Consider the following 57,671-nt stretch of genomic DNA (forward strand, 5'->3'; position numbering starts at 1 on the left):
CTCGCCCCGGTGACCGGCGACGTCCCCGCCGCGACTGCCCGGGACCGGCATGTACCCGCCTTGTATCCGCGCGCCCGGCCCGGTCGGGCCCGGCGGCCCGGTCGTCCCACCGATCTCCGCGCCACCCGTGCCCTGCGCGGGCCCGCCGTTCAGCCGATCGGCTCACGCGCCCGCACGGCGACCGCCTGGCGCAGCGGAGCGCGGGAGGCCGGCACCCGCCACCCGCGGAGCGGTCGGCTCCCGCAGGCTCAGAGTCGGCCGAAGTGGGCGGCGTACTGCGGATCCCGGTAGCCGGACAGCGGACCGAGCAGGTCCCGCGCCTCGGTCTCCAGGATGGACGCGGTGCTGCGGTCCCCGGCCGCGCGGGCGATCCGGCCCTGTGCCTGCCGCGCGACGGCCCGCAGGTAGCGGTCGCCGATCCGGACGGCCACCGTCCCCGCCTCGTCGGCGTCGCGGGCGGCGGCGGCGTGGTCGGCGAGCCCGAGGTGGGCCGCCGCGCGGGACAGCAACGCCTCGCAGCGCGACGGCAGGTCCTCGGACCACTCGGCGATGGCCATCGCCTCGTCGAGGCACTCGCGGGCCTCCGACCACTGCCCGGTACGGCACAGCAGTTGGCCCCGTGCGCCGAGGGCGGCGCCCCGCAGGCCGACGGCGTCGACGTCGCGGGCGATGCGCAGCGCCTCCTCGACGTCCGCGAGCGCCTCCTTCTCGGCTCCCGCCGACAGGCGAACCGGGGCGGAGCTGCTCAGGGCCGCGCCGATCATGAGCAGTTGGCCCGACTCCCGGCGCAGCGCGAGCGCCTCGTCGTGGTGGCGGAGCGCGCGCGGCACGTCGCCCATCCGGTGGCGCAGGTTGCCGAGCGCCTCCAGGCAGATGGAGATCTGCTCCCGGTCACCGAGCGGCCGGAGCAGCTCGAGGCAGCGCAGCAGATCCGCTTCGACCACCGACGGTTCGGCGCTGCCCGTGTGCAACGTCGCCCGGTAGAACAGCGCGGCGCAGTGTTCGAGCGTGAGGCCGAGCCGCCCGGTGGTGGCGACCGCGCCGTCGACCAGGGTGAGCGCCTCCTGGCGGTAGCCGTACCGCCGCAACGCGGCGACGCTCGCCCAGGCCAGCGCGGCGGCGAGCGTCGCGGTGCCGGTGGTGGAGGTGGACGCCTGCCGGAAGGCGGCCAGGACGTTGAGGTGTTCCTCGGCCAGCCACCGCGCCGCCTGCGCGGGGCTCTCCGGCAGGTCCTGCCAGGCGGGTCGGTCCTGGTCGCCGACGCCGGTCGGGGCCCACCCGCACGCCGGTGTCCCCGCCGGTCCGAAACAGTGTCCGGCGTTGGTCATCCGCTCGAGTTCCCGGGCGCCCTGCACGTACGTCTCCAGCAGCCGCCGCAGCCCGGCCTCCCGGTCGTCCGCCGGCTCGTCCTCGGCCCGTTCGACGGCGTACAGCCGGACCAGGTCGTGGATGCCGTAGACGCCCGGTTCCCGGGGCTCCACCAGGCGCTCGTCGGCGAGCCGTTCCAGGAGACTCTCGGCGAGCGCGGGCGGCTCGCCGAGGAGGGCGGCGACGGCGCGGGCGGTGACGGTCGGCAGGCGGGTGCTGCCGACCAGCCGGAAGGCCCGGGCGCAGAGCTGCCCCCGGGCGCCGCCGTCGGACAGGGCGGCGTAGGTGAGCGCGATGGACGGCCGGACACTGAGGTCGTCGAACTCCAGCTCGCTGAGGCGCAGCCCGGGATCGGCGAGGCGCTCCACCAGACGGGCGATCGGCCACTCCGGCCGGCTGGCCAGGCGGGCGCCGACGATCCGGATCGCCAGCGGCAGCATGCCGCAGAGTTCCACCAGGCGGGCGGCCGCGTCCGGCTCGGCCGCCACCCGGTCGGCGCCGCACTCGCCCGCGAGCAGCCCGACCGCCTCCGTGCGGGACAGCAGCCCCACGGCCAGGTGTCGGCCGTTGGGCAGCGTCGCGAGCATCCGCCGGCTCGTCACCACGACACCGCAGGAACCGTCCGCCGGCAGGAGTGCCCTGACCTGGGCGGCGTCCCGGGCGTTGTCGAGGACGACGAGCACGCCGCGGCCCGCGATCTCGGACCGGTAGGCGACGGTGGCCTCGCCGACGTCGGACGGCACCGCACCGCCCGGCATGCCGAGCGCGCGGAGGAACCGGCCGAGGACGTCGACCGGCCTCAGGGGCGGCAGGTCGGCGTCCGCACCCTGCAGGTCCACGTAGAGCGTGCCGCCCGGGTACCGGTCGGCGAGCTGGTGCGCGATCCGGACGGCCAGCGCCGACTTGCCGGCCCCTCCCGGGCCGTGCAGGGCGACGACCGCGCTCGTCGCGGATCCGTCGAGCCAGCCGCACACGGCGTCGATCTCGGCCCGCCGGCCGACGAAGGTGTCGACGGCGGGAGGCAGTCCGCGGACCACGATCCGCGCGGGCGGCGGGCGCTGCGGCTCGCCGACCAGGTGCGGGCGGTGGTCGAGGATGTCGCGGTAGAGCGCCTCCAGCGAGGGGCTGGGATCGATGCCGAGCTGGTCGGCCAGCATCCGCCGGGCCCGCAGGTACGCGTCGACGGCACCGGCCACGTCGCCCGTACGGTAGAGCGCGGTCATCAGCTGACCCCAGCCGCGTTGCCGCAGCGGGTGGGTCTCGACGTGCTCGCGCAGCCGACCGACCAGTTCGGCGGAGGCGCCCAGGTCGAGTTTGGCCTGGACGTGTTCCTCCTCGACCATGAGGCGCTGCTCGTGCAGGCGCGTCAGGCGTGCCGCCATCGCGCGGGGCAGCGGCAGCCCGGCGAGCGGCGAGTCGCGCCAGAGGGTGAGCGCGTGGGCCAGACTCGCCTCGGCCTGCCGCAGGTCGCCCCGGGCACGGGCGTCGCGGCCCTGTTGCGCCGACTCCTCGAACTCGTCGAGGTCGCGCTCACCCGGGCGCACCGCGAGCAGGTAGCCGCCGGTGCCGGTGTGCAGCCGGCTCGCGCCGTCCGGCTGGTCGCGCAGCGCCTGGCGCAGCCCGTGGGCGTACGTCCTCAGGTTGGCCGCCGCGGAGGCGGGCCGCGGCTCGTCCCACAGCGTCTCGGCGAGGTGTTCGGTGTGCAGCACCTCGTTCGGGTCCAGCAGCAGGGTGGCGCAGAGTAGCCGTTGCTTCACCGTGCCGAGCGGCACGGGCCGGTCGTCGACCTGCACCTCGAGCGGTCCCAGAAGCTGGAATCGCATGCCGGACATCCGGCATTTCTACCACAGGGACACGCCGGCTTCCGATCGTCGCCCGCCGTCGTGGGTCACGCGTCAGCGGCGCGCCGGCGCCTCCCGACCGTCGGCGTCCACCGTGACCTGGTCGAAGGCCGGAGCACCGTCGACGGCGTCGGCGGCCACGGCCGTCGACCTGGCGGGATCGGGCAGGTCCAGGCTGCTGCGCAGGCCGACCGGCTTCAACAGGACCGCGGCGATGATGCCGACGACGGCGATCGCGGCGGAGATGAGGAAGATGTGGCCGGTGGCGTCCCCGTACGCCGCGCGGACGATCTGCTGGACCGCGCCGGGCATGGCGTCGAGGTTCAGGCTGCCGGCTCCCGCGCTGCCGGAGGCGGGGATGCCGGCGGCGGAGAGGTCGGCGGTGATCTGGTCGGTCACCCGTCGGGCGAGGACCGCGCCGAGCACCGACACGCCGATCGTGCCGCCGAGCGAGCGGAAGAACGCGACGGTCGAGCTGGCCGCGCCGATGTCCCGGAGCGAGACGGTGTTCTGCACGGCGAGGACGAGGTTCTGCATCGTCATGCCGACCCCGACGCCGACGATGAACATGGCCGCGCCGACCAGCACCAGCGAGGTCTCGTGGTCGATGGTGCCGAGCAGGGCGAACCCGATGACGAGCACGATCGCGCCGAACACGATGTACGGCTTGATCTTCCCGGTCTTCGTGATCAGCCGGCCCGCGATGATCGACGATCCGAGGACGCCGGCCATCATCGGGATGGTGAGCAGCCCGGCCTCGGTCGGGCTGTAGCCGCGGCCGATCTGGAAGTACTGGCCGAGGAAGACGGCGCCGCCGAACATCGCCATGCCGACCGCCAGGCTGCCCAGGATGGCCAGGGCGGTGGTCCGCTGGCGGACGAGATCGAGCGGGACGACCGGCTCGTCGGCCCGCGACTCCACCCAGACGGCCAGGGCGAGCAGCGCGACCGCACCGCCCACCATGGCGGCGGTCTGCCAGGAGGCCCAGGCGAACGAGTCGTCGACGAAGGAGATCCAGATGAGCAGCACGCTGACGCCGGCGGCGATCAGGGCCGCGCCCAGGTAGTCGATCTTGACGTTCTCGCGGCGGACCGTCGGCAGGCGCAGGGTGAACTGGAGGAGGACCAGCGCGATGGCGGCGACGGGGACCCCGACGAAGAAGCACCAGCGCCAGCCGAGCCAGGACGTGTCGACGATGAGCCCGCCCAGCAGCGGGCCACCGACCGTCGCCACCGCCATGACGCCACCGAGGTAGCCGTTGTACCGGCCGCGCTCCCGGGGCGGGATCATCGCGGCGATGGCGACCTGGACGAGTGCCTGGAGGCCGCCGACGCCGATGCCCTGGAACGCGCGGGCGGCGATGAGCTGGCCGGCCGTCTGGGCGAAGCCGGCGATCACCGAGCCGACCAGGAAGACGACGATGGCGATCTGGACCAGGAGCTTCTTGTTGAACAGGTCGGCGAGCTTGCCCCAGATCGGGGTGGTCGCGGTCGCGGTGAGCAGGGTGGCGGTGACCACCCAGGTGTACTGGGTCTGCGACCCGTTCAACGCGCCGATGATGTTCGGCAGCGCCGTCGAGACGACGGTGCCGCTGAGCATGGCGACGAACAGCACCAGCAGCAGGCCGCTGAGGGCCTCCAGCGTCTGCCGGTGTGTCATCGGCGCGTCGCCGGCCGTGGTGGTGGGTGCGCTCATCGCGCGGCCTCCAGGTTGTCGTGGTGTCCGAGGACGGTCTCGATGTCGCGGGTGAACCGGCCGAGCGCGGTGGCGAACGCCGCCACCTCCGCGGGGGTCCAGTCGGCGAGCGCGGTGTCGAGGATCCGGCCGTACCAGTCGTAGGTGTCGGTCAGGGCGGCCCGCCCGGCCGGGGTGACGGTCAGCAGGCTGGCCCGCTTGTCGGCGGGGTCGGCGCGCCGCTCGACCAGGCCGTGGCTGACGAGCGAGGCGACGGCGCGGCTGACGGTCGACGGGTCGAGCCCGCTGCGGGCCGCCAGCTCCCGGGCGTGGCAGTCGGCAGGCAGCTTCTCGATCTGCATGAGGAGGCCGGCGAGGCCGACCGGCACGGCCGGCCGGACGTCGGCCCGGTGCCGTTTGATCAGCCGTACGCTCCGGATCAGCTCGGACAGCCTCGCACCGAGCTCGCGGCCGGCAGTTTCCACGCCGCCTCCCTTGTCGCAGATGGTTGCCGCACACAAGCATCTGCCGATCTTGCTCACAGTGCAAGTTTGCGCGATGAGAACTGAGTCACCGCCCCGTAGGCTGTCGCCCATGGAGGAGACCACCGGGCTGCGGGAGCGCAAGAAGGCGGCCACCCGCCTCGCCCTGCACGAGGCCGCCCTGCGCCTCGCCACGGAACACGGGCTCGACCGGGTCACCGTGGAGGCCATCGCCGACGCCGCGAACGTCTCCCGCCGGACGTTCTCCAACTACTTCTCCAGCAAGGAGGAGGCGGTCTTCCACGGCGACGCCGTACGGCTGCGCCGGCTGCTGGAACTGGTCCGCCGACAGCCGGCCGACGCGCCGCCGTGGGCCGTGCTGAGCGCGGCCGCCGAGCGCCTCGCCGTCGAGGCGTACGGCAACGCCCCGCCCTCCTGGCTGCTGCACCGCCGTCAGCTACGCGGGCACCCGGGCCTCGTCGCGCACCAGATCGCGGCCTACACCGCCATCGAGCGCGATCTTGCCGACGACGTCGCCCAACGGTTGACCGGCCCCGACCGGGCGCTGCGGTCCCGGGTCGTGGCGGCGACCTTCCTGGCCTCGCTGCGCGTCGCCATCCAGCACTGGATCGACCACCCCGACGGGCCGCTGCACGACGTCCTGCGCACCGCGCTCGCCGAGACCGCGACCACCCCGGCCGTCACGTAGGCCCCGCCGGTCACCTCCACCCCCGCCCGTCACGTCCGCCCCGCCGCCGGCCGGCTGACGCCCGGCAGTAGGAGGCGCGCCTCGGGCCGGCCCCGTCCGAACCTGCGGCAGCGTGAAGGAGGTCGTCCGCCTGGCCGGTCGCGACGTTGGCTCCGCTTGACCTTCACACGGTGACAAGGTCTTCACTGTGGTCGGGGAGGTGGTCGCGATGACCGTGCCGAAGGACGACACGCACACGATGCGAGCGCTCCGGCGGCTGGAGGACAGCAACCCGTCGGTGCGGTTGCAGGCAGCGCTGGCGCTCGGCACGACCCCGGACCCGCGGTTCGTCGACAGGCTCGTCGAGCGGTGCGCGATCGAGTCCGACTTCCACGTACGCGAGATGCTGACCTGGGCGCTCATCCGCCACCCGGCACCGACTACGCTCCCGAAGCTGGTCGACGAACTCCGCTCGGAGCGCGCGCAGGCCCGAAGCCAGGCGTTGCACACGCTGTCCAAGATCGGGGACCGGCAGGCGTGGCCCGCGATCACCCGGGCGCTGCTGACCGACGCCGACGACGAGGTGGCGCGGAGCGCCTGGCGGGCAGCGGTCGTACTCGTGCCCGAAGGTGAGAAACCCGCGTTGGCCGCGGTGTTGGCGACGCAGTTCGGGCGCGGCGGGCGCGCGACGCGGTTGAGCCTGAGCCGGGCGCTGATCGCGCTCGGCCAGGTGGTCACGCCGATCCTGCGCGCCGCGATGACGGACCCCGACCCTTGCGTACGCCAGCACGCCAGCGCCACGGAACGGCTGTCGCGCGACCCGGACGCCGGGCTCGAGTTCGCGGTCGACGAGGCGACCCGCATCGTGGCCCTCGGCATGACCGGCCAGGAGGGTTGACAGGCGTTGTTGATCGGTGAGGTGGCACGGCGCTCCGGCGTCAGCGCCCGCATGCTCAGGCACTACGACTCGCTCGGCCTGGTGCGGCCGACGGGTCGTACCCGGGCCGGCTATCGGGAGTACTCGGGCGAGGACATCCGGCGGATCCTCCACATCGAGAGCCTGCGGTCGTTGGGGCTGTCGCTGCGCGAGGTCGGGCGCGCGCTGGACGATCCCGGCTTCACGCCCTCGGGGCTCGTCGACGACCTCATCCGCCGGACGCGGGAACGCATCGCGGCGGAGACGGAGCTGCTCACCCGACTCCGTCAGATCGACGCCACGGAACCCGCCGGCTGGGACGGCGTCCTCCGGATCGTCGCGCTCCTGCAGGCACTGGGATCGGAGAGCGCCGGCAAGCGCCAACGCGCGGCCCTGTCCTCGACCGAAGAGGTTCCGGTGCCGGTGGGAGCGCTGGTCGAGGCAGCGTTGAGCGAGACGGACCCGAACGTCGCCGGTGCCCTCCGGTGGGCGCTGGCACGGTCGGGCGACGGGGGCCTGGCACTGCTCGCGGAGGGCCTCGGCTCACCGGTGGCCGAGGTGCGCGAACGTGCCGTCCGGTCCGTCGCCGAGATCCCGAGCAATGCGGCGACGGCGCTGCTGCGGGACGCCCTCACGCACTCGGACCTCACGGTCCGCAGGTGTGCCGCTCTGGCGCTCGGAGCGCGTGGGGCAGCCGACGCGGTCCCGACGCTCATCGACATGATCGTCGAGGAGACCAACGACGCCGATGCCGCCGACGCGCTGGGCGCGCTGGCGACCGATCCCGCGTCGGCCGACCAGATCGCCACCGGGCTCGTCGACCGCCTCGCCCAGGCAGTGGTCGGATCGTCCGCACGTCGGCGGCTGACCCAGGCGCTCGCGGACGTCCCGGGGACCACGACGTCACGTGCCCTCGCGGAGCTGGCACAGGACGAGGACCGCGCCGTCGCGCTCACTGCGGCGTACGTCCTCGGGCTGCGCGACGCGCGGTGACGGTTACCCCCTGACCGGAAGGCCCGCCGCGTTTCGCGCGCTCGGGTGCGGCCGCGTCGCGAGCCGCGGACGGCGCCCTGGCTGGGGACGGCTCCGCCATGTCCGGATGTGCGGCCCGGCCGTCCTTGTGGCCCTCCGCAGAGGATGACCAGACTGCTCGTGTGGAGATCGCCCGGATCCGCGAGGTGGTCGTGGTGGTGCACGACGGCGTCGTGCTGCTCGACGTGGCGGGGCCCGTCCAGGTGTTGCACGGCAGCGGCGGCTACCGGGTCCGGCTGGCCTCGGTGGACGGCCGCCCGGTACGCACGGACGTCGGCGTACCCCTCGACGTCGAGTTGGCCCTGCACCAGGTGCGGCACCGGTTCGACACGCTGCTGGTGCCCGGCCTCTCCCTCGCCACGGCGCAGCCTCCGCCGGCGCTCGTCGCCGAACTCCCCCGCGTCAGCGGGCTCGCCCGCCGTACGGCGGGCATCTGCACCGGCGCGTTCCTGCTCGCGGCGGCGCGCCTGCTCGACGGCCGCCGGGCCACCACCCACTGGGCGGCCTGCGCCGACCTCGCGTCGCGGTTTCCCGCGGTCCGCGTCCGGCCCGACGCCCTCTACGTGCGGGACGGGCCGCTGTTCACCTCGGCCGGCGTGACCGCGGGCATCGACCTGACGTTGACGCTGGTCGAGGACGACCACGGGCCGGAGCGCGCCCGCACCACCGCCAAGTACCTCGTGGTCTTCCTGCACCGCCCCGGCGGTCAGTCCCAGTTCACCGTCCGCGGCAACACCACGGCCGCCCCCGGCAGCGCGCTGCGCCGGGTCCTGGACGCCGTCGCCACCGACCCGGCCGCCCCGCACACGCTCGCCACGATGGCGGCGCACGCGTCGGTCAGCGAACGGCACCTCACCCGCCTGTTCCGCCGGACGGTCGGGACGACCCCCATCCGGTACGTCGAGCAGGTCCGGGTCGAGGCCGCGAAGACCCTGCTCGAAGCCACCCACGACGGGGTGGCTCGCATCGCCCGTGCCTGCGGCTTCGGCTCGGACGACAGCATGCGCCGCGCGTTCCTGCGCGGCATCGGCACCACCCCGGCCGAGTACCGCCAACGCTTCCGGTCCACGCACCCGACACCCGAAAGATGAGGTACCCGTGACGCCTTCCTTCTCGCGGCGCACCGCCCTCGGCACCGGCCTGGCCGCCGGCGCCGGCATGCTCACCGGGCTGGTGCCCGCCGCCCCGGCCGCCTCCCACGCCGCGCCGGACGCCGACCTGTCCTTCCCGTCGACCCGGCTGGCCCGTGAGGCGGCCCGACTGATCGACGAGGCGCAGGAGGCCTACCTGCGCAACCACAGCCTGCGTAGTTTCCTGTTCGCCCGCGAGGCCGCCGCGCGGGCCGGTCGGCGGCCCGGCCACGACTACGACGAGGAGGTCGTGTTCCTGATCTGCGCCCTGCACGACATGGGCCTGACCGCACGCGCCAACTCCGACCAGCGGTTCGAGATGGACGGCGCCGACTTCGCCGCCCGGTTCCTCGAGGAGCGGGGTGTCACCGACCGCCGGGTCGACACCGTGTGGGACGCGATCGCCATGCACACCATGCGCAGCTTCCGCGACTCACCCGTCTTCCAGCGTCGCCGACCGCCCGAGATCGGCATCGCCCAGACGGGAATCAGCATCGACCTCATGGGCGTCAACAGCCCGGTGCCACCCGAGTACGCCGACCGCGTCCACCGACGTCATCCCCGCCTCGGCGGCGCCCGGGCCGTCACCGACGCGATCGTGGCGCAGGCACTCGCCAATCCCCGCAAGGCCCCGGCCGCGACCCTTCCCGGCGAGATCCTGCACCAGCGCCACCCCGAACTGCCCTACCTGACCTGGGACATGCTCCTGGACTCCAACGCCTGGGGCGACTGAACCGGCCCGGCACCAGGCCCTTCCTCCGCGACATGACCTCCGCCGTGCCGATCCCGGCAGCAGAGGCGGCGGGCCGGTTACCCTCCCCCTCGTGACCCACGAGAACGAGATCACCGAGCCGGTCGACCTGTGCCTCGCGGGTGGGCGGCTCAATCCCGCCGCCGTGGGCTGGAGCCGCCGCCCGCTGCACCGGGCGAACCTGCGCGGCTGGGGCCGCAACAAGCGCTGGGAGTACTGGGGGGTCGTCACGCCGACCCACATCGTCGGCCTGGTCGCCTCGTCGCTGGACTACGCGGGGGTGCACAGCCTCTACGTGCTCGACCGCGCGACGAAGGCCGAGATCGACAGGAACGCGGTGGTCCCCTTCGCCCGGGGCGCCCTCTTCCCGCCGGTCAGCGGGGCGGGCGCCGTACGGGCGCGCGGCGGCGGACTCTCGATCGACATCGACCAGGCGCCGTCGGCCACCGCCATCCGCGCCGCCGCCCCCGGTCTGGAGATCGACCTCGTGGTGTCGCTGCCAGCGGGTCACGAGTCGCTCGGCGTGGTGGTGCCCTGGAGCACCCGCCGGTTCCAGTACACCGTCAAGGACCTCGGCCGCCCGGTGCGCGGCACCCTGCGGGTCGACGGGGTGGCCCATCCGGTCGCCAAGGCGGACTCCTTCGCCGTGCTCGACCACGGTCGCGGCAGGTGGCCGTACGCGATCCGCTGGAACTGGGCCGCCGGCAGCGGCCCGGGTCGGGCGATCCAGCTCGGCGGTCGGTGGACCGACGGCACCGGCTCGACCGAGAACGGCCTCTTCCTCGACGGTCGGCTGCACAAGATCGGCGACGAGCTGCGCTGGGAGTACGACCGCGCCGACTGGTCGCGCCCGTGGCGGATCAGCGGTGCGCGGGTGGCCGTGGAGTTCCACCCCTTCCACGAGAAGATCGCCAGGACGAACTTCGGTGTGCTCGCCAACGAGACGCACCAGTGCTTCGGGCACTTCACCGGTTGGGCGGCGGCCGACGACGGCGAGCGCGTCGACCTGGCCGGGCTGGTCGGCTGGGCCGAGGAGGCACGCAACCGCTGGTAGCGGTGCCGGCGCCGGACGAGGGCGCCGGGCAGGACGGGGGCGGCACCTGGCCCTAGGGTGGGCGGTATGGCAAGCCCTGGCCCCTCCGCCGACGGCTCGGCGGCCCGGAATCCGCTCACCCTGCTCACGCTTGACGAACTCCGGCAGCGCACCAGCGTGAAGTGGCGCATGTTCGCGCCCGACGTGCTCCCGCTCTGGGTCGCGGAGATGGACGTGCCCCTCGCTCCCCCCGTGGCCGACGCGCTCCGCCGCGCGGTCGACCTCGGCGACACCGGCTACTCCTACGGGACGGCGTACGCGGAGGCGATCGGCGACTTCGCCGCTGGGCGTTGGGGCTGGCGGGACTTCCGCGTCGCGCACACCTCGGTCGTGCCCGACGTGATGATGGGCGCCGTCGAGGTGCTCCGGCTCGTCACCGACCCCGGTGACGCGGTCGTGGTCTGCTCCCCCGTCTACCCGCCCTTCTACGCCTTCGTCACCCACGCCGACCGGCGGGTCGTCGAGGCCCCGCTCGGGCCCGACCGGCGCATGGACCCCGCCGCCCTCGACGAGGCCTTCCGACGCGCGCGGGCCCACGGCAGCCGGCCCGCGTTCCTGCTGTGCAATCCGCACAACCCGACCGGCGTCGTCCACCGGCGCGACGAGCTCGAGACCGTCGCGGCGCTGGCCGACCGGCACGGCGTACGGGTGGTCTCCGACGAGATCCACGCTCCCCTGGTGCTGCCGGGGGCGCACTTCACCCCGTACCTCACGGTGGCCGGCGCCGAGAACGCGTTCGCCCTGGTCTCCGCCTCGAAGGCGTGGAACCTGGCCGGTCTCAAGGCGGCGCTCGCGGTCGCCGGACCGCAGGCCGTGGCCGACCTCCGCCGTATGCCGGAAGAGGTCAGCCACGGGCCCAGCCACCTCGGTGTCATCGCGCACACCGTCGCCTTCCGCGAGGGCGGGCCGTGGCTCGACCTCCTCCTCGACGGTCTCGACGCCAACCGCGCGCTGCTCGCGACGCTGCTGGCGAAGCACCTCCCGGCCGTCCCGTACCACCGTCCCGAGGGCACCTACCTCGCCTGGCTGGACTGCACGGGGCTGGGCGTCGACACGGAGCAGCCGGCCGACGACGCCGGCGTGGTCAGCGACGTCGCCGGGCCGGCGAAGATGTTCCTCGACCACGCGCGGGTCGCCCTCAGCTCCGGGCACGTCTTCGGCACCGGCGGGGCGGGCTTCGTACGGCTCAACTTCGCCACCTCGCCGGCGATCCTCACCGAGGCCGTCACCCGCATGGGCGACGCCGTCCGCTGAGGACGCCCGCCGTCGGCATCAGCCTGGGCGACATCACGTCCGGCGCGGCGCTCGCGCACGGGTCGTGGGCTGGCCCGACAGACCTTCGCGTTCAGTCACCGTCAGCGCCGCCGGTGCGCTCGGCGTCGGCCGGCTGGTCGAACAGCCGCTGGTAGCGCTGCACCGCGAGCAGGACCGCCAACTGACCGAGCGCGCTGACGGCGGCGGCGAACTGGTCGAGGTAGAACACCAGCAGGTTCACCACGCTCAGTGAGGTGACCAGGCCGGCCCGGGCGAGCTCCACGGCGCGGCGAGCCATCCCGCGCAGCAGCAGCCCGGCGGCCACGATGAGCGCGGTGCCCACGCCGGCGTCCAGCAGCGCCCGGACGAGCAGGAGCAGCACCCCGCGGCGGTCCTGGATGTCGACGCGGGCGAATTCGTTGGCGGTGGTGAGCACCCCCTCGGTGGTTCCGTCACGCAGGTCGAGAGCGACGGCGACGATCGTGATGAGGTCGCTGAGCGTGGCGAAGCCGAGTAGCCCCAGCGCCAGGACCAGCCCGACGCGCAGCCGACCCCGGGTCAACGACCGCGCCACCCACGCCCGCACGGCGACCGCGATCCGGGCGATCCGTCCTGACCGGTGCTCGTACGGCGGCAGCACACCGGGCTCCGCCAACTCCAGCAGCGCCGTGGCCAGCGGCTGCAACCGGTCGTCGTCCGGACTCGCGGCGGCGGCGCCGAGTCGCCGCCGCAGCTGGGCCCGGTCCCGTTCGCTGAGCCTCCCGTCGACGGCCTCGCCGAGCAGTTCCAGCGCGGCGTGCAGTTGCGCCCGGGTGCCCTCGACCCGTGTGCTGCGGGCGCGCACGTAGAGCCACACGCCGATGAGGAAGGCCGCGTAGGCGATGGGCGCGGCGGCCGGGAAGAAGTAGTCGTTGTCGGCGGTGATGAACTTGCCGACCTCGTCGATGAAGAGCCCGGTGCCGATTCCGGCCAGCAGCGCCGCCCCGAGCAGCGCGGCCCGGTTGACGACGAGCAGCGGGACGAGCGCGGCGAGGAACAACGACAGGCCACCCCACAGGGCGTGCGAGATGTGCAACGTACCGCCGCCGACCTGCGGATAGCCGGTCAGCGCCAGGAATGCGCGGGTGCCGAGGACCGCGCCGCCGAACCCGATCAGCATCAGCAGCATGTAGTGCTCCGCGTCCAGTCGCGCCACCAGGCGTCGGGAGGAGCGACGGTGGCGCTGCCGGTGGGACGGGAAGCTCATGTGGACAGCAAACACCGGACGGCAGGGTGCCGGTGGCGCCTCCGCCAAACGCGGGCACGGCCTCGATCCGTCGACCGGCGGGCGGTGCCGAGCGTCAACCGCCGGTGCCGGCGGTCAGGTCGAAGTCGGCGACGACCGGCGCCCGCCCCACCCACACGAGGTTGCCGTCGGTGAACCTGTCGCCGGCCGGGTACCACCGTCCGGGCCCGAAGGAGCAGTCGCAGCGCAGCTTGACCAGTTGCCCGGGGAGCATCGGGAGTCCGTACGACGTGCCGACGTCCACCGCGCCGACGATGTCCCCGGTGAGGGCGTCGAAGGCGACGATCGTGCTGTAGGCCGCCAACTCGTCGGTGCGGATCCGGCCACTCGTGGGCCGGGGTGTCGGGTCGGTGACCGCCACGCTGTCAACCCGCGGGATGACACTGACTATGATCGATCGGCCGACGGCTCCGAGTCGCGCGGTCCACGAGGATTTGCCCGGCTCGACCGGGACCTGCCGATCGTCCGGTGCGGGGAGCGACCCGGCCGGCCAGCACCGTCACCCCGCGCCGTCGGCCGCCGCGGCCGTGGAGGCGGGCACCCCTGATCACAGAAGGAGTTCCATGAACCAGCATGACGGATCCGGTTGCTGCGGGGGCGGCGACGAGGGCGTACCCGGCATCAGCCGCCGTGGCGTGTTGCGCGCCGCGGCGTTGGGCGCGGGCGCCATGACCGTGGGCGGGGTGCTGATTCCCGGAACCGCGCACGCCGCACCGACGATCTACAACCCGTTCGGCGCGTACCCGGTCACCGACACCTGGGAGGGCCACCTCCGCCGCGGTTCGCTCGGCGGTATCGACTACGGCATGGGCGTGGGCACGGCACTTCCCGCCTGCGGCGCCGGCACCATCCAGAACATCCCCTACAACGGTACGGGTGGACACACCGTCACGATCCACCACGGCGACGGCTACCGCAGCCAGTACATGCACCTGTCGCAGTTCTCGCTCGCCGACGGTGCCAGCGTCGGCGCGGGCACGGTGGTGGGCCGGTCCGGCGGTGCCGCCGGCGCGCCCGGGTCGGGCAGTTCGACCGGCCCGCACCTGCACTGGCACATGATCGACCCGTCGGGCACCAGGATCAGCCCGCTGGTCTACATCGCGCAGAATCCCGGCCAACAGTCGCGTCAGGTGTTCGAGGCCCCCAGCTTCAACGGCTGGCAGGCCCTACCGATCTCCGGCAGCGCGGGCGCGGTCACCGGCTCGGCGGTGGCCACGATCGGGGTGAGCACCACGAAGATCGTCTACACCCTCAATGGCGGCCGGATCTTCGAGGCGGCCAGCAACGCGGGCTGGCGCAACCTGTGGACCGGCGTCTCCGGCGCACAGGGCACCGCGCTGGCCGCGTTGAACTGGAAGGGGGTGAAGCTGGTCTACAGCGTGGTCGGTGGTGCGGTGCACGAGGCGAGCAGCGGCAACGGCTGGCGCAACATCAGCACGGGCATCAGTGGGGTGAGCTCCGCCTCGATCGCGGCGATCGAGATCGACGGGATCAAGTACGTCTACAGCATCGTCGGCGGTTTGGTGCACGAGGCGAGCAGCGCGAACGGCTGGCGCAACATCAGCACCGGCATTCCGGGCTCGGCGGTGGCGGCGATCGCGGCGGGCACCACGAAGATCGTCTACACCCTCAACGGCGGCCGGATCTTCGAGGCGGCCAGCAACGCGGGCTGGCGCAACCTGTGGACCGGCGTCTCCGGCGCACAGGGCACGGCCCTGGCCGCGCTGCACTTCAACGGGGCGAAGCTGGTCTACAGCGTCACCGGCGGCTACGTGCACGAGACGGCCAGCAACACCGGCTGGCGCAATCTGAACAGCGGGGTCCGCGGCTCCACGGCGGCCGTGCTGGCGGTGGGGAACAACAAGTACATCTACGCCGCCTGAGCCACCGGCGGGGGCCTCCCGGGCGGGAGGTCCCCGCGCCGGCCGCTGTGATCCAATCAACCATGGTTAGACAGCGGGTCCTTGCCGTCCTTCTGTTCTTGATCGCGCTTGTGGCGCTGGCCGCCTCGCGCACGTTCCCGTTCCTTGACGACCTCCCCGAGCTGGCCGAGTCGGCGATCGCGTGCCTGGGTGCGGCGTGCCTCCTGACCGGGGTGTGGCTGTGGTTGCGGAAGCCAGCAGCCACCCCGGAAGGCCCGGTCTCGGTTCGGAAGTCCTCACGGCGCACCGGCGAGCGCGGGTAGCGTCGCCGGTGTGAGGGTGTTGCTGCGGCACGGCCCTGGCGACGGGCAGGTGGTCGACGGCCGAGGCGAGACAGTGGTGTGGGGTGCCTGCCTGTACGAGCGGACCGGCGACCGCGAGGAGCGCCACGGTCACACCGTGATCGTGTTCCGGCACCGGCCGGACTGCTGCGAGCCGTACGGGCGTGGCGGCGAGGACCGCTGCGAATGACGCCCTCGACGATCCGGTGTTCGCGCCGGTGTTCCCCGTGCTGCCACGTAGCGGCCCGGACACGATGGCGTCCTGGAATCGGGTACGGGCGACGGCCGCGAGGCGCGCGGGACGGATGACGGCGGCTCCGCCGGCCTCAGCGGCGGGCGCCGCCCGGTCGACCCCGGCCGGTTCCGGAGGCCCGGTGACCGATCCGCGGAGCCCGCACCACCGCGGCGTTGCCCGCCCCCGGGCGGAAGTCCCGCGCCGCGGCGGCCACCATCTCGTCGGGATCGCCGCCGAGCGCCTGCCGGATGTGCGGCGGCACCGCCTCCGACGTCGCCAACGCCATCCGCACCTGCACCGAGCGGTCGTCGACCAGGCTTCGCAGATCCGCGTCGTCCAGCTCGACCGCGAGCACCAGCGCGACGCGGACGTCCACCACGGGATCCTGGGCGAGCGCGCTGCGCTGGGCGGCGGTGGTCCGCGGGTTGCGGGCTAGCCCCTTGCGTACGCGCGCGGTGCGGTCGGCCATCAGGGCGGTGATCACGTCGGGGTCGTGGGTGTGGGTGGCGAGCCGTTCCCGCACCTCGGGCGAGACGTCGTCGACCAGCCGCGCGGCCAGTTCGGGCTCCAGTTCGCGCGTCTCCGCCAGGAGGCCGCGAAGCTCCTTGTCGGGAGCCTCCGCCATCACCCGGCGAACCGACTCGTTGCAGGCCGGGTTACCGGCGACCGCCCAGCGGACCCACCGGTCGGCGTCCTTGACGAGCACCAGGAGGTTGCCGATCGAGGTCGAGGGGTTTCTCGCCACGGCCTCCCGGACGTCGCGATCACGGTCCCGGGTCAGCGGGCGCAGTGCCTGCGCGGGCGCGTCGGTACGGGTCGCGACGGCCTTACGGACCACGGCCGACGGGTCGGACGCCAGGTCGATGAGGGTCATCTGTGGCGTGGTGGGGTCCTGCGCGACGGCGAGCCGCGCGTCGACGCTGCCACCCGTCGCGCCGTCCGCGGCGGCACCTGACCCACTGTGACGGTCGGGTCCGCCGACGTCCTGCTGTTTCCCCATGGGCGCCATCATGTCACGGGTCGCGCCATGCACCGGCCGGGCCGGGCCGGCCGCCCAGGGGTGATCGACACCACCACCTGGGCGGCCGAGGATCTCGATGGCGCCGCCGCGGCAGCCGGTACCACGGCGGACGCCTCAGCTCCCGGCGCGGCTGGCCCGGCCCACGCCGGTCAGTTCTTGGCCTTCGCGTGGTCGAAGAGGTCGGCGACGTCCTCGTCGAAGTACGGGCCGTACATGTTCCCGGAGAACTTGTACGAGGCCACCGAGTTCACGTACCCGAAGCCCTGCGAGTTGTTCCAGGCCCGCAGGAACGGCCCGCCGCTGGTGCCCTCGTTCAGCGGGCAGTCCATGAGCTTGACCCGCTGCGTTCCCGCGGCCTGCGTCGTGCTCTGGCAGTAGTGCTGCCACCTGCCGTCGAAGGGCGCGGCGCCGGGATAGCCGAGCAGGGTGGCGGCGACGCTGCGCGGGTAGTTGAAGCTGATGCCCTCCCCGCCGGTGACGTCCACCAGTCGCTTGCCGTTGCGCGGCCACACGGTGACGAAACCGTAGTCCCACCACAGGATGTCGTGGTCGACCCAGCCCTTGGTGGAGGTCATGCTCCGGGCGCTCCACAGTCCCCAGGAGGACGGGCCGTCGGCGTAGTTCGGGGCGAAGACCCAGTTGGTGTGCCAGTTGTCGGAGCCGTCGCCGGGGTGCAGGCAGTGTCCGGCGGTGGAGACCAGGTTCGCCTTGGCCGTGTTGATCGCGCTGGCCGAGCAGTAGTGGTCCTTGTTGTTGGCGGTGAAGAAGACCCGGCCGACACCGGGTGAGGGATTGACGGACTGGGTTCCCACCCCGGCGGAGACGTCGCGGGCCGAGACCGAGGCACCAGGGACCGCCGTGCCGGTGCCGCGCGGACCGATCGGCTCCGCCCCCGAGCGCGGTTCGCCGACCCGACCCGGCCGGTCCGCGGCCTCCCCGGCCAGCTCCTCCCCGCCCACCAACGGTTCCAGCGGCGTCGCGGCGCGCATCCGCTCCGGCGTCCAGTACGCGTCGGCCAGGGCCTGCGCGCTCGCCGCGTCCCGGATCGGCCGGCCGTGGAACGTCGCCTCCGCCCCGGCGGGGATCCCGTTCGGCGTGGTCGCGCTCGCCTGTGCCGGCGTGCCGGCCAGAGCGAGCCCGCAGAGCATGGCGGTGGCCGCCGAGATGATGCCGTAACGCCTTCGCACCCGTGCCTCCTCAGGAGCCGGCCCGGTGGACATCCGCCACGGGTCCGGCAGAGGTGACGCTAGGGCGCTGGCCCGCCGCCGGGCAGCGGTCTGTCAGCATTGATCCAGAGACGTGTATCTGCTTGCGGCCGGGCGACTCGGGACGGCGTGGGATCGTTCTGACAGGTCAGCGCGTCACGCGCAGGGCTTCCGCCCGCAGACGTCGATCACCTTGCCGGTGAGCAGGAACACCGCCTTCTGTCTCTGGGCTGCGGCCTGGGCGCGCGGGAACTCGTGCGAGTCCTCGCCGTACTCCGGCCCGGCCGGGGCGAGGTTCGTCGGCGGTGGCGCGTACGCCGCGCCGCTGTTCCAGACCACCATCGCCGAGCCGGTGTACGGGTACCTGCGGATCGGCGCGATGCCCCAGTACGGCCGCACGTCCGGTGACCAGCCGTCGGCCAGCGCGGGGGTGTGCAGGCGGGCGCCGATGGTGCGCGCCTGGACCTCCGCCGCGGCCGGGGAAACCTGCTGGTCGCCGAAGGCCACGTGCATCAGCACCTGGTGTGCCGGGGTGCCCGGCAGCGGGCGGTCGGTCATGTGCTGGGCGTACCCGTTGGCCTCGGAGCGGTCCCACAACATCTGCAGCAGCGCGAGGATCAGCTGCTGGTCGACCTTGTCCGGGTAGTAGCCGTCCATGATCGTCTGGAACGGGGTGAAGGCCACGCTGCGTTGCAGCAGCGTGGAGTAGTTCATCGCCGGCACGCCGAGCACCGACCGGGTCCAGTCCTGGGCGATGGCGGTGAGCGCGCCGCCGTTGATGCCGCCCTGGCTGTTGCCGTCGTAGTGCAGCCCGCCGGCCATGTCGATCAGCGGCCGTGCGGTGGCGTCCCGGAACGCCGGGTGGGCGGCGAACCCGCCCGGGTGGATCATCGCCCGGCCCAGGAAGAGGAAGTTCAGGTAGCTCTGCTGCAACCGGTCGGCCACCGCGGGGAAGCCGCTGAGGTCGGTGAAGGCGCCGGCCACGTAGGGGACGTCGGCGGCGGCCATGCCGATCCAGCTGGTCGCGCAGAAGGTGAAGTCGTACGTGTGCGACATCGTCTTGACGTTGCCGGCGTTGATCTCGGTCGGCTTGCCGAGCAGGCCGTGGCCGTAGAGCGAGAGGTGTGCCGGTTTCGCGGCGGAGGCACTGCGCGGGATGTTGCAGACGAAGTCGGCCGCCACCGTCGCGCCGGACGGTGTGGGCAGGGCGTTCGGCGTCGGTGGCGTTCCGCCGCCGCCGGCCGGCCCGTAGTGCAGCCGGGAGCCGGGCCCGCCGTCGCCGGTCAGATACGACGGTACGCCGATGGTGCCGGTCACCTGCCGGGCGATCAGCGGCTCCTGCTCCGGCGGGTAGTCGGTCACCTGGGTGACGGTGAACGACGGTGCGGCCCGGCGGAGGGCGGCGAACGCGCCGTCGCGGATCGACAGCATCCGCCCGGTCAGACCGTGCCGGCTGGCCACGGTGAAGTCCCAGGCCAGGTGGAGGCTGTGCCGCTTGACGCCGGCCCTGGTCAGGTCGGCGAGGATCCGCTTCATCTGCGGGGCGCGACGGTCCCGGTGGCCGAGGCCGGCGCCGGTCACGTACGCCGTGAACGCCTTCGGCGCCGGGATCAGCGCCCCGTTGCCGTCGCGCAGGCCGCGCAGGCCGACGACGTAGCGGGTGCCCTCGGACAGCGCCACCGCCGGTCGGATGATCAGCAACTGCCGCTCCGGCTGGCCGGCCGCGTGCGCGTCCAGCTCGGCCCAGTACGGCGTGCGCCTACCCGTCCGGGCGTCGAGCAGCACGATCGGCGCGTCCGGCGCCAACGAGCGGCCGATGTCGGTGACCGGCGCGATCCCGGTCGCCGCCGCGTCGAGGCCGGGCACCCGCACCAGGATCGGCGAGCCGGGACTGAACCCGTCCTGCCGGTTCCATTCCGTCGGGTCGATCGGGGTTCCCTGCACGTTGGCGGGCATCGCGGAGGCCGGGAACCGTACCCGCTTGCCGGTCGGGCTGCTGCGGTCCGGCACCGTGAAGTAGTCGTTCGGGAACGGCAGCAGGCAGGCCGTCGGGTCGATCGGGTCGCAGCCCTGATGCCCGGCCGGCGCGGGAGTCGCGGGCGGCGCCGCGGCGGCGGCCGCGCCGAGCAGGACGGCGCCTGCGGTCACCAGCACGGACACGGCGAGACGGAGCCGTCTGGGTGTGGTCACGCGCATCTCCTTCGACACCGGACCGTGGTCCGAGGCGGGGGCCGACGATGGTGGGTGGAGCGTCGTGTACTTCCTACGCTCGTGAATGGATCTCGGCAAGAGGGCCGCTACTCGCCGGACCTGGCGGCGAAGCCGGACAGGTGGGCGTGCACCCGCTCGCGCCGGGCGGCCGTACCGTCGGGGTCGACCTTCCCGGCGTTGACCAGCACCTGGGTCAGCGCGGTCGAGGGTTCCGCGTGCAGCCGGTCGCGCGCCACCGCGTGGGTGAACGTGGCGCGCACGAGCGCTGACCCGGATTCCCCGGCCGCGCCACCCACCGGCCCGGCGCCGTCCACCTCGTACCGCGCCCAGGCGTCGTCCACGCCGCGCCGGTACCCCCGGCGCGCCGACTCCAGCGCTTCGGCACGGCGCAGCTCACGATCCGCGTCGGTGAGCGCCGACGGGTCGACCGTCAACGCCTCCGCCGGCAACAGGCCGTCGACCGCCACCTCGACCGCACCACGACACGCCTTCCGCAGCAGCGGCGATCGCACCGACTCGAACCTCAGCGGCAGGCCGACCAGTTTGACCAGGTCAGCGCCGCCCGGGAGCAGACTGCCGAGCCGGCCGCGTGGCTCGAACAGGTCGACCGGGACGAGCACGGACGCCGGGTGCGCGTCGACCAGGTGCTCGCGGGTGATCCGGACGCCCCCGCAGCGCTGAAGGAACGCCAACGCCTTGGGCCGCGGATCCCCGTCCTCGCCGAAACCGAGCCCGTCGAGGTACGGCTCCAACTCCTCCGGGTCGTCGCCGTCGCCATGTCCGGGATACGACCAGTTGACCGAGGCGACCAGCCGACCGTTCTCGGCGTACGACAGGCGATTGGCGAAGTTGACGTTCCAGAACACACTCGTCGCCGAGGTCCCCTCGGAGAGGCGTCGCAACACCTCCGGCCGCGAGCCGCGGAAGCCGTTCTCCTCGACCAGCACGATGTGGCCGTCGACATCGACCGCGCAGGCGAGCCGGGGATACGGGAACGGGGCGGCGCGCGCCACCTCCGCGAGGTCCCGCAGCGTGGCGGCGCGCCGGGCCGGAAAGCCGTCGAAGCGAACGAGCGCCTCGTCCACGGTCAGCCCCGCGACCACCGTGACGCACAGGGCCTCCCCCGGCACGTCCCGCTGCGCGAGCAACTCCGCGTAGTACCCGGTCTCCCGCACCGCGTCCTCCCCCGACGGCCGCACCCCGCCAGCCCCGACGCGGAGCCTGGACACCGTCGCCCGCCGCCTCGGCAACGGCACCGACTCGCAGCCGGCGGGCCGCCGGCAGCGCGGTCCCGCCACGCTCACCATGCTGGTGGCCTGCCGACGAGGAATTGCCGATCGTCGTCGGCACCGCCGTTCGCGCGGCCACCAGAACAGCCCTTGGCTACTGATGCCCTTCTCTGGAGAAGAAGATCATCGACCAAGGGCTGTTTCCGTGCCCGGTCGCGATCCCCGCGGGGCCCCGGGAGGCAGGAATCAAGTTGGTGGCTGGAGAGATGACGACTGCGCGTCGGGCATCCTCACACTCGCCGCAGATAGCCGCCAGGGAACCAGGTGAACATCAGTTCCTCCTTCGACCTGTCGACTTCGAAGCGCTGATCGGGCAGGAATTCCTCGAGCGCCTCCCAGGGCCCGTCGCCCGGTTCCCACGGCCCCGCCTGGACCGGGTGCCCGCTGAGGTTGGTGTCCTGCACGATCAGGTAGCAGCCCGGCGTCACCAGGTCGGCGTACGCCGCGAGTTCCGCGAGGACGTGCTGCTTGCTGTGGTCGCTGTCGAGGATCACCATGACCCGCTCGACGGCCTGCGCCTTTTCCCGCATCTGGGCGACGACGGCAGGGTCGACGGACGACCCGGTCATGGTGTCGACCCGGTCGAAGTACGGCGAGTCGACCGCCATTCCTTCGCCGTCGATCCAGCCGCTCGGTCCGGCGAGGTGTTCGGGCTTGACGTCGACCGTCGCGACCCGGCCGTTACCGACGAGTCCGAGCATTGTCGCGTAATAGAGTGCGGACCCACCGTGTCGGGTGCCGGTCTCGATGATCAGATCAGGTCGCGTTTCGTGAATGATCTCCTGGATCATCCACATGTCCATCGGATTCTGGTGGCACGCCACGCCGAGCCATGTCCGGCGGCGCCACACCTTGCTCTTGTAAAAGGCCCGCTGGAACGTGTCCACGGCCCCGGAAACATCAGCATCCATGGGGGGAAACTATCACGACAAATGCTGGCCGGTGATCATGCCTCTGACCCAAAAATCGCCGGTACAGGGTGACCCCTTTTCTCGAACAAAACGCCCAGGAGGCACGCCTGGGAAAGGGTCGGGCACTGCGGCTCGTTCCATAACCGTAACCATCGGTCACGGCCGGTTCCGGACCGTGACCGTCTGATCCCCGCCAATGCCGGCAGGCGCGACACGGCATCCGCCGCCCACGTCACCGGCAAGGCGGACGGAGGCGCCTGAGCGAGGTGCCCAAGCGCCTCCTGCCGCCTTACTGGCAGGCCATCGGGCCGCCGACGACATCGTCCAGCTCGTCGTCGGCCATCTCACGGATGTCGACAGCCTCGAAAGTCACCTCGATCATGTTGATTCACCCCCTCCCCGCATCATCGGTCACTGCACCCGACCAGATGGTCGGACGAATCACATGCAGCGGGCCGCGCCCACCACATCGTCCAGCTCCTCGTCGGCCATCTCACGGATGTCGACAGCCTCGAAAGTCACCTCGGTCATGTTGGTTCACCCCTTTCCGCATCATCGGTCCTTGTCCACCCGACGGGTTCGATCCGCAAGCCGTGGCGGCGGACTCAAGTCCACAGGTTCCACACGGATCGACAGCCCTTCCATAGCGGGCTGGGGGCCATAGGATACCTCCGTCATGTCCACGGGCGATGTCGCGTTGGTCGCGTTCAACTGACAACTGTCAAGAGGGCTATCAACCCGCCTCCAGATCGGCCTTGACCGCGCGCAGGAACGCCACCGCCGACCGACCGTTGACAAAACGATGGTCGTATGCCAAACCCAGATGGAAATAGTCACTGGTGGTGACCGAACCATCATTCTGAAGCACCAACTCGCGCTGCATCGAGGCGAGCGAGACCGCGCATGTGTGTTCCGGGAAGATGAGCGGCTGCGCATGCACGACGTCCGCGTCCGTATGTATCGTGAGCGCGATGTTCGACCCGGCCAGATCAGCCTCGGCGAATTCCCCGCGCACGGCGGCGCGACGGAACCGCAACAGGTCGGCGGCGACGTCCCGCAGCGGCCGGGTGTCGGCGTCGGCGACGACCGGCAGGTAGAGGCCCCTCCCGACGTCGATGGTGACACCGACGTGCGCTCCCGGCCGAACCGTCGCCGCCTGATCGCCCTCCGCTCGCGCGAAGCACAGCGGGAACTCCGCCCGCCGCGCCGCGATCGCCTCGACCACCAGCTCCGGGATGCCGACGAAGCCGATGGTCGCCGCCTCGGCACGCAGGCGTTGTTTCAGTCGATCGGCGACCACCTTGACGACCGTGTACGCGGCGGGGATCTCGCGGTGCGAGGTGGACACCGTACGGGCGACCCGTCGTTGGGCCGCGGACACGGTCACCCGCTCGGCCGTGGCCGGCGGCGCCTGCCCGACGACCAGCTGTTCGATGTCCGACCGCGCGATGACCGGCTTGCCGATCGACCGTACGGCCGCCTCCGCCACACCGTGTTCGGCCATCAGCCGCCGGGCCGGCTCGGTGATGGTGATCGAATCCGGATCGGGAGCCTGCCGCACCGGCGGCGGACGGTCGTCCCCGCCGACGGTCGCCACCACCTCCCCGGGGCGGCAGGTCGACGGTGCGGACGTCCGCTGCCACAGGATACCGGCGTCGTCCGCGACGAGTTCGTGCGCCGCCTTGGACGTCTCCACCAGAGCTACCGCGGTGCCCGCCTCGACCGGCGCCCCGTCGCCGACCAGCCACTCGATCAGCGTGTACTCCTCGTCGGTCGCGTTGAGCCGCGGCAGCCGGATGTCACCCACCGGCGACCGCCGTCACCACGGCGCGGATGTCGTCCGCCTGGAGCAGTACCGCACGCTCGAGGTGGGGTGCGGCGGGGATGGTGCTCGACGGCGCGTGGAGCAGCCGGACGGGCTGGGACAGCAGGTCCCACATCTGCTGGTGGATGGTGTGGGCCACCTCGGCCCCCCACGTGCCGCCGGCCGTCGCGTCCTCGACGACCACCACCCGTCCGGCCCCGGCGACCAGAGCAGCCAGCGGCGCGGGGTCGAACGGGTAGAGCCGCGACGGCACCACCGCACGCACCGCGATCTCGTCACTCAGGTAGGCACCCCGCATCCCGCCGAGCACCCTGTCGGTGAGGCCGCCCGGTGCGATGACCACGACGTCGGCCCGGTCGACCCCGCGCACGCCCAGCACGGCGAAGTCGCAGGCGCCACCGATCCGCTCGCAGTGGAACAGCTCGTCTCCGGCCGCCGCGCCGAACCGTCGACGGCCGTAGAGCACCTTGTCCTCGAAGTACATCGCGGGAGCCCCCGAGTCGAGGATCCGGGCCAGTGCGGCGTGCGCGTCGTGCACCGGGCTCAGCTCGTGCACGGTGAGGTTGGGAACGCCCACGAAGTGCTTCTGCAGGCTCTGGCTGTGGGTGGGCCCGTATCCGCGGTTGCCCCCCGTCGGGCACCGGATCACCAGCGGCATCCGCACCGGTGCGCCGTACATCGTGACGGCCTTGCTGGCCAGGTTGACGATCTGGTCGAAGCACAGGGTGGCGAAATCGGAGAACATCACCTCGACCACCGCCTCCCGGCCCCGCAGGGCCAGGCCGACCGCGAAGCCCACGATCGCCTGCTCGCTGATCGGAGTGCTGAGGACACGTTCGGGATACCCGGTGGACAGCCCGCGGGTGACGCCGAAGGCGCCGCCGTACGGGTCGGCCATGTCCTCGCCGATCAGATGGAGATCCGGCCTCTCCGCGAGCAGGGTCGCCAGGGCACGGTTGAGGCCCTCCCCGACCCGCTCGGCCCCCGGCTCAGCCATGACCGGCGCCGATCAGCGGTCGGGCGAGTACCGACTCGACCACGTCGCGGATCTTCCCGGTCGCCGCCGCGTCCAGGCGGTCGACCTGCTCCGGGAATGCCGCACGGTAGTGCGGGTACCAGTCACGCCCGGCGAGGGCCTCGAGCTCCGCCGGCGTGCGGGTGTCGTCGCCCTTGCTGTGCGGGCCGAGCCGCACCGTGTCGAACTCGACCACCAACGGAGACCCGTCGTGACGTACGGCGGCGACGAGCGGCGCCAGGCTGGCCCGGATGGCGTCGACGTCGATGCCGGTCATCTCGACGTGGCGAATGCCGAAGGCGGCACAGCGGTCGGCGACGCTACCGGCCATCTGTGCCGAGGTCGGGGTGGACTGGGCGATCCCGTTGTGTTCGACGACGACGACCATCGGCACCCGCCAGAGCGCGGCGAGGTTGAGCGCCTCGTACACCACCCCCTCGCCCCAGGTGCCGTCCCCGACGTACACCACGGAGATCGAGTTCGTTCCGGTGCGCCGCATGTCGAAGGCGGTGCCCACCGCGACCGGCACCAGTTGCCCCTGGATGCCGGTGGACATGAAGCCCGGGCGGCGGATGTGCTGCGAACCGCCCATCCCGCCGCACAACGCGCCCTCACGGCCGGCGAGCTCGGCGAGCAGCCCCGCCGGATCGTCGTACCGCGCCAGGAAGTGGCCGTGTCCCCGGTGGTTGCTGAACACCTCGTCATCGGGGCGCAGCAGGGACTCGACCACGACCGGGACGTACTCCTGGCCGAGGCAGGTGTGGCTGGTGCCCGGGATCAGTCCCCGGCCGAGCAGGTCGAGGACCGCGTACTCGAAGCGTCGGATGGACAGCATCGCCCCGAGGGTGGAGTCGGCCAGCGGGCGCAGCCGGCTCTCACGCATGGGTGACCTGTCCGCCGGCCACGAGGTCCCGGGCCCGTGCGGCGAGCACCCCACGGTCGATCTTGCCGTTCGCCGTGTGCGGGAACGCGTCGATGTCGCGGCACAGCAGCGGAACCATGTATCCCGGCAGGATCGAGGACATCGGGCGACGGATGTCCACGCCCGGGGTGCCGACGTAGAACACCGCCAGCTCCGTCCGCCCGGACGCCTCGAACGCCACCGCGACGGCCCGTTCCACCCCCGGCAACTGCCCGACGTGCCACTCCAGCTCGTCCAGCTCGACCCGGTAGCCGCGGACCTTCACCTGCCGGTCGACCCGACCGAGATAGACGAGTTCACCGCCGGCGCACTCCCGGACCCGGTCGCCGGTGCGGTACCAGCGCACCGAGTCGCCGTCGTGGAAGCGGCCCTCGTCGTCGGCCGGATCGAGATACCCGGGGAACATCTGCTGCCCGGTCACGCACAGCTCGCCCTCGGTGCCATCGACGCCGTCCTCGACGATGCGGTATCCGAGATGCGGGTACGGCGCGCCGATGGGGACGACGCCGTGCACGGCGAGGTCGGCGGAGTCCTCGGACAACCGGTGCGCGGAGCAGGCGATGGTCAGCTCGGTCGGGCCGTACAGGTTCTCCACCACCGATCCGGCCGCCGCCCGCTGCCAGTCCTCGGCATCCGTCATGCGCAGCGCCTCACCGCAGAAGAGGCTCCACCGCAGCGTCGGCATCGAGCCGGGAGTCAGCCCGCCCCGGCGCCGCACCAGAGCGATGGCGCTGGGCACGGAGAACCAGAACGTCACCCGCTCGGCGGCCAGGAACTCCGGCAGCGCGGTGAACACCTGCGGCGGTGTGGACACCACGGTGGCACCCGCGCCCCAGGCCACGAAGAGGTCGAACATCGCCAGGTCGAAGGTCTGGTCGAAGGTCTGCGAGCACACGTCGCCCGGGCCGAGGTCGTAACGGTCGAGGTTGTACCGCAGGAAGCTGTCCATGTTGGCGTGCGTGATCGCCGCGCCCTTGGGCCGGCCGGTGGAGCCAGAGGTGAACAGCACGTACGCCACGTCGTCGTAGCCGGCCCGGGGCAGGGCGTCCAGCGGCGTCGCGGCCTGCGCCGCCACGGTGAGGCCGGGCAGGGCCGCCGTGAGGTGCGCGAGCGCCGCCGCCCCCGACCGGTCGACGATCAGCGTGTCGACGCCGGCCTGCGCCGCCATCCGGCAGGTACGCGCGGCGGGGAAGCCCGGGCTGAGCGGCACCGCCGTCGCGCCGGCGTAGAGCGTGGCGAGGAGCCCGGCGTACGACTCGATGCTGCGCACCGCGAGGATGCCGACGCTCCGCGCCCCGCACGCGACCAGCCCGCCGGCCCAGCGCCGGGCCACCTGGTCCAGCTCCGTGTACGTCCACTCCTGGCGACCGATCCGCAGCGCGACCCGGTCCGGCGCCGTCGCCAGGCCGGCGATGAACCACTCGTGCAGCAGACGTCGTGGCAGCTGACCGGTCACCAGGCCACCGTGTCTTCCGTGAAGAGCCCCAACCGGTCGAAGAAGCGGGTGGTCTTGTGCATCACGGTCCGATGGAACTCCTGACGGTGCTGGTCGCCGAGCACCTCGGCGCGGATCCGCCTGGCCTCGGGAAGGGCGGCGTCCGCGTACACCTCGGGGTGGTAGAACGCCCGCAGGCACGAGCTGACGTAGCGGGACAGGTACGTCCCGGCTCCCGCCATCTCCTCCGGCGTCGCGCTCTGCTTCGCCTCCTCGTACAGCGCCCGCATCATCTGCCGACCGAAGGCGATGTGTCGCGACTCGTCCTGGTGGTGGACGGCGTTGATCTGCTGCGCGATGTGCGGCAGCCGGCCGTCGGTCGCCATCTTCGCGTTGTAGTAGTCGCACAGCTCCTCCGCGATGAGGATGCGACCGAAGATGACGAGGTCACGGATGGCGGGGCCACCCTCGATCGCGGTGCCGGCGACGCGCTTGGTCTTGTAGACCTTCCCCCCGTACCGCTGGCAGAACTGGGCGAAGAACCACATGTGTTCGTTCTCTTCGTGGATGAAGTCGTGGAAGAACTCCGACAGGCCCGGGTACCGCGTGTCGTAGATCCGCCCGGCCACCTCGCCGATCAGCTCGCGGATGAGGTGGACGTTGAGACTGAAGAAGTTCACCGCCTCGGCCTGGGTCAGGCGCACCCGTTCGGCATCCGACAGGCGGTCCCACACCGCGGTGCCGTAGCACGTCGTCAACTCCGGGCTCATCCAGAACTGGTCCGTCGGCAGTTCCGCCGGCCAGTCGAAGATGTCGAAGACGTGGTAGCGCTGGTCTCGCGCCTGGTCACTCAACCTGGCGGCGACCGTGGTGAGCCGCTCCCACGACTGGTGCATGTCCGCGTGTCTCTCCTCGACGGGGCCGGTCACATCAGGCTCCTGACCGCGTTCCAGATGGTGCCCGGAGTCGCGAAGACCTCCGGCTGCAACAGCTCGGGTGGGATCTCGATGTCGAACTCGGTCTCCAGGTTGACGATCAACTCGACCACTTCCAGCGAGTCGACACCGAGCTCGGTCAGGCTCTGGTCAGGCTCCAGGGGCGAGTCGGCACTGAGCAGCCGACTGCGCTCCCGAATGAGTGGTTCAAAGGCGGGTGGCCAATCCACCATGTCACCCTCCCGTGTCGCGGTAGGTTGGGAATCTCGCGAAAACCGGCTGACCGGCATGCGTCACCAGGTCGCGCCAGCTGGGTCCGACGCGGCCGAGAATGGCACCGAGCGAGCGGTCGCGCTGCCACTCTGGCCCGGCCATGCCCCACTGCCCCAGGGCGTCCAGGAGCACCGGGTCGACCGGGACCCAGACCCCGTCGACCTGGAACTCCGCCCACGAGTGCGATGCGGAGATCGGTGGGGTCAGCGACCTGCCGAAGGAGAACCGGGCGGTCAGTCCCCGCCTGCGGGCCTCCTCGACCAGCAGGTGGGCCACGCCGACGCAGTCGCCGATCCCGGTGTCACGGACGAAGGCGCTGTCGGCGCGCAACGTCTCCGGCAGCCAGAGGAACCGGATGTGCCGGGTCTCCGCCAGCAGGTCGAGCACCGCGGTCGGCAGTTCCGGCCAGGTCCGCGGCCGGTCGAACGTCACCGAGTGCAGCACGCCGCCCCGGTCCTGTTCCGACGTCGTCCCGTGCCAGGCGTCGTCCGGCACCGCGAGGCGCCACCGGCACGGCTCGTCGTGCCCGGGCTCCGGGCACTGCGCCACGTAGTCCATCCGGTAGCGGGCGTGGGCGGTGGGGCGCCCCAGCTCGCGGATCCACCAGGAGAGGACCTTGCGCCCGCGCGAGCGCGGGTCCAGGTGCACCGAGACGTTGCGCAGGTCGGTGGCGTCGAACAGGAGGCCGTCCGCGCCGGCCGCCGAGGGCAGACCGGCGGCGACGAGGACGTCGAGGCCCGGCCCGTCGATCTGGTACTCGGCGGCGGCCGTGGCGGCGTCCATCTCGAAGCGCCGATGCGAGTGCGGCACCTGCAGGATCAGCGGCAGCAGGGCGTCGAGCGCCTGCCGGTCGAGCCAACGCTCGGCTGTCACGAGGCACCTCCCACGAGGCGCCGGTACAGACCGTCCTCGGCCATCAGGTCCTCGTGGCGGCCACGCTGGACGAGCCTGCCGTCGCTCATGACGAGGATCTGGTCGGCGGCCTCGGGATGGGAGAGGCGGTGGGCGACGACCACCAGCGAGCGCCCGGTCCGGCGCAGGTTGGCCATGATGCGGTCCTCCGTGAGCCGGTCGAGGGCGCTGGTCGCCTCGTCGAGGATCAGCAGCTCGGAGTTCCGCAGCAGGGCCCGCGCCAGGGAGATGCGTTGGATCTGCCCACCGGACAGGCCCGCCCCGGAACTGCCGAGCAGCGTCTCGTACCGCATCGGCATCGCGTCGATGTCGTCGTGGACCTCGGCCAGCCGGGCAGCGGCGATGACGTCCTCCAGGGAGCACTCCGGCCGGCCGAGCGCGATGTTCTCCCGGATGGTCCCGCCGAACAGCCGGGCGTCCTGCCGGACGTACGCCATCGACCGCCGCGCGGCCGGCCGGTCCAGCTGATCCGTCGGCGTGCCGTCGAGGGACACCGTGCCGGCGCTGGGCAGGTAGAGCCCCGCCAACAGCATGGCGAGCGTCGACTTGCCGGAGCCGGACTCACCGAGGATGAGAGTGAACTGCCCGGGCTCGATCTGTGCGTTGACGTCCACGAGCGCCGGCGTCCGCGCGCCCGGATAGGCGAACCGCACGTCGTCGAGCGTGATGGCGCCGGTGACGCGGGACGGCACCACCGCGTCCGGGCCGGCTTCCGGTCGCGCGTCCAGGATGTCGGCGAGCCGGGTCAACGTGGCCCTCAGGCCGGCGACCTCCAGCCCGGTCTGCACCAGACTCGCCAGCGGTACGAACATTCCCATGGCCAGGGCGGAGAAGCCCACCACCCGGGACAGGGAGATCTCGCCGCGACCGAGCAGGACCAGACCGGCGGCGAGCACGGCGAGCGGAGCGAGGAACTGGATCGCGGTGCTGACGGCCTCGCACACGCCGAGGAACCGCCGGCTGCGGGTCCTGGCGTTCACCTCGGCGACGAACGTGTGGCTCCAGGTCTCCGCCGCGGCGCCCTCCAGCCCGGAGGCCTTCAGCGTCGGCACGCTGTCCAGCAACTGGAACAGCTCGGTGTGGCTCTTCGCCTGCGCCTCCAACAACGCCGCGGTCAGGTATTCCTGCTTGCGCCAGCTGAACGCGAGCAGAGCGAGCTGGGCGACGGCGAGGGTGAGCACCAGCGCGCCGAGACGCCGGTCCGCGACGACGATGAGCCCGCCGTACACGAGCACCAGCACCCCGTCGAGCACGGCCGACAGCGCGGATCCCGTCAGGATCTGACGGACCGCGTTGCTGGTGCGGACCCGCATGGAGAGGTCGCCGGTGTGGCGCTGGGCGAAGTAGTCGAACGGCAGGGCGACGAGGTGGTGGACCGCTCCGAGGGTCACCGACTTGTCGGCGAGGGTCTGCACGGACAGCAGGGCCAGCCGACGGACGGTCTGCATCCAGAAGTACATCGCGAACAGCACGACCGCCGCCCCGAACAGCAGCCAGGCGCTGACCGGTTCGCCGGGCTGGCCCGCCCGGTGCACGACGTAGGTGGAGGCGGCCGGCACCGCCAGGCCGCACAGGGTCAGCGCGACCGAGGTCAGCGCGAGGGGAACCCAGGCGGCCGTACGCGGGAAGAACTTCGACAGGTACGGCAGGCGGCTCGCGCCGAGGTTCCGGGCGTCGGCCCCTCGCCGCGACGTCGTGGCGCCGACCGGTGGATGGAACTCCAGCGCCACACCGGTGAACGCCTTGCCGGCCTCGGCCAGGCTGACCTTACGCCGGCCGAAGGCCGGATCGACGATGTACAGGTGGGTGTCGGTCACCCGCTCCAACACGACGAAGTGGATGAAGTTCCAGAAGAGGATGGTCGCCGGGGGGAGGTTGCGCAGCCCTTCGATGGAGACCCGGACCCCGCGCGCGACCAGGCCGCGCCGCCGCGCGGCAGCGAGCATCGCGCGGGCCGCGACCCCGTCCCGGCCCGTGTTGGTCTCGGTGCGCAACTCGTCGAGGGGGACCGGTTGACCGAAGTAGGCGAGGACCATCGCCAGCGCGGCGGCCCCACACTCGCTCATCTGCGACTGGAGCACGACCGGAACCCGGGTGCGTGAGACCCGCAGCGCGGCCCGCACGTTGCGCCACCGCAGGCCGCGCAACGCGGCCAGGCCGGGTAGCGCCCGCCAGCCGAGCTCCACCGCGTCGCCGGCATCCCGGTTGACGCCGTGGTGACGCAACGCCTCGCGCCGGAAGCGCTGCCGTCGGTCGGTGAACTCCGTCGGTAGGCTCGTCGCCTCCGGCGGCCGGGGGGCCTGTTCCGCCTGCCCGGTCTTGTCCAGCGTGCTCATCCGCCGCTGCCCGAGTCGACCCGGAGCACCTGCGCGGTGATGGCCTCCGCGGCGGGTGAGAGCAGGAACTCGACCGACCGCGCCACGTCGGCGACGGTGGCGGCCCGGTTGAGCATGTTCCGTCGATTGATCGCGGCGCGGAGGCCGTCCTCGATCGATGCGGTCATGGCGGTGTCGATGAAGCCCGGTGCGACGCAGTTGACCGTGATGCCCCGGCTGCCGACCTCGGCGGCGAGCACCCTCGAGAACCCTTCCAGAGCGCACTTGGTCGCGGTGTACGCGCCGAGCCCACGGAAGGTCCGATGGGCCGCGATCGAGGTGATGTTGACGATGCGTCCGCCACGGCGGTACATCGCCTTGACCGCCGCCTGGGACAGGGACATCGGGACCTCGACGTTGAGCTGCCACATCCGGGTCATGTCCGACCGTGCGGCGGCCACGTGCAGAGCCGCGCTCGCCACCCCCGCGTTGTTGACGAGACCGTGGAGATCGGCGCACTCCCGGAGCCGGTTGGCCACCGCGAGCCGATCGTCGCCGCTGGTGAGGTCGGCGGCGAGGAACGTCAGCGGGTCACCGACGGACTCCCGCAGGGCCGCGAACTCGCTGGGAGCGGTCCGTGCCACGGCGACCACCCGGTAACCGACGGTCAGCAGCTGCCGGGTGACAGCCAGCCCGATACCCCGGGTACCGCCGGTGACGAACACCGTCCCGAGTGCCTCACTCACCGCGGGCCGCCTTTCCGGACGGTGCCGTCGGAAGCTGGTCGACGACGGTGACGCGACGCGGTTGTTCCGCCGGGGCCAGTACGCGGCGGGCATGGGCCTTGACCCGCTGCACGACCAGGTCACGGTCGGCGCCCGGCGGCGTGACGACGTCGGCGCCGACGACGGCGCCGAGCACGCTGCTGCGCACCGGGTAGACGCGGACCGCGACGACGTCCGGGAGTTCCCGCAGCAGCCGGGCCACGTGGCCGGGCACGACCTTCACCCCACCCACGTTGATGACCTCGCCGCGTCGCCCGAGGATGTGCAGGCGCCCACCGTGGATCGCCGCCTCGTCCCCCGTCGGCAGGTACGGTGCGCCGGGCGCCGGGGACAGGAGCAGCTCGCCGTCACGCACCGTCAGCGCCTTCCCGGTCGGCCCGTACCCGTCGAGGACGGAGAGCGGCAGGCCCGGCAGCCCGTCGGAGACGGTGGCGATCCGGCCCAGCTCGGTGCTGGCGTAGAACTGCAGGACGCGTTGCGGCGCGAACGCCGACTCGATCAGCCGTAGCAGCTGGGCGTCCACCGGCTCGCCGCCCATCGAGACGGTGTGCACCTGCGGTCGGGCCTCGTCGGTCCCCCGGTGCAGCGCCGCCATCCGCCAGAACGACGGGGTGCCGGCGACGACGTCGTAGCGTGCGCCCGTCCCGACGGCCAGGTCGGTCGGGGTGAGGAAGTCGATGCTGGCAGCCCGGCCCAACGCCTGGCTCACGGCCTCCACCCCGGCGTAGGTGAAGGGTGCGTAGCCGATCCCCCACCTCTCGTCACGGTGCGCGGTGTCCCAGTCGGCGCCGCGGGTCAGCTCCGGCCAGGGCCAGTAGGTCGGGGTCGGGGTACCCGTGGTGCCCGACGAGAAGATCCACAGCCCGCCCTGCCCTGCGCCGGAGGGCCGGCTGCCCTCATCGGTGGGCTGGATCCGCCCGCTCGCGACGTTCAGCACGGCCTGCGGGCGCAGCTCCGCCAGCGCCGACGCGGGGACGGTCGGACCCACCACGACCACGGACGCGTCGAGCGGGCGGAGCGCACGCAGTGCGACCACGAGATCCGGCCCGGAGGCCACCTCGACCGCGAGGTGGCGCAGGCCGGTCGCCGCGACCGCCTCTCGCAGCCGGACGATCCGCTGCGCCAGCGGATCGGCATGGATAGTCAGGGGCATGGCTCAGCCTGCTGCCGGTTGCAGCGCCCGGCAGAGGTCCGCGAGCGTCTCCATCCGGTCGACGGCGACGACGTCCAGCAGTACACCCAGCTCCTGCTCGAACTCGACGATGAGTTCCGCGACGACGAGGCTGTCGATCTCCAGCTCGGCCAACTGCATCGCACCGGTGTAGCGCGGCGCGTCGCCGACCGGCGGCACGGTGAGCACCCGCTTCGCCACCGCGTCAAGGGTTTCCTCGTCGATCACCGTGTCGACGTGGACACTCTCCACGCTCAACCAACTCCATCCATGAATAGCTCCTCGGACCGTTCGTCGTCGGGGGTGCCGGACACCACCGCGATGCGCACCGGGACCGCCAGGAACGGCCGGCCGGCGACGTGGGAACGGACGTGGCTGGCGAGATCGTCCGCCGTGACTCCGGCGTCGGCGGGCGTCACCTCGGCGGCGAGTCGCGATCCGCCGTCCTCGGCGACCTCCACCGAGATCCTGGCGGAGGCGACCGCGGGGTGCGAGTCGAGGACCGAGGTCACCTCGGCCAGGTCGACGACCAGCACGACCGCACCGTCGGGTGCGCGAAGTGGCGTGAGCCCGGGGCCGCTCTCCGTCGCCGGCGCGGCGCTGGCCGGGTCGTCTCCGGCCAGCAGTGCGCGGAAGGCGGCGACGAACCTGGTGAAGGTGGCCTGCGACATGGTCTCGCCGTCGACGGTCAGCCGGACGCCCAGCCCGTTGGGCCGCTCGTTCGCGGCGATCCGCAGGCCGTCGGCGGTCCTGACCAACGTCGGGGTGTACGCGCCGCGCTCGATGGCGACCGCGCCGCCGTCGGCGTCGTCGCGGTCGGCGGTGTCCTCCAGGTACGTCATCGACAGGGTGTCGTGGACCGGACGGCCCAGGCGTCGGACCGCCGTCGCCCACATGTCGTCCAACGCCTGCCGCGTGACGGTGCGGCGCGAGGTCGCCGACAACAGCTCCCGCCGCACCTGCACCAGCAGGTCGGCGGGCCGGTCCGGCCGGTCCAGCACGACCGGCACGACGACGTCGAACATGCCGACGACGCCCTGGTCGGCGTGACGCCTGCCGTTCAGCTTCATCGAGACGACGAGGCGGTCCTGCGGCGTCAGCTGGAACACGGCGGCCGCGAACAACGTGAGGAGCCACTGGACGGTGCTGAAGCCGGCGGCCTGCCAGCGCTCGCGCACGTCCTTCCACTCGTCCTCGACCAGGGTCAGCAGCTCGGTGTGGGCGACGCTCGCGGACGGCCCGCCGAGCCCCGGAAGGAACTGGCACCGGGGCGGCAGCCAGGGGCCACGCTGCCGCCAGTACGCGGACACCGCCTGGGCGCGCGCCGAGTCGGCGGCGGCGGCCTGGCCGGTCACCGCGGCGAGGTAGTCGGCGTCCACGGGGTCGGCGTCGGTCCCGCCGCCGAAGTAGGCCCCCCACAGGTCGCGTACGACGATCATCCGCGCGGTGGCGTCGACGGCGTAGTTGGAGAACACCCCGAGCACGGCGTGCAGAGTCGGAGTGAACCGCAGCAACCGCAGCACGAACGGGTACTCGACCGCGAGGTCGAAGGGGCGCCGGATGTCCGCCGCGAGGACGGAGCGCACGTAGCGGGTGAACTGCTCGGTGTCGTTCGCCGTGACCTGGGTCATCGCCACGAGCCGGCGATCGTCGGGCATCGGCCGCACCCACTGGACAGGTTCACCGTCGAGCGTCGTGACACCGATCCGCAGCGCCGCGTGCCGGGCGACCGTCGAGCGCACCGCGCCGACGAATGCGGCGACGTCCAGCGGGCCGGTGACCTGGTAGGACATCCAGACTGCCACGCCCTGCTCCGCCGTCCCCCACAGGGCGCGGTGGTGCGCGAGCTGGCCCGGCAGCAGGGGATGGACAGCGGTGTCGAGATCGACCGCCTCAAGGCGGGTGGGTCGCGACGACATACGGTCCTCATCCCAGCAGCAGTGGTCACCTACCGGAGGCCAGATTCAAGATCGGCAGATTAGCAACTCCCCGGACACCGTCAAGGAATCCGCACTTGAACGGGGGTCGGCGGTGGGTGCGAACGCGCGATCGCCCGGATCTGTTGACGGTCCACCTTCCCGTGCGGGGTGAGCGGCAGCGCGTGGACCGCGACGCAACGCTCCGGCGTCTTGGCCGGTTCGAGGCGGCGCGCCAGCTCCGCCAGCACGTCGTTCTCCCGCAGGACGGTGGCCACCACGACGGTGAGCGGGTTCGCCTCGTCCGGCGCGACGGCGGCGGCCCCGTCGACGCCGTCGATGTCCATGGCCGCCGCTTCGATCTCGGCGGTGCTCGACCGCACGCCCCGGTGCTTGAAGACGTCGTCGCCGCGACCGTGCAGATACAGGTGGCCGTCGACGTCCAGGTGGCCGCGGTCGCCCGTGTGCAGCCGCCGGCCAGCCGCGGTCGCCCGGAAGGTGGCGGCGCTCAGCTGCCGGTCGCGCCAGTATCCGGCCATGACGTTCGCGCCCTCGACGACGACCTCGCCGACGTCGCCGGCGGGTAGCGGTCGACCCTGACGGTCGACGACGCGTACGACGGTGCCCGGGATCGCGCGCCCGACGGACCCTGGGCGTGCCAGGTCGCCGTCCGGCTCCAGGATCGTGGCTCGCTTGCATTCGGTCAGGCCGTACATCTGCACCACGGCCGCGCCCGGGAACGCGTCGCGCAGCCCGTCTGCGAGCCGTGGCGACATCCGGGCGCCGGTGTTCGTGAACATCCGGACCGGCTGCGGCACCGGGAGCGCCGTCCTGGCCGCCAGCCGGAGCAGCGCGGTGGCGATCTCCGGCACGACGGGCACGACGGTGGCCCCCGCGCTGGTGATCCGTTCGAGGAGGGCGATCCCCTCCCCTGCCTCGAGCGCCTCCCACCGCGAGCCCGCAGCCGTGGCGAGCAGGAGCTGGTAGAGCCCGTAGTCGAACGAGGGCGGCACGCAGGAGAGCACGACGTCGTCCGGCCGGTAGCCGAGGACCTGTCCGATCGCCCGGGTCGCGAAGAGGACGCTGTCGTGCGGACAGACCACCCCCTTGGGCCGCGCGCTGCTGCCCGACGTGTACATCAGGAGGGCGGGCGCCTCCGGGCCACCGTCGGCACGGCTGGCATCGGGCTGGACCGCGTCCCCGACCGGCGCGTCGAGCGTCTCCAGGATCTCCCCGAACTGTGTCGACGACCAGGCGCGGGCGGGCACCTCGACCGCTGCGGGATCGATCCCCACCACGAGGGCTGGTTCGATGTCGGCGAGTACCGCCCGAAGCTGGAACGGACGCATCGTGGCCGACAGCGGCGCCAGCGTCAGGTCCGCGTACGACGCCGCGAACAGGATCGCGGCGAAGCCGGCGCCGCCGGACCGCACGGCGATCCGGTCCCCCGGCAGCAGGCCCAGTGCGCGGAACCGACCGGCCAGGTTGACGCTTCGCTGCCGGAGTTCCTGGTAGCTCCACCGGTGGCTCCGGTCGACGACCGCGGTGCGCTGGGGATGCCGTCGCGCGGCGGTGTCCAGCAGGGTGTGGATCCGCATGTCAGGACCGGGCGGAGCTGCCCCTGGCGGCGAGGCTCAACGCCCGACCGTCCGGTGCCGTCTGCGCTCCTCGGGCAGCATCTGGCTGAATTGGTACCAGCCCCCCGCGCAGGCCTGGGCGACAGCCCGAAGCGACTCGTGGCAATGCGCGGGAACGTTGCCAGCGGTGTTCGACGACTGCGAGATGAAGGCGAGCGTCCCGGTGAGCAGCCGGAGCAGGGCCTTGCCGTGGTCCGTGTAGCGCAGCGCGGGATCCTGGCGGAGCCGCTCCAGCTGTAGCCGGATGCTGGCGGCGAGATCCTGATCCGTCACCGGCAGCCCGTCGGGGGACGAGACGGCTGCCAACTCGGCGAGCGACGGCGCCGGGGCCTTCTGCCCGGCCGGGACACAGGCGCCGCCGCCGAGCGCCTTGCGGCGGACGTCGAAAGCCGTCCCGACCGAGATGCCTGACCGGCGCGCCACCTCGCGCAGGCTGGCATCGGGCTCGCGACGCACGATCGCCTCGGCCAACCGCCGGCCCTCTTCCGTCGAGACCGGGTGCCGGCGCCCGTCCCGGCCGATCCGGACGTCCTGGTGGTGGCCCGTGTCCAGGGATCGCCGCCGCAGGCCGGCGACGGTCTTGGCGGCGACGCCACACACCGCCGCTATCCGGCGGTCGGACCACTGCGGGTGCGAGGCGAGGATCCGCTTGGCAGCGGCCAGCCGGTCCCGGGCGCTCAGCGGCAGGCCGTCCTCGAGGTTCAACTGCACCGCGGCCACGAAGGCATCCGCGTCGGAGCCGTCGAAGTAGACGACCGGCACGTGGCGGTCACCCCGCACACGCGCGGCCCGTAGCCGGTGCATGCCGTCCACCACCCGCAACGAGGACCGCTGGACGACGATCGGTGGCAGCTCGACGGTCAGCTCGACGAGGGTCGTGACGTGTCTCGCGCTGATCCCGTCCAGTCTCGGGGAGAAGCCGACCCGCAACGAGCGCACGTCGGCCACGTCGACCTCCGGAGCCGCGGCCTCCCCCGCCTGGGCGGGCTGCGCGGTGGAGTCGCTATCCGGTCGTCTCTTCATTCGTCCCTCGCGCCAAGTCGCCACAGTCAGAATGGTTGCGCTGGCGCTGATCGCCCGTGCGCCTGCGATAACGCACAGTCGCACCTACCCGACGATTTAGCCGCCCGCCACCATTACCCGTCCGTCACGAAATACCCGTGACGGTCATGCTACAACCGCAGGCAGACGCCTTCCAGACACCGCCGACAGCAATTCGAACGGTGACGGCGAACGCACCGACAGTTCGACCTCAAGCAGGACCGGGACACCTCGGCAGCATCAGCGCGTAAACGCCCTGCGGACGGTCGGTAATTGTCCGGCGCGGGAAACCGCCGCAGTCCATGTCGAATTGCGACCGAGCAACACGGAGGGTGGCGACCCTCTGACGCAAATGGGATACGGGCATGCTTGTGGATCACCATCACGGTCGGTACTATGCAGGCCCCGAGACCGTTGGCCAGTGTCCGGTCGAAGGCGGGCGCGACGTTCGAGAAATGCCGTCCGTCCTTGCTCGACAAAACACTTGAGAGACACCAGCAAACCAATTAGTACGGGCGGGGCAATGCCACGGAAATTGAAGCTGCCGGCCACTGTCGCCGCGCACCGCCACCCCGCCCGGTCGCCGGCAGGGTCGCCAGGATGTGGGGCACCGGGCACCGGACCGGAGCGGCGGTCGTGACCGAGCGGGAGACCAACCGGGTGCTGGTGGTGCGCCCCCTCGCCGTGCTCAAGCTCTACACCGCTGCCTGGCGCCGCGACACCGAGGTGACGGCGCTCGAGTCGCTGCGCGGACGCGCGCCGGTACCCGCGGTCATCGGCAGCGCGACGTTCGGGCGGCACAGCGCGGCCCTCATCCGGTACGTGCGGGGCAGCGCACCGAACCCCGCCAGCGCCCTCGACGTGCGGGCGTCGGTCGCCGCGTTACGGGCCGCGCACACGATCACCGGACCCGCCTTCGGTCGGCTGCACGCGCCCGACCAACCGAGCTGGGCCGGGTTCCTGGCGGGCCGGCTCGACTCGTACGCCGAGACACTGGCGACGTTGGGTCTCACCGCGCAGGCGCGGCAGTGCCGGACCCTGCACCACGCGCTCGACGTGCTCGAAGACACCCACCCCCACCTGCTGCACAGCGACCCGAACCCCGGCAACGTCATCCTGACCGAACACGGCCCGGTTCTCGTCGACTGGGAGCTGGCGACCTTCGGCGACCCCGACCTGGATCTGGTCAGGCTGGCCTGGGAGTGGCGCCTGCCGCCGGCGCGGTGGGCGGAATGGGTCGGCCTCGACCCACGGTCGCCCACCGTCGACCTCTACCTGCGGCTACACCTGTTCAGCCGCCTGATGAGCGCGAGCAGCAGGCCGGGCGCCGCCTCGGCCGCGCTGGCGCACCGCTGCCTGACCGAGCTGACCGACCTGCACGACGGCGTCCACTCCCCCGGAGGCTCCGATGCAAGCTGACGCGGCCATCGACATCCTGACCTCGGTGGTGCCGCAGGCGGCCCCGCTGGGGGCGACACCGGTCACGAAGGGCATCTTCAGCACCGGATGGCGGGTACACACCACCGACGGCGACTACCTGGTCAAGATCAACGAAGACTCCCGGGCAGCGGACGACTTCCTGGGAGCCCGCAGGGCCACCGAGACCGCGCTGGCGCACGGCGTGCCGGTGCCGCGCCTGCTGGGTTCGGGATCGGACGGTGACGGGCACGCCTTCCTCGTCCAGGAGTGGATCGACGGCACCGATGCCGAGGACCACTTCGCCGCCCGGGACGGGCGGGAGCGGCAGCGGGTGCTCGAACGGCTGGGCGCGGTGCTGGCCCGGCTGCACGACATCCCCTACACCGTGGAGGGGCCGACCAGCATCCACGACACGGTCGCAGTCAAGATCCGCCGCTACGCCGCCCGGGCAGCCAGGTTGGAGATATTTACCCCCAGCGATCTTGATCGGCTCGTCGCCAAACTGCTGGAACTGGTCACCGAGGTGCTGCCGTCGATGTCTCCGCGGCTGACCCACCTCGATGTGCACCTACCCAACGTGCTGGTCGACAGATCCGGCGACGTATGGCTGCTGGACATGGACTTCGCCCGGCCCGGTGACCCGGTGGAGGACTTCGTGAAGCTCGACTGGTGGTGCTTCGCGGACGACACCGAACGGGCGGCGTTCCACACCGCCTATGCGGCGCACCGGACCCACCCGACCCCGCCACGTGACGTCGAAGCCGGGCTGCACCTGCACAAAATCATCACGGCTCTTTCCTACGTCGCCCTCTTCGCCGAGAAGGAGCCGCAGGCAGTGGCCGAATGGAAGCAGCGCCTCAGCGACGAGCGCCGGTCGGCGGCCTGGCTACTCGGAGAGGCAGTGACATGACATTCGAAGGCTACGACCTGGTGGTCGTCGGATCCGGCCTGTTCGGATTGACGATCGCTGAGCGGACCGCCGCCGAGTTGGACAAGCGGGTGCTGGTCCTGGAACGGCGCGACCATCACGGTGGCAACGCCTACTCGGAGGTCGACCCGGACACCGGAATCGAGGTGCACAGATATGGCCCCCATATCTTCCACACCTCGAACGAGCGAATCTGGGCCTACGTCAACCGTTTCACCGAGTTCACCGGATACCGGCACAAGGCTTTTACCCTCTATCAGGGGCAGGTGTATCCCCTGCCGGTCAACCTCGCGACGATCTGCCAATTCTTCGGCCGCTACCTCACCCCGGACGAGGCACGGGCACTGATTGCCGACCAGGCGGCCGAGATCGGTCAACTCCCCCCTGATCCGAGCCACGAGGAAAAGGGCATCTCACTGGTGGGAAGGCCCCTCTACGACGCGTTCTTCCGGGGATACACGGCCAAGCAGTGGCAGACAGACCCGAAGGAACTTCCCGGGTCCGTCATCGCCCGGCTGCCGGTGCGGTTCGACTTCAACAACCGGTACTTCAACGACACGTACGAAGGCCTTCCGGTCGACGGGTACACCGCCTGGCTGTCGCGGATGGCGGCCGACCCGCGCATCGACCTGCGCCTGAACACGGACTTCTTCGAGCTGGCCGACGCCATTCCGGACGGGACGCCGGTCGTCTACACCGGTCCGCTGGACCGCTACTTCCGCTACAGCGGGGGTCGGCTCGGCTGGCGCACGCTCGACTTCGAGCGGGAAGTGGCGCCGGTCCGCGACTACCAGGGGACCACGACGATCAACTACGCCGAGGAGTCGGTGCCGTTCACCCGGAACGTGGAGTACCGCCACATGCACCCGGAACGGTCGTACCGCGGCGACCGTACGGTGCTGGTCCGGGAGTACTCGCGCTCCGCCGGCGACCAGGACGAGCCGTACTACCCGATCAACACGGCCGGGGACCGGGACGCGCTGCGGACGTACCGGATGTTGGCCCGGCAGGAGACCGCCGAGCGCAACGTGCTCTTCGGCGGACGGCTCGGCACCTACCAGTACCTGGACATGCACATGGCGATCGGTTCCGCGCTGGCGATGTTCGAGAACCGGATCGTGCCCTACTTCCGCGATCGGCGCCCGCTCGGGTCCACCGGTCCGACCACCGACGACAAAGAGTAGGCACCATCTTGCAGACGATCACCGTGCTGGGCCGCGTCGTGGCGATCCTGTTCGCCGCGCACGCGGTCTGGGTACTCGTTTGGATCATCGTGGCGGCACGGGCGGTCCGCGACCGCCCTGCGGCGCCGGCCACGGCCCCCGCGGACCTTCCCGTCATCGTGGTCATGCTGCCGGCCCTGCGCGAGCAGCGGCTGGTGCGCGAGACGCTGGAATCGTTCGCCACCGCGCGCTATCCCGGGACGTTGATATCGGTCGCCATCACGAGCGAACGCGAGACGGCCGAACGTGCCGCCCAGGAGGCGGCCCTGCCCGCCGTGGTCACCGAACTACACGGTCTGGCCAGGCGTGGCGGCCGGGAGCGGGCACTGGAGAAGGTGCTCGCGCCGTCGGTGATCGCCGCGACCCTCGACGAGCTGGAGCGGACGTCGCCGGACGAGTGGCCCGGCGTGCTGCGCCGCGCCTTCGACGCGACGCCCACCACCGAGGAGCTGTGCCGGCAGATCACCGCCGAGTTGAACGGCAGGCCCGGTACGCACCGCTCGTGCCACGTCCACTTCCCCCACACCGACGGGCGCAAGGGTTCCCAGCTCAACTACGCGGTGGAGCTGCTACCCGAGCTGTTGCCGGGCGTCGACCCGGACAGCGTCTACCTGGCCGTCTACGACTTCGACGCGGTGGCCCACGGGGAGACCTTCGTGGCGGTGGGAGACCTGGTACGTGGGGCGGTCGCCGCGGGCCGCCGCCCTCCGGCGCTGCTGCACCAGGTGCAGCTGCCGCTGCGGTTCCGGGCTCCCTTCGCCCCCGGCGCCGACGGCGCCCTGATGCGCGGACAGGTGCTGTACTGGCTGCGGCGTGGCCTGGCCGTCGAGGTCGGGCGGATACTCCAGAACGACCTGTTGCGCCGCAGCCCGCGCCTGGTGCGACTGCTCGCCGCGCCGTTCCGCCCGATGATCTACGCGATCGGCTCGGGGACGTTCGTCCATCTCGGCGCGTGGCGCGAGCTCGGCCCGTTCCCGGAGATGCAGGAGCCGGTCGGGCACCGCGCCTCGCTGCTCGGCGTCGAGCAGGCGTTGGTGCCGAGCTTCAACCTGACCGAGCCCTACTACCAGACCAGGTCGATGATGAACGGGTGGGCCAATGTCTGCTACGGCAGCCTGGGGGTCGCCCGGGAACTGGACCACGTACGCCCCTACCCGTCGCCGGTCAGCCTGCCGGGCAAATGGTTGCTGGTGGCGAAAGAGCTGTTCGACATCGGCATCTGGTTCGCCGGGGTGCTGCTCATCCCCGCCGGGCTGGTGATCACGGCGCTGGGGGGTGGCTGGTGGACCGTGCTCGCCGTCGGCACCGGCCTGGTGGCGTATCCCGTCACGGCCGTCCTGCTGCTGGCGCTGCTGCCGCGACTGGGCGGGATCGACCGCCAGGACCGCTCCGTCAGCTGGTTGACCGGGAGACGTCCGCGGCTGACGCTCGTGGCGACGTTCGTCGCCGCGCCCTTCGTCAGCGCCACCGGCCCGTGGCTGATGTTCCTGCGCATGCTCCGCTCCTGGCGCGTGGGCACGCCGGTGCTGTCCGGGAAGACCGAACGGTAGAGCGGTCCTCGCGTCGCTCGCGAGGCAGGAGGCGCTCGGGCGGCATCGCCCAAGCGCCTCCTGTCGTCACACGAGTGACTTCGAGGCGGGCAGGTCGCGGTCGGCGTCCGGGTCGAAGAACCGGGTGAGGAAGTCCTGCTGCCAGGCACGCGGCTCCGGCAGGTCCCACTGGCCGTACTCGTTGAGCAGGCGCTCCGGCTCCGGGCACCGTTGCCGCAGCGCGGTCAGGGCGTCCGCGGGGACGGCGTCCGGGAAGAGCATCCGCAGGTGCGCGAGCCCGTAGAAGACGGGGCCGGCCACCGCGTACTCGTCCACCCGCTCGAGCAACAGGTCCCACGAGAGGTCCGGGCCGGCACGGCGTACGACCTCGGCGATGTCGACGTACTTGAGCAACTGCCGGTGCTTGCCGCGGTTCATGAACCTGAGGGTCGTCGAGGTCTTGTAGATGTGGGCGGCGAGGTCGATGACCGCGTCCTCGGGGGACGGCACGAGGAACGAGGCGTCCCCGTACCGGTGGCGGCCGGCGTGCGCCAGGACGGCACCGACCGGAACGTCGTAACCCTTGCCGGGCAGCGCCAGCGAGACGTTGATGTCGATGCTGACGATCGGCCGGTGGAACTCGCCGAACTTGTTCATCTTGGGCAGGTCGCTGCCGTACAGACGCCAGAAGGCCCGCTCCCGCTTGCTCAGCGGGACGATGTCGACGCGCGTCGGGTTGCCTTCCACATAACCGAGTCCCTCGAGCGCCTTGACCAGGGTGGGCGCCTCCTCCCTGGTGACGAGGACGTCCAGGTCACCCATCGGTCGCGTCCCGGGCTCCTGGTAGACCGCGAAGGCCAGATGGCCGCCCTTGCGCATGAGCACCGTGATGCCCTGGTCCGCCGCAGCGTCGCTGATCGCCTGGACCTCAGCCAGCATGAGCTCGTTGGCACGTTGCGTGTCCCGGTAGGCGGAGTACAGGAGCAGCACGACGGGAGAGTCGATGCCCGCGACCCTCTCGGTGGTCAACAGGCGCCAGAGATGCCAGCCCACGAGGGGGGCGACGCGGTGCCTGGCGGCCTGGACGGCAAGATGCCCCCAGTCCAGGCGCGGCTCGTCCTGACTGATGATCGTGCGCACACGAGCCATCTGCGTGTCCGTCACCTGCTGCCTGCTGAGCAGGAGCAACAACTCCGATTCGGCTGACAACTCGGCCATTCGGCCTCCTTCTCGACGGTGCCCCGGCATTGCACGGCGCTGACTCGACATCCGTCCGCAGTGGCCACGAGATCACTCTGCGTGAAGCTCGCCCCTGGACCGGCGGCAAAGCTTAACGGTCTCCAGGAAGCGTTTCACCTGCCTGTCGGCCAGACGCGGGCAAGGGCGTCGCCGCCGACGGGGCGCGTTCCGCTGCTGGGTGGGGCGCTGGCGTGGGGCCCGGGCCGGCAAGGAGGTTGACCAGCGCTCAACTGCTGCCCGGCGATCGTTCAGCTGATTAGTGGACTCTCGCTCCGATCTTGATCACTATAACCGTCAGCGGCACAATGGCCGCTGGGTTCGGTGGAGACAGCAGGGGGCGTGGATGGAGTTCCATCAACTGGGCCGCAGTGGTTTGCGTGTATCCACGGTCACTCTGGGTACCTTCAACTTCGGCGGCCCGACCGACGAGGCCGCGGCAGAGGAGATCATCCACACGGCTCTCGACGCCGGCGTCAACCTCGTCGACACCGCCAACGCCTACCAGGACGGCCGCAGCGAACAGATCCTCGGCAAGGCCATCCGTCACCGCCGCGACGACGTCCTGATCGCCACCAAGTGCTACAACGAGGTCGGACCGGGGCCCAACGACTGGGGCAACTCCGCGTACGCCGTCAAGCGTGAGTGCGAGCGGTCCCTGCGCCGCCTGGGCGTCGACCACATCGACATCTTCCACCTGCACCGGCACGACCTACGGACGCCCGTCGAGGAGACCCTCGGCGCCCTGGCGGACCTCGTACGGGAGGGGAAGATCCGCTACATCGGCACGTCCACGATGCCAAGCCCGGAGGAGATGGCCGAGCAGCCCGGCCTCGGCGTGGTGCCGACCTGGCGTCTGGTCGAGATGGCCGTGCTGGCACGAGGCTCGCTCGGCACGCCCGGCCCGATCGCCGAGCAGTCGCCCTACAACCTGCTCGAACGCGAGGTGGAGCGGGACATCCTCCCCATCTGCCGCGAGTACGGCGTCGGCTTCGTCGCCTACAGCCCGCTGGCGATGGGCTACCTCAGCGAACGGTTCCTCGGGGAACCGCCCGCCGACGCCCGCTTCACCGAATGGTGGTCACCGCGCGGCACGGTCTGGGAGCCGGTCCAGCGGGCCCTGGCCGCGCTGCTGGAGCTCGCCGCCGAGCACGGGCAGTCGCTGCCCGAGTTCGCCCACTCGTGGCTGTCCGGCAGCAGCGACGTGACCAGCACCATCATCGGTCCCCGGACCCTCGACCAACTCACGCTCGCGCTCAGGGCGACGGAGACCACCGTCGACGCACAGGCCCGTCAGGCGGTCGACGCGATCGTCGCCCCCGGCAGCAGCCTGTGGTTCCGGACCATCGAGCAGGGCCATCGCGGCACACGTGACAGCGAGGAATCTTGAGCCAGGGCATGAACGACCTCACCTCCCGCCGACCCGTCGTGCTGCTGACCGACGACGGTCTGCTCTCGGAATTCTGGGCGTTCCTGCGCGAGCGGCTGGAAGAACGCCTGTCCCCGACCTGCGACATCCGCTACCTCGACGTACGCGAAAGCGATCTGGCCGCCGCCGACTGGGCCGACATCGACGCCGTCGCCCTGTTCGGCGGCGACCTCACCCACGACATGATCGCCGCCGCGACCCGGCTGAAGGTGGTGGCCAGCGAAACCGACACCTGCGGGATCGAGGCCATGGACGCGTTGTGGGACGCGGGCATCCCGTTCGTCGAGGGAACTCCCGGCTGGGGCCAGTCGGTCGCCGAGTGCGGACTGAGCCTGATCCTGTGCGGGCTGCGTCGCATCCCGCAGTGGCACCACGAGGTCATCACCGGCTTCCGCCCCTGGGACTACCCGTACGTGCAGTTCTGCGACGATCCGCGCTTCGCCAACGGCACCGTGGCGGGCAAGACCGTCGGCATCATCGGGGTCGGCGAGATCGGCGGGCGCATCGCCAGCTGGTGCGCCATGCTCGGCGCGACCGTGCTGGCGTACGACCCGTACCGCTCCCCGGAGCGCTTCGCCGAGGTCTCGGCGGAGTCGGTGGACCTCGACCGGCTGGTGCGGGACTCCGAGATCCTCGTCGTCGCGGCACCGGACACCCCCAGCGTCACCGGCGTGGTCGACCGCGACCACGTCTTCGCCCTGCGGCGGGGCGCGCTCGTCGTGACCATCACCCGGGCGGCCGCGATCGATGCCGCGGCGCTGCGGGAGCGGGTGCTCGCCGACGAACTGGCCTGGGCCGCGGACGTGTACGACGTCGAACCGCTGCCGGAGGGCGATCCCCTCATCGGCAGGCACAACGTGGTCCACCTGCCGCACATCGCGGGACGAACCAGGGACGCCAACATCGCGGTCGCCGACATCGTCGCCGACGACATCCTGCGCGTGCTGGCGGGAGAACAGCCGCGGCACCCGCTGACACCCCAGCGACTGCAGGTCCGGCTCGGCCGAACGCCGGCCGCCCGGCACGGCAAGGACGGTACCGGTGGGTGACCTGGAGAACGGCTGGACGATCAGCGACACGTTCCCGGCCGCCGGGCTGAGCCCGAGCGAGCTGACCGCCGGCCTCGACCGCGCGTACGCGGAGACGACCGGTTGGGACGATCCCACGGTGACCCGGCTCGGCTTCGCCATGTCGGCCCCGCACGAGGTGGCCCTCTCCGCCTGGACCCGGTTCCTGGCGCTCAACAGCAACAACGTCGGAGTACACACCCCCTTCGGCGCCGGGCGCGCCGGCACCCGGCGGCTCGAACGAGAAGCTCTGCTGGGCCTCGCCGGCCTGCTGCACGCCGACTCGGCCGACGGCCACATCACCTCGGGCGCGACCGAGGCGGTGCTCCAGGGACTGCGCATCGGGCGCAATGCCGTCCGGGCCGACGCGGCGTCGCGGGTCACCCTCATCACCAGCGAGTTCGCCCACCACTCCGTCACGAAGGCCGCCGAGGTCCTCGGCCTCGACCTGCGCACGATCGCACCCGGCCCGAGCTGGGTCATCGAGCCGGAGCAGCTGGCGCAGGCCGTCGAGGCGGCGGTCGCCGCCGGCGCGACCGGCATCATCGTGGCGCTGACGGCCGGCTACTACAACAGCGGCCTGTGCGACCCGGTCGATCAGCTGGCCGCGCTGCTGCGGCGCCGCGCGGTGCAGCTCGCCGACCAGGTGCGGTTCTTCTGCTACGTCGACGCGGCCCACGGCGGCTTCATCTTCCCGTTCAGCGATCCCGCGCTGGCCTTCGACTTCCGCAACGTCGGCGTGCACGCGATGGCCCTGGACCCGCACAAGTCGGGGCTACTGCCGTACTCGTGCGGGGTGCTGCTCGTACGCAAGGGCCTGCTGGGGCACGTCACCGAGGCGAGCCCGGTCACCGGGATCGTCGACTCGACCCTGACCGGGTCCCGCCCCGGCGCCGCGGCCGCCGCTCTGTGGGCCACCGTCTTCGGCCTCGGCCACGCCGGTTTCACCGCGGCGATCCAGGAGTGCCTGCGTCGCCGGGACCTGATCGCCGACGCGATCCGGGCCGCCGACCCGGAGGCGGAGATCCGGCCGGCACCCGCCTCACCTGTCGTCGTGGCCGGCTTCTCCACACCGGACGGGCTGCTGCCGAAGGAATTCACCGAGCGCTACCGGCTCCTCGCGGTCAGCGCGCCGGCGCCACAGGGCGGACGCCGCAGCTACCACCACTTCTACGCGGGACACAGCCTCACCGACGAGCAGATCGCCCGTTTCGCCACCGGCTTGTCCGAGGCGGTCGCGCAGGCCAGGGCCGCACGTGCCAGGCCCGGGCGCGGGAAGGCCGACGCCGGTTTGCCGGAGCAGTTGCGTGACATCGCCGCCGACACCGACTGCTTCCGGCACTACATCGTGCATCCGCCGGGCCGCCGCGATCCGGACGAGCCCGGGTACTCCTTCCACACCTTCCTGCACCGCTCCACCACCGGCGAACCCCTCCAGGTGCGGGAATGGGGCGAGACCGCGACGGGTCGCCAGGCGCACGTGTACGCCCCGGATCTCGCCGACCCGTTCGGCAACGAACTGTTCGGCGTGCGGACCGCCGACTACTACGTCGAAGTGCTCGACCGGTCGCAGCAGAAGCTGTCCCTGGTCGGGGGCGTGCACTTCTGCGTCGGCACCGGTGACCCGGGCGAGCGGGTGCTGATGAACCTGGAGAGCACGGGCGAGTTCCGGTCGCTGGAGTACAAGTTCGGCGAGGGCGAGTTCACCGACGAGATCCAGTGTTTCCGGGACCGCGTCGTGGTGAAGCTCGGAAAGAGCGCGCGTGGCTTCCGGCGGCGCGCCCACAGCGACGAGTACTCGTTCTCCATCGACACGTCGTTCGAGTGCACCGTCGAACTCGCCGACGACGACCGCCCGGCCCGGTTGGACATGCTCCGGGTCAGCGGCGATCCGCTGCTGCCCCGGCGGACACACCTGCTACGGCAGGAGTACCAGCGGTTCCCGAACCGCTTCTTCGACATCGAGTGCACGGTCGTGGTGGGCGCCCGATCGGCGGACGCCTGGCGGTTGTCCGACCTGGTCGCCGCGTCGGCGGCGGACGCGCTGGTCGCCCGGTCGGGCCTGGTCGGCCGCTGTGTACCCGACGTGTCCGGGAACGCCGGCGAGCTTGTCGTGACCACCGCGTCGTTGCCTGCCGGACGGCGGACCCGGATGACGGTCGACACCGGTGTGGGCCAGCGAATGGCCCGCCTCCTGCCCGTCTTCGACGTCTCCGAACCGGAACGGCTGCGTGTCGACGACGTCGTCGCCGTCGCCGATCACGGCGCCGACCTGATCCGGGCGCACGCGGCGGTACGGAGCACGGACGGCGGAACCGAGACGGTCCTGGCCACCGCGGTCGGGGTCGCGGCATGACCACTTCCTTCATCGGCGCCGACCAGAACGCCGACGACCTCGCCGTGGCCGCGATGGACCCGCTGCGCGCCGACGACATCCTCGCCGAACTGCCCGCCGCCAACGAGCGCGCCGACACGGCGTGGATGGTCGACGCGCTGGCCGACCTCATTGCCGACTTCGATACGGCTGACGTCCACACGGCCCGAGCCGCCCTGCGAGACCTGGGCTTCCTCGCCGCCTCACTCGTCCGGCACGATCCCGACGCCGACCTGCACGGCATCGAGCCGACACTCCTACGCCTGGCCGCCGTCGCCGACGAGGTCCCCCGCGACACCGTGTACAGCTACACCACGCGCAACCCGGTCGGCCCCCGCCGCCGCGGCTTCCTGCTCAGCGACGAAGAGCACGTGTTCATCGACTCGGTCGTCGCCGCGACCCAGGCGCTGAACCTGGCCGTCGACGACCTGGCCGCCTGCCGCGACCGCGCCGACCTCGACGAGGACGTGCTCCTCGCCGCACTCGGCCAGGTGCACGACGGGGTCGAGGTCCTGCGCAAGAACCTGCGTACGGTCCAGCGGACGATCACCCCCGACTACTTCTCGCACCGGCTCCGGCCCTACTTCCCGACGATGGACATCGGCGGGAAGGCCTACATGGGTCCCGGCGGCGCCCAGATGCCACTGCTCGTCCTCGACGTGCTTCTGCTCGCGCCGAGCGAACCGGGGCAGCTCGGCGCGTGGCACGACGACTATCTCGTGGAGAACGTGCTCTACCTGCCGCCCACCCACCGGGCGGTGTGCGACGACACGCTCCTGGCGTACCGCAGCGGCAACTCGCCGCTGCTGCGCTGCCTGCTCGAGTCGCCCCGGGTGCGCGCGGAGTATGCCGCGCTGCTCAAGCGCATCCTGCGCTTCCGCTACCCCCACCGCCAGGTGGCCCGGGCCAACATGGCGATCCGGGCCGAAGGCTCGCTGGGCAGCGGCGGCTACACCGTCGAGGCCCTCGACCACCTCATCGAGATCACCACCTCCAAGGCCGCGGTGACGCTGCCGTTGCCCCGAGAGCGGAGAGGAAGCGCCGATGACCGCGACCGGTAGTGTGGCGGGCTTCGCCCCCGTACGGGTGGGTTCGGTGCGCGGCGCAGTCCCGTCCGTGCCACCCGTTGCCGGAATCGAGGGCCGGGTGCGCCTGCGCTACCCGAACCGGCTCAACGCGATGGCACTGGACCCGAGCAAGGTGCTGCCCGGCGCCGGCTCCTACCCCGCCGGTGAGCTGGTCTTCGTCACCGACCTCTTCACGAGCGTCGAGGTCCAGGCCACGGCGTCCGGCGACGGCGTCGAGATCGCCGCCGACAGTGCCCGGCCGGTCCTGGGGCGCCACGCCGCGCTGCTGATGCGCCAGGTCCTGGGCCTCACCGGCGGAATGCGGATCACGATCCGCTCGCACCCGCTGCCTCCGCACGTCGGTCTCGGCAGCAGCAGCGCCGTCCTCTCGGCCGTGGCCGCGGCGATCAACGAACTGTGCGGTCGGCCGCTGGACCACCGGACGCTGATGCGGCTGCTGGTCGACAACCACGGCGAGGAGATCGACGGCAACGACGACGAGATCATGCCGGTCCAGTGCATCGGCGGCTCGGCCGCCGCCGGTCTGGTACCCGGCGCGATCCAGGTGGTCTCCGGAAACGCCGTCGCGCTGCTGGCCGCCCCCGCGCCGGCCGGGCACACGATCGTGCTCGCCGTACCACCGGACCTGCGCAGCTGGGACGCCTCGGAGAGCCTTCGCGCCGAGGCGGAGAACTTCGACGGGTTCCTGGAGACCGGCCGCCGCTACGCGCCGCAGATCGCCTACCGGTTGCTGCACGAGTGCTGGCCCGACCTGGTCACCGGCACTCCGCGCACCCTCGGGCAGCTCGTCTTCGACTACCGGTTCGAGATGGGCAGCATCCGCAACTGCGCCTTCTCGCACCCCCGCCTGCTGCAGTACGCGGAGCAGGTGCGGCAGCTGTTCGAGTCGGAACAGGCCGCCGTGCTCAGCCTGTCCTCCGTCGGGCCGCTCTTCTTCGCTCTCACCGAGCAGCCCGACGCCGTCGCGGCCGGCTTCGAAGCCGCGGGCCTCACCACGTTCCGCGCGATGCCGTGGGACCAGGGCTACCTGATCGACGAGTGCACGGTGAAGCGCCATGCGCGCGACGGGTGACTACTGGAACCGGCCGGACGTGGTGACGGCGTTCGCCACGGCGTCGCCGCCGGGATACCTGGCCGACATGGTGCCGCAGGGCGGCCCCGGCGCGATGGCGCTCGACGTCGGCTGCGGTGGTGGGCGGAACCTGCCGCTGCTGGCCGAACGAGGCTACCGGGTCGTCGGACTCGACCTGCACGCGGAGATGGTGCTGCGCGCACAGGGCGTCGCCCCCGGTGCCGCCTTCTGCCAGGCGGACGTCGCTGCGCTGCCGGTGGCCAACGCGCGGGCCGCGGTCGTGGTGTGTCACGGGGTCCTGCACAACCTGCCCCGGCCGGAACAGGTCTCCGCGGCCATCGGCGAGCTGGGTCGGGTCGTCGCCACCGCCGGCGTGGTGTCGCTGAACCTGTTCAGCGCGGCGCATCTGGACCACCGGCTCACCCCGCTCGCCGACGACCGCCACCGGCTCCCCAACGGACAGGTGATGACGCTGCTGCCGCCGGAGCGGATCGCCGAGCTCTGCCGTGGCGCCGGATTCCAGTTCGTCGACGGCCCGTTCGAATATCTCCACGATGCCGACCCCGGCCAGCGTTCAGTCTGGCGGGCCGTCCTGCGACCGACGGGGACCCGATGATCCAGAGCGAAGCAACCCTCCTCGACACCGATCCGGCCGAGCTGGCCGATCCGCACGCGCTGGCGGCACGGCTCGGCGTACGCGCCGGGACCGTCCGGCTGGGCCAGACCCGGATCGCGGTGAGCAGCGCCGACCCGCGAGCCATCACGTACCTGCACGACCTGTTCACCCCGGCGAACGACATCTGGGAGCACCTGCCCGACGACTTCTCGCCCTGTGCGCTGACCGCCGTGAACCTCGCCGTCTCCGACGCGTGTTTCGCCCGGCTGGTCGAGCACTACGCGGCGCAGGCGGTCCGGCGCCAAGCCGTACATCTGCACGTGGCCGCACCCGGGATCCGCTACGAGCTGGCCGACGGGACCTGCGCCGTGGTCTCGGAGCCCGACGAGATCGACGGCACCAACCTCGTCGTGCAGTCCCCGCGGGGCCTGGTGTTCGTCACGACCGCGCGCCCCTACGCCCACCTGGCGCTGGCCCGGCACCTGCGCGAGTTCGGCTACCGGCGGGGCGAGAGCGACGGTTGGGCCGGGCTGCACGCGTCCTGCGCGGCCACCCCCGAGGGCAACGTGGTGGTGATCGGCCGCTCCGGTGCCGGCAAGTCCACCACCGCCCTGGCCCTGGCCGCTGCCTCCGGCTGCGCCTTCGTCGCCAACGACCGGGTCATGGTCCGCGCGGACGGGGAGCAGGTGACGGCCTGCGGCATGCCGGTGCCGATCCGCATCAACGGCGGCACCATGCACGCGCTGGGCCTGAAGGACGCGACCAGCTGGCAGCTGGCCCGCCGGCAGCCGGACTTCGTCACCAGCGACTGGCAGAGCTTCTGCGGAGACTCCAAGCTGAACCTGCTGCCCGTCGAGTGGCGTGCGCGCACCGGCACCCCCCTGGTCCCCTCCGTGCGGCTGACCGCCATCGTGCTGCCCCGCGTGACGAAGGACTCCGCAGTGCTCAGCGTGCGTCGGGTCGATCCGGACCAGGCGCGCGAAGTGCTCACCGAGCAGCTGATGACTCCGGACGACGACGTGTTCGTCGAGGACTGGCTGCATGCCCGCACCCGCGACCGCGACGAGATCGGCACCCTGGCGGGGCGGACGTTCGAGGCACTCATGCGGTTGCCGATCCTGGTCGCCGAGCTCGGCACCCGCAACACGCTGGTGAATCTGTCCGGCTCCATCCGCGAGGCGCTCGGAACGCTGCGTGCCTGACCTCGCCTTCGCCGCGTTCGACCTGGACGGCACGCTGGTCGACGAGCGCGGTGTGCCGTTGCCCGGCACGATCGAAGGGCTCGCCCGGCTGCGCGACCGCGGTCTGGCACTCCTGCTGGTGACGGGACGATCGACGGTGCTGTTCGAGGCGCTCGGTCTACCCGAGCACCTCCTCGAACTGTTCGGGCCGCGCCTGCTGCTCGACAACGGCAACGTCGAGTACGACCGCGCCACCGCCCGGGCGGCATATCGCCGCGCGCTGCCCCGCGAGGTGGTGCCAGCGCTGCTCGCCGCGGGTTTCACCGAGCTGGTCGCGGAGCTGGATCACCGCTATGTCGCGACGTCCCGGCGGGCGTCCACGTGGTTCGCGATGGCACACCGGCTGCCCCGATCGTCCATCGAGGTCGACCCGCAGCTCGGCGGGAGGGCGCAGGTCGGCTCGGTCCTGGTGCTGGATCGTGTGCCGCTGCCCGACGGGCTGTTGGGCGGGGCGGTCGAGGCGATCCCGTTCGCCGGCACCGCGGCGAAGCTGCTGCGGCCTGCGGGGACCTGCAAGACTGCCGCGGTGACGGCGTTGCTGGCCGAGCAGGCCGGTGAGGCCGACCTGAAGCGGGTCATCGCGTTCGGCGACGGGCGCAACGACCGGTGCCTGCTGGCCTCTGCGGCGGTCGGGGTCGCGGTGGCCGACAGCCACGCCGACGCCGCTGCACGCGCGACGATGCGGCTGTCGGGCCCGATCGGAGACTTCCTGGCCGCCTTCCACCCGGACACGCTCGTCCGGCGTGACCGGCCCGACGTCGTGGAGGATTGCGCGCACTGAGGGTCACCAGCGCCCGAGCAGGACCTCCCGGTCGTCCCGGTTGCGCCAGATCCAGGTGGTGCCGGCCGGCACCTCACCGGTCAGGTAACCGAGGATCGGCTCCCGCTGGTTGTCGCTCTCGAGCTGCCCGATCAGCTTGAGGGCCTCCGGCAGCGGGAAGAACGCCGCCTCGGCGATCTCGTCGTCCTCCGGCAGGGTCTCGCCCTCCCAGTCGTTGATCTCGAACGCGATCGCGAGTGCCGACGGGTACCGCTCGGAGTCGATGTGCATCACGAACGCGGTGGCGACCGGGTCGCCGACCACCAGGCCGGTCTCCTCCTGCATCTCCCGCCGCAGCGCCTCGTGGAAGACCTCGCCGTCCTGGACGCCGCCGCCGGGGAGCGACCAGAGCATCTCGCCGTTCGCGCCGAGGCTCTCCCGCACCAGCAGGATCTCGTCGCCTCGCCGGACGATGCCGATGACAAGCTGCACGCGAGAAACAGGCGCCCGCGTCGGCGCTTCAGATTCAACAGAGGTCATAAGCAGAGAATCCTACTGGTCCGCCCGGCGGTGACACTCCCCGGGCGTGCCCGTCGCCGGTGCCGCATCGGGCGATGACCGGGGGTGATGCCGCTTCAGGGGAGCACTCCACTCCGGCTCGGCGACAGCTCGTGTACGGTCGACCCTGCCGTGCATGGTTGCCGACCGAGGAGGTGAGTCCGATCAACGCTGTGACAGGTCGGGACTCCCTGCCCCGCATGGTCTAGGGAGCGCCCGCAAAGGCACCCGAAAGGCCCACGTTCCCGATGCACATCCACGAAGAGTTCTTCACCGTCGGTGGCGTCCCCGCTGTCAGGTGGACCCAGGACGACGACACCACCGCCCCTCGCCCGCTGATCCTCCTCGGCCACGGCGGCGGCCAGCACAAGACCGCCCCCGGCATCCTGCACCGCGCCCACCGCTTCGTGACCAGCGGATTCACGGCCGTCTGCGTGGACGTTCCGAACCACGGCGACCGGCCGACCGATGCCCGTTACCAGGACATCGCCACCGAGATCCAAGCCCGCGTCGACTCCGGCGACGAGCTGGCCCCGCTGCTCGCCGGGTTCCAGGCCATCGTCGCCGAGCAGACCGTACCGGAGTGGCGGGCCGTCCTGGACCACCTCGGGTCGGAAGCCGTCGGCTACTGGGGAGTGTCGCTGGGATGCGGGCTCGGCGTGCCGTTCGTGGCCGCTGAGCCCCGGGTCCGCGCGGCGGTGCTGGGCCTGGGTGGCGCCGCGGCCCCGGCTTCCGCCGTAGCCGCCGCACAGATCACCGTGCCGATCGAGTTCCTGGTCCAGTGGGACGACGAGCGGGTGCCCCGCGAGCAGAGCCTGGCCCTGTTCGACGCGTTCGGCTCGGCCGAGAAGACCTTGCACGCCAACCCGGGCCGCCACGGCGACCGGCTCCCGGAGCATGAGCTGGACAGCGCGGTCCGGTTCTTCACCCGCCACCTCATGCCGCGCTGACCGTCATCGCATCCGCCGCCCCGCTCGATCGACACGACGGCAGCAGCCGGTCGGGCGGGGCTTGGTGGATGACGTCGACGCCGCACCGGCCGGCCGACGACGACCGCGGGCACGTCGACGGGTCCGACCGGTCAGAACGGGGCGTCCACCGGGAGTCGACGCACCTGCGTCAGGTAGGGGTCCAGCTCGCCCACCTCGAACCGGCAGGTGCCGATGACGTGCCAGAACTGACCGCCCGAATCACCGTCCAGCTTGTAGCGTCCGTCCGGGCTGACCGCAGCCCAGCCGTCCGGCAGGCCGATCAGGGTGGCGCGCAGCTGAGCGTGCTCCGGGTCCACGACGTCCCAGAGCCGGACGGTGCCGTCGTCACCGGCGCTGGCCAGCATGCTGCTGTCCGGGCTGAACGCCACCGACCAGACCCGCCGGGTGTGCGCGGCCAGGGTGCCGTGCAGCCGACCGGTGCCCGGATCCCACAGCCGGATGATCAGGTCGTCCCCGGCGGTGGCGAGCAGCGCGCCGTTCGGGCTGAACGCACAGGACCAGAGCCGGCCGGTGTGCTCGGTGAGCGCCACGCGCCGTTCGCCGGTCAGCGCGTCCCACACCACGGCGGTGCCGTCGTTGCTGGCGCTGGCGAGCAGCGTCCCCTCGCTGTTGAAGCACACCGCGTACACGCGGTCGGTGTGCAGCTCCAACGTATGGCGACAGGTCGCGGTGGCCGCGTCCCAGAGCCGGACGAGGTGGTCGTCGCAGCCGGTGGCGATGGTCTCGCCGTCCGGGCTGAACGCCACCGCCCGGACCCGGCCCCGGTGCGGGGCGAGGGTGGCGAAGTGCCGGCCGGTACGCCGGTACCACAGTCGGACCGTGTCATCGTCGTTGGCGGTGGCCAGCGCATCGCCGTCCGGGCTGAACGCGGCCGCCCAGACATGGTCGGTGTCCACGTTCAGCTCGCGTTCGTCGACCCCGGTGTCGGTGTTCCACAGGTGCACGCCGCCGTCCCCGCTCGGTGCGGCGACCAGTGGCTCACCCGGACAGAACACGGCGGAGAGCAGCCGGTCGGCCGGGCTGGCGAACTGCCGGACCAGCCGCCCGGTGCGTGGCTCCCACAGCCGCACCACACCGTCGTTGCCGCAGGCGGCCAGCACCTCGCCGTCGTCGCGGAAGGACAGCGAGGTGACCCGCCGCCCGTGCCCACGCAGGGTGTGCTGAAGCTGCCCCGTCCGCGTGTCCCAGAGGCGGGTGGTGCCGTCGTTGCTGCTGGTCGCCACCTGGGCCTGGTCCGGCCGCCACACCACCGGCCAGACCGAGCCACGGTGCCGGCTCAGCTCGTGCCGGAGCTGGCCGTCGGCGGTGGTCCAGAGCTGGATCGCGCCGTCGCTGGCGGCCGTGGCGAGCATGGTGCCGTCGGCGTTG

At 71.9% G+C, this 57,671-nt stretch carries 49 protein-coding genes (1 of these 49 running past the window's edge); 22 read left to right on the plus strand and 27 right to left on the minus strand.

Going from position 1 to position 57,671, the window contains the following annotated elements; genetic code table 11:
* Window positions 1-248: 248 nt before the first annotated feature.
* The 3 genes from F6X68_RS02255 to F6X68_RS02265 all read right to left on the minus strand — a co-directional run bounded on the left by F6X68_RS02255 (window position 249) and on the right by F6X68_RS02265 (window position 5,368).
* Window positions 249-3,200: a BTAD domain-containing putative transcriptional regulator gene (locus F6X68_RS02255; RefSeq protein WP_151452667.1), complete on the minus strand. Its 2,952-nt coding sequence runs from the start codon at window positions 3,198-3,200 to the stop codon at window positions 249-251.
* A 63-nt stretch (window positions 3,201-3,263) separates the two neighbouring features.
* Window positions 3,264-4,904 (minus strand): MDR family MFS transporter, encoded by a 1,641-nt coding sequence (locus F6X68_RS02260; protein WP_151452668.1) that lies wholly within the window; start codon window positions 4,902-4,904, stop codon window positions 3,264-3,266.
* Window positions 4,901-5,368: a MarR family winged helix-turn-helix transcriptional regulator gene (locus tag F6X68_RS02265; RefSeq protein ID WP_225851923.1), complete on the minus strand. Its 468-nt coding sequence runs from the start codon at window positions 5,366-5,368 to the stop codon at window positions 4,901-4,903. The genes F6X68_RS02260 and F6X68_RS02265 overlap by 4 nt, the downstream gene beginning before the upstream one ends.
* 109 nt (window positions 5,369-5,477) lie before the next feature.
* Here F6X68_RS02265 and F6X68_RS02270 point away from each other — a divergent pair, with 109 nt between their 5' ends.
* The 7 genes from F6X68_RS02270 (at window position 5,478) to F6X68_RS02300 (ending at window position 12,229) form a co-directional block, all read left to right on the plus strand.
* Window positions 5,478-6,074 (plus strand): TetR/AcrR family transcriptional regulator, encoded by a 597-nt coding sequence (locus F6X68_RS02270; protein WP_151452669.1) that lies wholly within the window; start codon window positions 5,478-5,480, stop codon window positions 6,072-6,074.
* A gap of 208 nt (window positions 6,075-6,282) precedes the next feature.
* On the plus strand, window positions 6,283-6,951 hold the full coding sequence (locus tag F6X68_RS02275; RefSeq protein WP_151452670.1) for a HEAT repeat domain-containing protein: 669 nt from the start codon (window positions 6,283-6,285) through the stop codon (window positions 6,949-6,951).
* Between the two features lie 6 nt (window positions 6,952-6,957).
* The gene (locus F6X68_RS02280; RefSeq protein WP_151452671.1) at window positions 6,958-7,962 is read left to right on the plus strand and encodes a HEAT repeat domain-containing protein; all 1,005 of its coding nucleotides are present in this window, start codon (window positions 6,958-6,960) and stop codon (window positions 7,960-7,962) included.
* A gap of 161 nt (window positions 7,963-8,123) precedes the next feature.
* Window positions 8,124-9,092 carry a GlxA family transcriptional regulator gene (locus F6X68_RS02285; RefSeq protein WP_225851924.1) on the plus strand — a complete coding sequence of 323 codons (969 nt, stop codon included), beginning with the start codon at window positions 8,124-8,126 and terminating at the stop codon, window positions 9,090-9,092.
* A 7-nt stretch (window positions 9,093-9,099) separates the two neighbouring features.
* The gene (locus F6X68_RS02290) at window positions 9,100-9,864 is read left to right on the plus strand and encodes an HD domain-containing protein (RefSeq protein ID WP_151452673.1); all 765 of its coding nucleotides are present in this window, start codon (window positions 9,100-9,102) and stop codon (window positions 9,862-9,864) included.
* A 91-nt stretch (window positions 9,865-9,955) separates the two neighbouring features.
* Window positions 9,956-10,936 (plus strand): DUF2804 domain-containing protein, encoded by a 981-nt coding sequence (locus tag F6X68_RS02295; RefSeq protein ID WP_151452674.1) that lies wholly within the window; start codon window positions 9,956-9,958, stop codon window positions 10,934-10,936.
* Window positions 10,937-11,002: 66 nt separating this feature from the next.
* A complete protein-coding gene (locus F6X68_RS02300; protein ID WP_151452675.1) occupies window positions 11,003-12,229 on the plus strand; it encodes a MalY/PatB family protein in 1,227 nt (408 codons plus the stop codon).
* 91 nt (window positions 12,230-12,320) lie between these two features.
* Here the strand turns inward: F6X68_RS02300 and F6X68_RS02305 are convergent, their stop codons facing one another.
* On the minus strand, window positions 12,321-13,475 hold the full coding sequence (locus F6X68_RS02305; protein ID WP_151452676.1) for a hypothetical protein: 1,155 nt from the start codon (window positions 13,473-13,475) through the stop codon (window positions 12,321-12,323).
* Window positions 13,476-13,569: 94 nt separating this feature from the next.
* On the minus strand, window positions 13,570-13,875 hold the full coding sequence (locus tag F6X68_RS02310) for a hypothetical protein (RefSeq protein WP_151452677.1): 306 nt from the start codon (window positions 13,873-13,875) through the stop codon (window positions 13,570-13,572).
* 202 nt (window positions 13,876-14,077) lie between these two features.
* On the opposite strand from F6X68_RS02310, the gene F6X68_RS33945 reads away from it, so the two are divergent.
* On the plus strand, window positions 14,078-15,397 hold the full coding sequence (locus tag F6X68_RS33945; protein ID WP_225851925.1) for a M23 family metallopeptidase: 1,320 nt from the start codon (window positions 14,078-14,080) through the stop codon (window positions 15,395-15,397).
* Between the two features lie 312 nt (window positions 15,398-15,709).
* Window positions 15,710-15,907: a hypothetical protein gene (locus tag F6X68_RS02325; protein WP_151452679.1), complete on the plus strand. Its 198-nt coding sequence runs from the start codon at window positions 15,710-15,712 to the stop codon at window positions 15,905-15,907.
* Between the two features lie 136 nt (window positions 15,908-16,043).
* Here the strand turns inward: F6X68_RS02325 and F6X68_RS02330 are convergent, their stop codons facing one another.
* From F6X68_RS02330 to F6X68_RS02420, 19 genes are all read right to left on the minus strand, one after another.
* Window positions 16,044-16,952, minus strand: coding sequence for a DUF2336 domain-containing protein (locus F6X68_RS02330; protein ID WP_151452680.1), 909 nt, complete (start codon window positions 16,950-16,952; stop codon window positions 16,044-16,046).
* Window positions 16,953-17,122: 170 nt separating this feature from the next.
* The gene (locus F6X68_RS02335) at window positions 17,123-18,160 is read right to left on the minus strand and encodes a serine protease (protein ID WP_151452681.1); all 1,038 of its coding nucleotides are present in this window, start codon (window positions 18,158-18,160) and stop codon (window positions 17,123-17,125) included.
* A gap of 174 nt (window positions 18,161-18,334) precedes the next feature.
* Window positions 18,335-20,368, minus strand: coding sequence for a hypothetical protein (locus F6X68_RS02340; protein WP_151452682.1), 2,034 nt, complete (start codon window positions 20,366-20,368; stop codon window positions 18,335-18,337).
* 107 nt (window positions 20,369-20,475) lie between these two features.
* On the minus strand, window positions 20,476-21,564 hold the full coding sequence (locus tag F6X68_RS02345) for a DUF6461 domain-containing protein (protein WP_151452683.1): 1,089 nt from the start codon (window positions 21,562-21,564) through the stop codon (window positions 20,476-20,478).
* A gap of 344 nt (window positions 21,565-21,908) precedes the next feature.
* On the minus strand, window positions 21,909-22,589 hold the full coding sequence (locus F6X68_RS02350) for a CmcI family methyltransferase (RefSeq protein ID WP_151452684.1): 681 nt from the start codon (window positions 22,587-22,589) through the stop codon (window positions 21,909-21,911).
* A 733-nt stretch (window positions 22,590-23,322) separates the two neighbouring features.
* Complete coding sequence (locus F6X68_RS02355; protein WP_151452685.1) at window positions 23,323-24,396, minus strand: 2-oxo acid dehydrogenase subunit E2; 1,074 nt, start codon at window positions 24,394-24,396, stop codon at window positions 23,323-23,325.
* Window positions 24,389-25,411, minus strand: a complete 1,023-nt coding sequence (locus tag F6X68_RS02360) for an alpha-ketoacid dehydrogenase subunit beta (protein WP_151452686.1) — start codon at window positions 25,409-25,411, stop codon at window positions 24,389-24,391. Before F6X68_RS02360 ends, F6X68_RS02355 begins: the two co-directional genes overlap by 8 nt.
* Window positions 25,404-26,312 (minus strand): thiamine pyrophosphate-dependent dehydrogenase E1 component subunit alpha, encoded by a 909-nt coding sequence (locus F6X68_RS02365; RefSeq protein WP_151452687.1) that lies wholly within the window; start codon window positions 26,310-26,312, stop codon window positions 25,404-25,406. Before F6X68_RS02365 ends, F6X68_RS02360 begins: the two co-directional genes overlap by 8 nt.
* A complete protein-coding gene (locus tag F6X68_RS02370) occupies window positions 26,305-27,807 on the minus strand; it encodes an AMP-binding protein (RefSeq protein WP_225851926.1) in 1,503 nt (500 codons plus the stop codon). The genes F6X68_RS02365 and F6X68_RS02370 overlap by 8 nt, the downstream gene beginning before the upstream one ends.
* On the minus strand, window positions 27,804-28,715 hold the full coding sequence (locus F6X68_RS02375; RefSeq protein WP_151452688.1) for a diiron oxygenase: 912 nt from the start codon (window positions 28,713-28,715) through the stop codon (window positions 27,804-27,806). Before F6X68_RS02375 ends, F6X68_RS02370 begins: the two co-directional genes overlap by 4 nt.
* Window positions 28,712-28,954, minus strand: a complete 243-nt coding sequence (locus tag F6X68_RS02380) for a phosphopantetheine-binding protein (RefSeq protein WP_101409372.1) — start codon at window positions 28,952-28,954, stop codon at window positions 28,712-28,714. The genes F6X68_RS02375 and F6X68_RS02380 overlap by 4 nt, the downstream gene beginning before the upstream one ends.
* Window position 28,955: 1 nt before the next feature.
* Window positions 28,956-29,867, minus strand: coding sequence for a transglutaminase domain-containing protein (locus F6X68_RS02385; protein WP_151452689.1), 912 nt, complete (start codon window positions 29,865-29,867; stop codon window positions 28,956-28,958).
* The gene (locus F6X68_RS02390; protein ID WP_151452690.1) at window positions 29,864-32,242 is read right to left on the minus strand and encodes a peptidase domain-containing ABC transporter; all 2,379 of its coding nucleotides are present in this window, start codon (window positions 32,240-32,242) and stop codon (window positions 29,864-29,866) included. The genes F6X68_RS02385 and F6X68_RS02390 overlap by 4 nt, the downstream gene beginning before the upstream one ends.
* Window positions 32,239-32,967: an SDR family NAD(P)-dependent oxidoreductase gene (locus tag F6X68_RS02395; RefSeq protein ID WP_192581243.1), complete on the minus strand. Its 729-nt coding sequence runs from the start codon at window positions 32,965-32,967 to the stop codon at window positions 32,239-32,241. Before F6X68_RS02395 ends, F6X68_RS02390 begins: the two co-directional genes overlap by 4 nt.
* Window positions 32,960-34,159, minus strand: a complete 1,200-nt coding sequence (locus F6X68_RS02400; RefSeq protein WP_151452692.1) for a class I adenylate-forming enzyme family protein — start codon at window positions 34,157-34,159, stop codon at window positions 32,960-32,962. The genes F6X68_RS02395 and F6X68_RS02400 overlap by 8 nt, the downstream gene beginning before the upstream one ends.
* 3 nt (window positions 34,160-34,162) lie before the next feature.
* Window positions 34,163-34,429 (minus strand): acyl carrier protein, encoded by a 267-nt coding sequence (locus F6X68_RS02405; RefSeq protein ID WP_089000851.1) that lies wholly within the window; start codon window positions 34,427-34,429, stop codon window positions 34,163-34,165.
* A gap of 2 nt (window positions 34,430-34,431) precedes the next feature.
* Entirely contained in the window at window positions 34,432-36,096 is a 1,665-nt protein-coding gene (locus F6X68_RS02410) for a condensation domain-containing protein (protein ID WP_151452693.1), read from the minus strand.
* 80 nt (window positions 36,097-36,176) lie between these two features.
* A complete protein-coding gene (locus F6X68_RS02415; RefSeq protein ID WP_151452694.1) occupies window positions 36,177-37,691 on the minus strand; it encodes a class I adenylate-forming enzyme family protein in 1,515 nt (504 codons plus the stop codon).
* 36 nt (window positions 37,692-37,727) lie between these two features.
* Window positions 37,728-38,753: a ParB N-terminal domain-containing protein gene (locus F6X68_RS02420; protein WP_151452695.1), complete on the minus strand. Its 1,026-nt coding sequence runs from the start codon at window positions 38,751-38,753 to the stop codon at window positions 37,728-37,730.
* A gap of 654 nt (window positions 38,754-39,407) precedes the next feature.
* Between F6X68_RS02420 and F6X68_RS02425 the strand changes: the two genes are divergently transcribed.
* Genes F6X68_RS02425 through F6X68_RS02440 form a run of 4 tightly spaced genes read left to right on the plus strand, consistent with a single transcriptional unit; the run spans window position 39,408 to window position 43,891 of the window.
* Window positions 39,408-40,190, plus strand: a complete 783-nt coding sequence (locus F6X68_RS02425) for a phosphotransferase (protein WP_192581244.1) — start codon at window positions 39,408-39,410, stop codon at window positions 40,188-40,190.
* Window positions 40,180-41,100 carry a phosphotransferase family protein gene (locus F6X68_RS02430; RefSeq protein WP_151452697.1) on the plus strand — a complete coding sequence of 307 codons (921 nt, stop codon included), beginning with the start codon at window positions 40,180-40,182 and terminating at the stop codon, window positions 41,098-41,100. Before F6X68_RS02425 ends, F6X68_RS02430 begins: the two co-directional genes overlap by 11 nt.
* Window positions 41,097-42,302 (plus strand): UDP-galactopyranose mutase, encoded by a 1,206-nt coding sequence (gene glf / locus F6X68_RS02435; protein ID WP_151452698.1) that lies wholly within the window; start codon window positions 41,097-41,099, stop codon window positions 42,300-42,302. The genes F6X68_RS02430 and glf overlap by 4 nt, the downstream gene beginning before the upstream one ends.
* An 8-nt stretch (window positions 42,303-42,310) precedes the next feature.
* Window positions 42,311-43,891 (plus strand): hypothetical protein, encoded by a 1,581-nt coding sequence (locus F6X68_RS02440; RefSeq protein WP_151452699.1) that lies wholly within the window; start codon window positions 42,311-42,313, stop codon window positions 43,889-43,891.
* Between the two features lie 66 nt (window positions 43,892-43,957).
* On the opposite strand, the gene F6X68_RS02445 is transcribed toward F6X68_RS02440, so the two are convergent.
* On the minus strand, window positions 43,958-45,088 hold the full coding sequence (locus F6X68_RS02445; protein ID WP_192581245.1) for a nucleotidyltransferase family protein: 1,131 nt from the start codon (window positions 45,086-45,088) through the stop codon (window positions 43,958-43,960).
* Window positions 45,089-45,452: 364 nt separating this feature from the next.
* Between F6X68_RS02445 and F6X68_RS02450 the strand changes: the two genes are divergently transcribed.
* Genes F6X68_RS02450 through F6X68_RS02485 form a run of 8 tightly spaced genes read left to right on the plus strand, consistent with a single transcriptional unit; the run spans window position 45,453 to window position 54,774 of the window.
* Window positions 45,453-46,496, plus strand: coding sequence for an aldo/keto reductase (locus F6X68_RS02450; protein WP_151452701.1), 1,044 nt, complete (start codon window positions 45,453-45,455; stop codon window positions 46,494-46,496).
* Entirely contained in the window at window positions 46,493-47,584 is a 1,092-nt protein-coding gene (locus F6X68_RS02455; RefSeq protein WP_151452702.1) for a D-isomer specific 2-hydroxyacid dehydrogenase family protein, read from the plus strand. The genes F6X68_RS02450 and F6X68_RS02455 overlap by 4 nt, the downstream gene beginning before the upstream one ends.
* Window positions 47,577-49,958, plus strand: coding sequence for a pyridoxal-dependent decarboxylase (locus F6X68_RS02460; protein ID WP_151452703.1), 2,382 nt, complete (start codon window positions 47,577-47,579; stop codon window positions 49,956-49,958). The genes F6X68_RS02455 and F6X68_RS02460 overlap by 8 nt, the downstream gene beginning before the upstream one ends.
* On the plus strand, window positions 49,955-51,037 hold the full coding sequence (locus F6X68_RS02465; RefSeq protein ID WP_192581246.1) for a monodechloroaminopyrrolnitrin synthase PrnB family protein: 1,083 nt from the start codon (window positions 49,955-49,957) through the stop codon (window positions 51,035-51,037). The genes F6X68_RS02460 and F6X68_RS02465 overlap by 4 nt, the downstream gene beginning before the upstream one ends.
* Window positions 51,021-52,136, plus strand: coding sequence for a hypothetical protein (locus F6X68_RS02470; protein ID WP_151452705.1), 1,116 nt, complete (start codon window positions 51,021-51,023; stop codon window positions 52,134-52,136). The genes F6X68_RS02465 and F6X68_RS02470 overlap by 17 nt, the downstream gene beginning before the upstream one ends.
* Complete coding sequence (locus F6X68_RS02475) at window positions 52,120-52,752, plus strand: bifunctional 2-polyprenyl-6-hydroxyphenol methylase/3-demethylubiquinol 3-O-methyltransferase UbiG (RefSeq protein ID WP_151452706.1); 633 nt, start codon at window positions 52,120-52,122, stop codon at window positions 52,750-52,752. The genes F6X68_RS02470 and F6X68_RS02475 overlap by 17 nt, the downstream gene beginning before the upstream one ends.
* Complete coding sequence (locus tag F6X68_RS33370; protein WP_192581247.1) at window positions 52,749-53,954, plus strand: hypothetical protein; 1,206 nt, start codon at window positions 52,749-52,751, stop codon at window positions 53,952-53,954. The genes F6X68_RS02475 and F6X68_RS33370 overlap by 4 nt, the downstream gene beginning before the upstream one ends.
* Window positions 53,947-54,774: an HAD hydrolase family protein gene (locus F6X68_RS02485; RefSeq protein WP_151452707.1), complete on the plus strand. Its 828-nt coding sequence runs from the start codon at window positions 53,947-53,949 to the stop codon at window positions 54,772-54,774. The genes F6X68_RS33370 and F6X68_RS02485 overlap by 8 nt, the downstream gene beginning before the upstream one ends.
* A gap of 3 nt (window positions 54,775-54,777) precedes the next feature.
* Here the strand turns inward: F6X68_RS02485 and F6X68_RS02490 are convergent, their stop codons facing one another.
* Window positions 54,778-55,245, minus strand: coding sequence for an NUDIX hydrolase (locus F6X68_RS02490; protein WP_225851927.1), 468 nt, complete (start codon window positions 55,243-55,245; stop codon window positions 54,778-54,780).
* A 314-nt stretch (window positions 55,246-55,559) separates the two neighbouring features.
* On the opposite strand from F6X68_RS02490, the gene F6X68_RS02495 reads away from it, so the two are divergent.
* Window positions 55,560-56,261, plus strand: a complete 702-nt coding sequence (locus tag F6X68_RS02495) for a S9 family peptidase (RefSeq protein WP_151452708.1) — start codon at window positions 55,560-55,562, stop codon at window positions 56,259-56,261.
* A 131-nt stretch (window positions 56,262-56,392) separates the two neighbouring features.
* Here the strand turns inward: F6X68_RS02495 and F6X68_RS02500 are convergent, their stop codons facing one another.
* On the minus strand, window positions 56,393-57,671 hold the final stretch of the coding sequence (locus tag F6X68_RS02500) for a pentapeptide repeat-containing protein (protein ID WP_225851928.1). 3,857 nt of this gene lie beyond the right edge of the window; 1,279 of the gene's 5,136 nt are visible here — the last part of the coding sequence; its start codon lies off the right edge, out of view; its stop codon occupies window positions 56,393-56,395.

It is taken from the genome of Micromonospora sp. AMSO12t, assembly GCF_008806585.1.
GTDB classification, from domain to species: Bacteria; Actinomycetota; Actinomycetes; order Mycobacteriales; family Micromonosporaceae; genus Micromonospora; species Micromonospora reichwaldensis.

What these genes read in the sequence shown, in the direction of transcription:
- F6X68_RS02255 (WP_151452667.1), bottom strand. Translation starts at nt 3,200, where the DNA reads ATGTCCGGCATGCGATTCCAGCTTCTGGGACCGCTCGAGGTGCAGGTC.
- glf (WP_151452698.1), top strand. Translation starts at nt 41,097, where the DNA reads ATGACATTCGAAGGCTACGACCTGGTGGTCGTCGGATCCGGCCTGTTC.
- F6X68_RS02300 (WP_151452675.1), top strand. Translation starts at nt 11,003, where the DNA reads ATGGCAAGCCCTGGCCCCTCCGCCGACGGCTCGGCGGCCCGGAATCCG.
- F6X68_RS02445 (WP_192581245.1), bottom strand. Translation starts at nt 45,088, where the DNA reads ATGGCCGAGTTGTCAGCCGAATCGGAGTTGTTGCTCCTGCTCAGCAGG.
- F6X68_RS02330 (WP_151452680.1), bottom strand. Translation starts at nt 16,952, where the DNA reads ATGGGGAAACAGCAGGACGTCGGCGGACCCGACCGTCACAGTGGGTCA.
- F6X68_RS02270 (WP_151452669.1), top strand. Translation starts at nt 5,478, where the DNA reads ATGGAGGAGACCACCGGGCTGCGGGAGCGCAAGAAGGCGGCCACCCGC.
- F6X68_RS02420 (WP_151452695.1), bottom strand. Translation starts at nt 38,753, where the DNA reads ATGAAGAGACGACCGGATAGCGACTCCACCGCGCAGCCCGCCCAGGCG.
- F6X68_RS02465 (WP_192581246.1), top strand. Translation starts at nt 49,955, where the DNA reads ATGACCACTTCCTTCATCGGCGCCGACCAGAACGCCGACGACCTCGCC.
- F6X68_RS02410 (WP_151452693.1), bottom strand. Translation starts at nt 36,096, where the DNA reads ATGTCGTCGCGACCCACCCGCCTTGAGGCGGTCGATCTCGACACCGCT.
- F6X68_RS02275 (WP_151452670.1), top strand. Translation starts at nt 6,283, where the DNA reads ATGACCGTGCCGAAGGACGACACGCACACGATGCGAGCGCTCCGGCGG.
- F6X68_RS02430 (WP_151452697.1), top strand. Translation starts at nt 40,180, where the DNA reads ATGCAAGCTGACGCGGCCATCGACATCCTGACCTCGGTGGTGCCGCAG.
- F6X68_RS33945 (WP_225851925.1), top strand. Translation starts at nt 14,078, where the DNA reads ATGAACCAGCATGACGGATCCGGTTGCTGCGGGGGCGGCGACGAGGGC.
- F6X68_RS02475 (WP_151452706.1), top strand. Translation starts at nt 52,120, where the DNA reads ATGCGCGCGACGGGTGACTACTGGAACCGGCCGGACGTGGTGACGGCG.
- F6X68_RS33370 (WP_192581247.1), top strand. Translation starts at nt 52,749, where the DNA reads ATGATCCAGAGCGAAGCAACCCTCCTCGACACCGATCCGGCCGAGCTG.
- F6X68_RS02360 (WP_151452686.1), bottom strand. Translation starts at nt 25,411, where the DNA reads ATGGCTGAGCCGGGGGCCGAGCGGGTCGGGGAGGGCCTCAACCGTGCC.
- F6X68_RS02390 (WP_151452690.1), bottom strand. Translation starts at nt 32,242, where the DNA reads ATGAGCACGCTGGACAAGACCGGGCAGGCGGAACAGGCCCCCCGGCCG.
- F6X68_RS02495 (WP_151452708.1), top strand. Translation starts at nt 55,560, where the DNA reads ATGCACATCCACGAAGAGTTCTTCACCGTCGGTGGCGTCCCCGCTGTC.
- F6X68_RS02305 (WP_151452676.1), bottom strand. Translation starts at nt 13,475, where the DNA reads ATGAGCTTCCCGTCCCACCGGCAGCGCCACCGTCGCTCCTCCCGACGC.
- F6X68_RS02450 (WP_151452701.1), top strand. Translation starts at nt 45,453, where the DNA reads ATGGAGTTCCATCAACTGGGCCGCAGTGGTTTGCGTGTATCCACGGTC.
- F6X68_RS02415 (WP_151452694.1), bottom strand. Translation starts at nt 37,691, where the DNA reads ATGCGGATCCACACCCTGCTGGACACCGCCGCGCGACGGCATCCCCAG.
- F6X68_RS02260 (WP_151452668.1), bottom strand. Translation starts at nt 4,904, where the DNA reads ATGAGCGCACCCACCACCACGGCCGGCGACGCGCCGATGACACACCGG.
- F6X68_RS02380 (WP_101409372.1), bottom strand. Translation starts at nt 28,954, where the DNA reads ATGGTGGATTGGCCACCCGCCTTTGAACCACTCATTCGGGAGCGCAGT.
- F6X68_RS02470 (WP_151452705.1), top strand. Translation starts at nt 51,021, where the DNA reads ATGACCGCGACCGGTAGTGTGGCGGGCTTCGCCCCCGTACGGGTGGGT.
- F6X68_RS02350 (WP_151452684.1), bottom strand. Translation starts at nt 22,589, where the DNA reads ATGGATGCTGATGTTTCCGGGGCCGTGGACACGTTCCAGCGGGCCTTT.
- F6X68_RS02400 (WP_151452692.1), bottom strand. Translation starts at nt 34,159, where the DNA reads ATGCCCCTGACTATCCATGCCGATCCGCTGGCGCAGCGGATCGTCCGG.
- F6X68_RS02365 (WP_151452687.1), bottom strand. Translation starts at nt 26,312, where the DNA reads ATGCGTGAGAGCCGGCTGCGCCCGCTGGCCGACTCCACCCTCGGGGCG.